Annotated in this window: 55 protein-coding genes, 2 tRNA genes, 1 other RNA gene and 1 pseudogene (1 of these 59 cut by a window edge); 32 read left to right on the top strand and 27 right to left on the bottom strand. The window is 59.8% G+C overall.

Going from position 1 to position 56,251, the window contains the following annotated elements; translation table 11 throughout:
• The 5 genes from BMZ91_RS10900 to BMZ91_RS10880 all read right to left on the bottom strand — a co-directional run.
• Positions 1-180, bottom strand: the 5' end (the start) of a protein-coding gene (locus tag BMZ91_RS10900; protein ID WP_092838439.1) for an ABC transporter ATP-binding protein. 1,410 nt of this gene lie to the left of the window's left edge; only the first 180 of its 1,590 coding nucleotides appear in the window; it begins with the start codon at positions 178-180; the stop codon falls past the left edge of the window.
• On the bottom strand, positions 177-1,283 hold the full coding sequence (locus BMZ91_RS10895) for an ABC transporter permease (RefSeq protein ID WP_092838436.1): 1,107 nt from the start codon (positions 1,281-1,283) through the stop codon (positions 177-179). The genes BMZ91_RS10900 and BMZ91_RS10895 overlap by 4 nt, the downstream gene beginning before the upstream one ends.
• Before the next feature lie 127 nt (positions 1,284-1,410).
• Positions 1,411-2,505 carry a microcin C ABC transporter permease YejB gene (locus BMZ91_RS10890; RefSeq protein WP_092838433.1) on the bottom strand — a complete coding sequence of 365 codons (1,095 nt, stop codon included), beginning with the start codon at positions 2,503-2,505 and terminating at the stop codon, positions 1,411-1,413.
• A 32-nt stretch (positions 2,506-2,537) separates the two neighbouring features.
• On the bottom strand, positions 2,538-4,472 hold the full coding sequence (locus BMZ91_RS10885) for an extracellular solute-binding protein (RefSeq protein WP_092838700.1): 1,935 nt from the start codon (positions 4,470-4,472) through the stop codon (positions 2,538-2,540).
• Between the two features lie 174 nt (positions 4,473-4,646).
• Positions 4,647-5,663, bottom strand: coding sequence for a c-type cytochrome (locus tag BMZ91_RS10880; RefSeq protein WP_092838430.1), 1,017 nt, complete (start codon positions 5,661-5,663; stop codon positions 4,647-4,649).
• A gap of 118 nt (positions 5,664-5,781) precedes the next feature.
• On the opposite strand from BMZ91_RS10880, the gene BMZ91_RS10875 reads away from it, so the two are divergent.
• Positions 5,782-6,615: a prephenate dehydratase gene (locus BMZ91_RS10875; protein ID WP_092838427.1), complete on the top strand. Its 834-nt coding sequence runs from the start codon at positions 5,782-5,784 to the stop codon at positions 6,613-6,615.
• A 128-nt stretch (positions 6,616-6,743) separates the two neighbouring features.
• Here the strand turns inward: BMZ91_RS10875 and BMZ91_RS10870 are convergent, their stop codons facing one another.
• The 5 genes and pseudogenes from BMZ91_RS10870 to BMZ91_RS22065 all read right to left on the bottom strand — a co-directional run.
• Positions 6,744-7,451: an RNA polymerase sigma factor gene (locus BMZ91_RS10870; protein ID WP_177193844.1), complete on the bottom strand. Its 708-nt coding sequence runs from the start codon at positions 7,449-7,451 to the stop codon at positions 6,744-6,746.
• On the bottom strand, positions 7,448-7,978 hold the full coding sequence (locus BMZ91_RS10865; protein WP_092838421.1) for a cupredoxin domain-containing protein: 531 nt from the start codon (positions 7,976-7,978) through the stop codon (positions 7,448-7,450). The genes BMZ91_RS10870 and BMZ91_RS10865 overlap by 4 nt, the downstream gene beginning before the upstream one ends.
• Positions 7,975-8,394: a hypothetical protein gene (locus BMZ91_RS10860; protein WP_177193843.1), complete on the bottom strand. Its 420-nt coding sequence runs from the start codon at positions 8,392-8,394 to the stop codon at positions 7,975-7,977. Before BMZ91_RS10860 ends, BMZ91_RS10865 begins: the two co-directional genes overlap by 4 nt.
• A gap of 329 nt (positions 8,395-8,723) precedes the next feature.
• A complete protein-coding gene (locus BMZ91_RS10855) occupies positions 8,724-9,389 on the bottom strand; it encodes a LysR substrate-binding domain-containing protein (protein ID WP_425441564.1) in 666 nt (221 codons plus the stop codon).
• 21 nt (positions 9,390-9,410) lie between these two features.
• Positions 9,411-9,596, bottom strand: a pseudogene (locus BMZ91_RS22065) (LysR family transcriptional regulator); the annotation flags it as partial.
• Positions 9,597-9,694: 98 nt separating this feature from the next.
• On the opposite strand from BMZ91_RS22065, the gene BMZ91_RS10850 reads away from it, so the two are divergent.
• On the top strand, positions 9,695-10,399 hold the full coding sequence (locus BMZ91_RS10850; protein WP_092838415.1) for an SDR family oxidoreductase: 705 nt from the start codon (positions 9,695-9,697) through the stop codon (positions 10,397-10,399).
• Positions 10,389-10,640, top strand: coding sequence for a DUF6552 family protein (locus tag BMZ91_RS10845; protein ID WP_092838412.1), 252 nt, complete (start codon positions 10,389-10,391; stop codon positions 10,638-10,640). The genes BMZ91_RS10850 and BMZ91_RS10845 overlap by 11 nt, the downstream gene beginning before the upstream one ends.
• A gap of 138 nt (positions 10,641-10,778) precedes the next feature.
• Here the strand turns inward: BMZ91_RS10845 and BMZ91_RS10840 are convergent, their stop codons facing one another.
• Together BMZ91_RS10840 and nudC are read right to left on the bottom strand one after the other, a co-directional pair.
• Positions 10,779-11,246, bottom strand: coding sequence for an SRPBCC family protein (locus BMZ91_RS10840; protein ID WP_092838409.1), 468 nt, complete (start codon positions 11,244-11,246; stop codon positions 10,779-10,781).
• Between the two features lie 47 nt (positions 11,247-11,293).
• On the bottom strand, positions 11,294-12,265 hold the full coding sequence (gene nudC, locus BMZ91_RS10835) for an NAD(+) diphosphatase (protein WP_092838406.1): 972 nt from the start codon (positions 12,263-12,265) through the stop codon (positions 11,294-11,296).
• 236 nt (positions 12,266-12,501) lie between these two features.
• Here nudC and BMZ91_RS10830 point away from each other — a divergent pair, with 236 nt between their 5' ends.
• The 3 genes from BMZ91_RS10830 to BMZ91_RS10820 all read left to right on the top strand — a co-directional run bounded on the left by BMZ91_RS10830 (position 12,502) and on the right by BMZ91_RS10820 (position 15,500).
• Positions 12,502-14,442, top strand: coding sequence for a bifunctional 2',3'-cyclic-nucleotide 2'-phosphodiesterase/3'-nucleotidase (locus tag BMZ91_RS10830; protein ID WP_177193842.1), 1,941 nt, complete (start codon positions 12,502-12,504; stop codon positions 14,440-14,442).
• Positions 14,443-14,459: 17 nt separating this feature from the next.
• Positions 14,460-14,556: signal recognition particle sRNA small type (ffs, locus tag BMZ91_RS10825), an RNA gene on the top strand.
• A gap of 125 nt (positions 14,557-14,681) precedes the next feature.
• The gene (locus BMZ91_RS10820; RefSeq protein ID WP_092838400.1) at positions 14,682-15,500 is read left to right on the top strand and encodes an alpha/beta fold hydrolase; all 819 of its coding nucleotides are present in this window, start codon (positions 14,682-14,684) and stop codon (positions 15,498-15,500) included.
• Positions 15,501-15,558: 58 nt separating this feature from the next.
• Here the strand turns inward: BMZ91_RS10820 and BMZ91_RS10815 are convergent, their stop codons facing one another.
• Together BMZ91_RS10815 and ypfJ are read right to left on the bottom strand one after the other, a co-directional pair.
• Positions 15,559-16,041: a protein-tyrosine phosphatase family protein gene (locus BMZ91_RS10815; RefSeq protein WP_092838398.1), complete on the bottom strand. Its 483-nt coding sequence runs from the start codon at positions 16,039-16,041 to the stop codon at positions 15,559-15,561.
• Entirely contained in the window at positions 16,038-16,892 is an 855-nt protein-coding gene (gene ypfJ, locus BMZ91_RS10810) for a KPN_02809 family neutral zinc metallopeptidase (RefSeq protein WP_092838395.1), read from the bottom strand. The genes BMZ91_RS10815 and ypfJ overlap by 4 nt, the downstream gene beginning before the upstream one ends.
• Before the next feature lie 117 nt (positions 16,893-17,009).
• Here ypfJ and BMZ91_RS10805 point away from each other — a divergent pair, with 117 nt between their 5' ends.
• The 5 genes from BMZ91_RS10805 (at position 17,010) to BMZ91_RS10785 (ending at position 21,241) form a co-directional block, all read left to right on the top strand.
• On the top strand, positions 17,010-18,785 hold the full coding sequence (locus BMZ91_RS10805) for a DNA polymerase III subunit gamma/tau (RefSeq protein WP_092838392.1): 1,776 nt from the start codon (positions 17,010-17,012) through the stop codon (positions 18,783-18,785).
• Positions 18,786-18,910: 125 nt separating this feature from the next.
• Entirely contained in the window at positions 18,911-19,255 is a 345-nt protein-coding gene (locus BMZ91_RS10800) for a YbaB/EbfC family nucleoid-associated protein (protein ID WP_092838389.1), read from the top strand.
• 6 nt (positions 19,256-19,261) lie between these two features.
• Positions 19,262-20,227, top strand: a complete 966-nt coding sequence (locus BMZ91_RS10795; RefSeq protein ID WP_092838386.1) for a hypothetical protein — start codon at positions 19,262-19,264, stop codon at positions 20,225-20,227.
• A 39-nt stretch (positions 20,228-20,266) separates the two neighbouring features.
• On the top strand, positions 20,267-20,860 hold the full coding sequence (gene recR, locus BMZ91_RS10790) for a recombination mediator RecR (RefSeq protein WP_092838383.1): 594 nt from the start codon (positions 20,267-20,269) through the stop codon (positions 20,858-20,860).
• 51 nt (positions 20,861-20,911) lie between these two features.
• Positions 20,912-21,241, top strand: a complete 330-nt coding sequence (locus tag BMZ91_RS10785; protein WP_092838380.1) for a DUF1294 domain-containing protein — start codon at positions 20,912-20,914, stop codon at positions 21,239-21,241.
• 19 nt (positions 21,242-21,260) lie between these two features.
• Here BMZ91_RS10785 and BMZ91_RS10780 read toward each other — a convergent pair whose 3' ends face one another.
• From BMZ91_RS10780 to BMZ91_RS10755, 6 genes are all read right to left on the bottom strand, one after another.
• Positions 21,261-21,719, bottom strand: a complete 459-nt coding sequence (locus tag BMZ91_RS10780) for a hypothetical protein (protein WP_092838376.1) — start codon at positions 21,717-21,719, stop codon at positions 21,261-21,263.
• A gap of 127 nt (positions 21,720-21,846) precedes the next feature.
• Positions 21,847-22,968, bottom strand: coding sequence for a beta-ketoacyl-ACP synthase III (locus BMZ91_RS10775; protein WP_092838373.1), 1,122 nt, complete (start codon positions 22,966-22,968; stop codon positions 21,847-21,849).
• Between the two features lie 166 nt (positions 22,969-23,134).
• Complete coding sequence (locus BMZ91_RS10770; RefSeq protein ID WP_092838370.1) at positions 23,135-24,091, bottom strand: 2-hydroxyacid dehydrogenase; 957 nt, start codon at positions 24,089-24,091, stop codon at positions 23,135-23,137.
• Complete coding sequence (locus BMZ91_RS10765) at positions 24,088-24,426, bottom strand: tRNA-binding protein (protein WP_092838367.1); 339 nt, start codon at positions 24,424-24,426, stop codon at positions 24,088-24,090. The genes BMZ91_RS10770 and BMZ91_RS10765 overlap by 4 nt, the downstream gene beginning before the upstream one ends.
• The gene (gene proC / locus BMZ91_RS10760) at positions 24,419-25,234 is read right to left on the bottom strand and encodes a pyrroline-5-carboxylate reductase (RefSeq protein WP_092838364.1); all 816 of its coding nucleotides are present in this window, start codon (positions 25,232-25,234) and stop codon (positions 24,419-24,421) included. The genes BMZ91_RS10765 and proC overlap by 8 nt, the downstream gene beginning before the upstream one ends.
• Before the next feature lie 43 nt (positions 25,235-25,277).
• Positions 25,278-25,778 (bottom strand): type III secretion system chaperone family protein, encoded by a 501-nt coding sequence (locus BMZ91_RS10755; RefSeq protein ID WP_092838362.1) that lies wholly within the window; start codon positions 25,776-25,778, stop codon positions 25,278-25,280.
• A 629-nt stretch (positions 25,779-26,407) separates the two neighbouring features.
• On the opposite strand from BMZ91_RS10755, the gene leuC reads away from it, so the two are divergent.
• The 4 genes from leuC to BMZ91_RS10730 all read left to right on the top strand — a co-directional run bounded on the left by leuC (position 26,408) and on the right by BMZ91_RS10730 (position 30,680).
• The gene (gene leuC, locus BMZ91_RS10745) at positions 26,408-27,814 is read left to right on the top strand and encodes a 3-isopropylmalate dehydratase large subunit (protein ID WP_092838356.1); all 1,407 of its coding nucleotides are present in this window, start codon (positions 26,408-26,410) and stop codon (positions 27,812-27,814) included.
• Positions 27,814-28,419 carry a 3-isopropylmalate dehydratase small subunit gene (leuD, locus tag BMZ91_RS10740; RefSeq protein WP_092838353.1) on the top strand — a complete coding sequence of 202 codons (606 nt, stop codon included), beginning with the start codon at positions 27,814-27,816 and terminating at the stop codon, positions 28,417-28,419. The genes leuC and leuD overlap by 1 nt, the downstream gene beginning before the upstream one ends.
• A 333-nt stretch (positions 28,420-28,752) precedes the next feature.
• The gene (locus BMZ91_RS10735; protein WP_245736324.1) at positions 28,753-29,598 is read left to right on the top strand and encodes a hypothetical protein; all 846 of its coding nucleotides are present in this window, start codon (positions 28,753-28,755) and stop codon (positions 29,596-29,598) included.
• Positions 29,599-29,669: 71 nt separating this feature from the next.
• Positions 29,670-30,680 (top strand): endonuclease/exonuclease/phosphatase family protein, encoded by a 1,011-nt coding sequence (locus BMZ91_RS10730; protein ID WP_245736322.1) that lies wholly within the window; start codon positions 29,670-29,672, stop codon positions 30,678-30,680.
• On the opposite strand, the gene BMZ91_RS10725 is transcribed toward BMZ91_RS10730, so the two are convergent.
• Positions 30,644-31,564, bottom strand: coding sequence for a Rossmann-fold NAD(P)-binding domain-containing protein (locus BMZ91_RS10725; protein ID WP_143076330.1), 921 nt, complete (start codon positions 31,562-31,564; stop codon positions 30,644-30,646). The genes BMZ91_RS10730 and BMZ91_RS10725 overlap by 37 nt on opposite strands.
• 97 nt (positions 31,565-31,661) lie before the next feature.
• On the opposite strand from BMZ91_RS10725, the gene BMZ91_RS10720 reads away from it, so the two are divergent.
• The 10 genes from BMZ91_RS10720 to BMZ91_RS10675 all read left to right on the top strand — a co-directional run bounded on the left by BMZ91_RS10720 (position 31,662) and on the right by BMZ91_RS10675 (position 41,507).
• Positions 31,662-32,558 carry a LysR family transcriptional regulator gene (locus BMZ91_RS10720; protein ID WP_092838347.1) on the top strand — a complete coding sequence of 299 codons (897 nt, stop codon included), beginning with the start codon at positions 31,662-31,664 and terminating at the stop codon, positions 32,556-32,558.
• Between the two features lie 61 nt (positions 32,559-32,619).
• Positions 32,620-33,726, top strand: a complete 1,107-nt coding sequence (leuB, locus tag BMZ91_RS10715; RefSeq protein ID WP_092838344.1) for a 3-isopropylmalate dehydrogenase — start codon at positions 32,620-32,622, stop codon at positions 33,724-33,726.
• 176 nt (positions 33,727-33,902) lie between these two features.
• Positions 33,903-33,979, top strand: a tRNA-Pro gene (locus BMZ91_RS10710).
• 239 nt (positions 33,980-34,218) lie between these two features.
• Complete coding sequence (locus BMZ91_RS10705; RefSeq protein WP_092838695.1) at positions 34,219-34,974, top strand: class I SAM-dependent methyltransferase; 756 nt, start codon at positions 34,219-34,221, stop codon at positions 34,972-34,974.
• 134 nt (positions 34,975-35,108) lie between these two features.
• Positions 35,109-35,735: a paraquat-inducible protein A gene (locus tag BMZ91_RS10700; RefSeq protein WP_092838692.1), complete on the top strand. Its 627-nt coding sequence runs from the start codon at positions 35,109-35,111 to the stop codon at positions 35,733-35,735.
• The gene (locus tag BMZ91_RS10695) at positions 35,702-36,352 is read left to right on the top strand and encodes a paraquat-inducible protein A (RefSeq protein WP_092838341.1); all 651 of its coding nucleotides are present in this window, start codon (positions 35,702-35,704) and stop codon (positions 36,350-36,352) included. The genes BMZ91_RS10700 and BMZ91_RS10695 overlap by 34 nt, the downstream gene beginning before the upstream one ends.
• Positions 36,345-38,429 carry a PqiB family protein gene (locus BMZ91_RS10690; RefSeq protein WP_092838338.1) on the top strand — a complete coding sequence of 695 codons (2,085 nt, stop codon included), beginning with the start codon at positions 36,345-36,347 and terminating at the stop codon, positions 38,427-38,429. The genes BMZ91_RS10695 and BMZ91_RS10690 overlap by 8 nt, the downstream gene beginning before the upstream one ends.
• A gap of 2 nt (positions 38,430-38,431) precedes the next feature.
• On the top strand, positions 38,432-38,995 hold the full coding sequence (locus BMZ91_RS10685; protein ID WP_092838689.1) for a PqiC family protein: 564 nt from the start codon (positions 38,432-38,434) through the stop codon (positions 38,993-38,995).
• A 115-nt stretch (positions 38,996-39,110) separates the two neighbouring features.
• Positions 39,111-39,962: a 3-oxoadipate:acetyl-CoA acetyltransferase gene (locus BMZ91_RS10680; RefSeq protein WP_092838335.1), complete on the top strand. Its 852-nt coding sequence runs from the start codon at positions 39,111-39,113 to the stop codon at positions 39,960-39,962.
• 183 nt (positions 39,963-40,145) lie between these two features.
• On the top strand, positions 40,146-41,507 hold the full coding sequence (locus BMZ91_RS10675) for a GSCFA domain-containing protein (RefSeq protein WP_092838332.1): 1,362 nt from the start codon (positions 40,146-40,148) through the stop codon (positions 41,505-41,507).
• A 52-nt stretch (positions 41,508-41,559) separates the two neighbouring features.
• Here the strand turns inward: BMZ91_RS10675 and BMZ91_RS10670 are convergent, their stop codons facing one another.
• From BMZ91_RS10670 to BMZ91_RS10650, 5 genes are read right to left on the bottom strand one after another with little or no spacing between them, the layout of a single operon-like run.
• Positions 41,560-42,258 carry an FkbM family methyltransferase gene (locus tag BMZ91_RS10670; RefSeq protein WP_092838329.1) on the bottom strand — a complete coding sequence of 233 codons (699 nt, stop codon included), beginning with the start codon at positions 42,256-42,258 and terminating at the stop codon, positions 41,560-41,562.
• Positions 42,255-43,268 carry a glycosyltransferase family 2 protein gene (locus BMZ91_RS10665; protein WP_245736317.1) on the bottom strand — a complete coding sequence of 338 codons (1,014 nt, stop codon included), beginning with the start codon at positions 43,266-43,268 and terminating at the stop codon, positions 42,255-42,257. The genes BMZ91_RS10670 and BMZ91_RS10665 overlap by 4 nt, the downstream gene beginning before the upstream one ends.
• A 46-nt stretch (positions 43,269-43,314) precedes the next feature.
• Positions 43,315-44,166 carry a Rossmann-fold NAD(P)-binding domain-containing protein gene (locus BMZ91_RS10660; protein ID WP_092838327.1) on the bottom strand — a complete coding sequence of 284 codons (852 nt, stop codon included), beginning with the start codon at positions 44,164-44,166 and terminating at the stop codon, positions 43,315-43,317.
• 31 nt (positions 44,167-44,197) lie between these two features.
• Positions 44,198-44,884, bottom strand: coding sequence for an FkbM family methyltransferase (locus BMZ91_RS10655; protein WP_092838324.1), 687 nt, complete (start codon positions 44,882-44,884; stop codon positions 44,198-44,200).
• A gap of 27 nt (positions 44,885-44,911) precedes the next feature.
• Positions 44,912-46,606: a hypothetical protein gene (locus BMZ91_RS10650; RefSeq protein ID WP_092838321.1), complete on the bottom strand. Its 1,695-nt coding sequence runs from the start codon at positions 46,604-46,606 to the stop codon at positions 44,912-44,914.
• Between the two features lie 80 nt (positions 46,607-46,686).
• Between BMZ91_RS10650 and BMZ91_RS10645 the strand changes: the two genes are divergently transcribed.
• From BMZ91_RS10645 to BMZ91_RS10620, 6 genes are all read left to right on the top strand, one after another.
• Positions 46,687-48,690 carry a UDP-N-acetylglucosamine--peptide N-acetylglucosaminyltransferase SPINDLY family protein gene (locus tag BMZ91_RS10645; RefSeq protein ID WP_092838318.1) on the top strand — a complete coding sequence of 668 codons (2,004 nt, stop codon included), beginning with the start codon at positions 46,687-46,689 and terminating at the stop codon, positions 48,688-48,690.
• A gap of 89 nt (positions 48,691-48,779) precedes the next feature.
• Positions 48,780-49,463, top strand: coding sequence for a sulfotransferase family 2 domain-containing protein (locus tag BMZ91_RS10640; protein WP_092838316.1), 684 nt, complete (start codon positions 48,780-48,782; stop codon positions 49,461-49,463).
• Positions 49,464-49,728: 265 nt separating this feature from the next.
• Positions 49,729-50,370, top strand: a complete 642-nt coding sequence (locus tag BMZ91_RS10635; RefSeq protein WP_245736316.1) for an SOS response-associated peptidase family protein — start codon at positions 49,729-49,731, stop codon at positions 50,368-50,370.
• The gene (locus BMZ91_RS10630) at positions 50,360-50,947 is read left to right on the top strand and encodes an ImuA family protein (RefSeq protein WP_092838309.1); all 588 of its coding nucleotides are present in this window, start codon (positions 50,360-50,362) and stop codon (positions 50,945-50,947) included. The genes BMZ91_RS10635 and BMZ91_RS10630 overlap by 11 nt, the downstream gene beginning before the upstream one ends.
• Positions 50,874-52,358 carry a Y-family DNA polymerase gene (locus tag BMZ91_RS10625; RefSeq protein WP_092838306.1) on the top strand — a complete coding sequence of 495 codons (1,485 nt, stop codon included), beginning with the start codon at positions 50,874-50,876 and terminating at the stop codon, positions 52,356-52,358. The genes BMZ91_RS10630 and BMZ91_RS10625 overlap by 74 nt, the downstream gene beginning before the upstream one ends.
• Positions 52,355-55,576 (top strand): error-prone DNA polymerase, encoded by a 3,222-nt coding sequence (locus BMZ91_RS10620; RefSeq protein WP_092838303.1) that lies wholly within the window; start codon positions 52,355-52,357, stop codon positions 55,574-55,576. Before BMZ91_RS10625 ends, BMZ91_RS10620 begins: the two co-directional genes overlap by 4 nt.
• A 57-nt stretch (positions 55,577-55,633) precedes the next feature.
• Here BMZ91_RS10620 and BMZ91_RS10615 read toward each other — a convergent pair whose 3' ends face one another.
• The gene (locus tag BMZ91_RS10615) at positions 55,634-56,008 is read right to left on the bottom strand and encodes a hypothetical protein (protein ID WP_177193841.1); all 375 of its coding nucleotides are present in this window, start codon (positions 56,006-56,008) and stop codon (positions 55,634-55,636) included.
• Positions 56,009-56,174: 166 nt separating this feature from the next.
• On the opposite strand from BMZ91_RS10615, the gene BMZ91_RS10610 reads away from it, so the two are divergent.
• Positions 56,175-56,251, top strand: a tRNA-Met gene (locus tag BMZ91_RS10610).

Here is a 56,251-nt window from a genome sequence, read left to right as displayed (position 1 = left end):
CGAGCCACCAAGCAGTGACACGGTGCTCAGCGCCGTCACCGATTTGCCAGACCCGCTTTCGCCGACGATGGCCACCGTCTCGCCGGGATCAAGGCTGAACGACACGCCCTTGACCGCCTCGATCAATTGCCCGTCCTGGCGGAAACTTACCCGCAGGTCCTTGACCGTCAAAAGGCTCATTGAAATGTCTTTCTGGGATCAAACGCATCGCGCACGCCCTCAAAGATGAACACCAGAAGCGACAGCATGATGGCAAAGGCGAAAAAGGCCGTAAAGGCAAGCCAGGGCGCCTGAAGGTTCTGCTTGGCCTGAAGCGTCAATTCGCCCAGGCTTGGCGACGAGGACGGCAGGCCAAAGCCCAGGAAATCCAGCCCCGCCAGCAAGGAAATCGTGCCGGTGATCACGAACGGCAGCATGGTCAGCGTCGCCACCATCGCATTGGGCAACATATGACGGAACATGATCGTCAGGTTACTCACGCCCAATGCCTTGGCGGCGCGCACATATTCAAGGTTGCGCGCCCGCAGAAACTCGGCCCGGACCACCCCCACAAGACCCATCCAGCCAAACAGCACGGTGATGAACACCAAAAGCCAGAAACTGCGCGGCAGAATCGCGAACAGGATGATGATCACGTAAAGCTGCGGGGTGGAGGACCATATCTCGATCACCCGCTGAAAGATAAGATCGGTACGCCCGCCGAAAAACCCCTGTACCGCGCCGGCAAAGATTCCGATCACCGAGGAAAGCGCGGTCACGATCAGCGTGAACAACACCGACAGACGGAACCCGTAAATCACCCGCGCCAGCACATCGCGCTTGGTATCATCGGTCCCCAACAGGTTCTGCGCATTGGGCGGCAGCGGCGCGGCGCCGGGCCGATCAACGGTGGTGTCATAGCTATAGGGAATAGGCGGCCAGATCGCCCAGCCGGCCTCGATCGCGTCGCCCTCGACAACGCCGTCGGCGGCATCGGCGATCACGCCCTCGGGATCGTCGAAACAGATATCCAACCCGCCGCTTGCGATCAGGCACTTGACCTCGGGATCGCGATAAATCGCCTCGGTTTCGAAATCCCCGCCAAAGGCGGTTTCGGGATAAAACCGAAACACCGGCATATAAAGCTCGCCCCGATACTGAACCAGGATCGGCTTGTCGTTGGCGACAAACTCGGCAAAGAGCGAAATGCCGAACACGATCACAAACAGAAACAACGACCAATAGGCCCGCCGGTTGCGCCTGAAATTGCGCCAGCGGCGTTGATTGAGCGGCGAGAGGGCCATCACCAGGCCCCTCTTTCATCTTTCCAGAAACACTCCGGGGGACAAGAAAATTCGACGAATTTTCTTGGGGGGCAGCGCCCCCACTCCAAACCTGTCCTTGCGGTGCAAGCGTCGTTTCTCATACGTCTCACCCTTCCCGCTTTTCAAAATCAATCCGCGGATCGACCAGCACATACATCAGGTCCGACAGGATACCGACCAGCAACCCGATCAGACCAAACAGGAACAGTGTGCCGAACATCACCGGATAATCGCGCCCCACCGCAGCCTCGAACCCAAGTCGACCAAGCCCATCAAGGCTAAAGATCGTCTCGATCAGAACCGACCCGCCAAAAAACACCCCGATGAACACCGCCGGAAAGCCCGCGATCACGATCAGCATCGCATTGCGAAACACATGGCCATATAGCACGCGGCTCTCGCTTAGCCCCTTGGCGCGCGCGGTCATCACGTAATGCTTTTTGATCTCATCCAGAAAGCTGTTCTTGGTAAGCAATGTCAGCGTCGCAAAGGCCGATATGGTCGAGGCCAACACCGGAAGGGCGATGTGCCACAGATAATCCATCGCCTTGCCCACCAGCGAGAGCTGATCGAAATTGTCCGATGTCAGCCCGCGCAGCGGAAACAGCTGCCAGTAACTGCCACCCGCGAACAGCACCAATAGCATGATGGCAAACAGAAACGCCGGGATCGCATAGGCGACGATGATCACCGCGCTGGTCCATGTGTCAAAGCGGTTGCCATCGCCCACAGCCTTGCGAATGCCAAGCGGGATCGAGACCAGATAGGCAATCACCGTTGACCAAAGCCCCAGCGTGATACTCACCGGCATCTTTTCAAGCACCAGATCAAGCACCTCGATTTTTCGGAAGTAACTCTCGCCGAAATCAAGCCGCATGTAATTCCACATCATGTTGAAAAACCGCTCCACGGGCGGTTTATCAAGGCCGAATTGCTCTTCCAGTTCCTTGATCAACTCGGGCGGAAGACCGCGCGCGCCAAGGTATTGCTCATTGCCGCCCGCGCTTCCGGTCAGTTCCTGACCGGTATCGCTGCCGGATCCGGAAAAGCTCTCGAAGACGTTGCCCTGGCCTTGCATATTGGCAATCATCTGCTCAACCGGGCCGCCGGGCACGAATTGCACGAGGGCAAAGTTGATGATCATGATCCCCAACAGCGTCGGAATGATCAAAAGCAGACGCCGCAGGATATAGGCGCCCATTTACACAGATCCTATTGGCATGGCGCGTCGGATCACAGCGCGCCCGCGTCCTTCAACGCCTTGGCCTTGTCGGCATTGTACCACCAGAAATCGAGAACCCCGGTCGCATAGGGCGGCAACGGGTCGGGGTGGTCATACATATCCCAATAGGCGACCCAGTTCTGATCAAGATACCAGGTCGGGATCATGAAAAACTCGTACCGCAGCGCCCGGTCAAGCGCGGTGAGGGCGACGTTCTGGGCCTCGGTCGAATCCGATTCAAGGGCGGCGTCGATAATCGCATCGACCATCGGGCTGGCAAGGCCGGCCGGGTTGAACAGGCTGAACGCGGCCTCTTTGCTGCCGTAACGCTGATGCAGGCCGGTGCCCGCCTCAAGAAACGAGGTATAGCTGTCAAAGATCAGGTCATAGTCGCGATCCCGGCTGCGTTGAGTGTATTGCGCGGCGTCGATCTTATCAAACCGCGCGTCGATCCCCATCAGTTCAAGATTGCTGACAAAGCTTTCCACCACCGCCGACATCGTCGCCGAGCCAGAGGCGGAGATCGGAATTTCGATCTTGAGAACCTCGCCCTCGGCGTTGCGGCGCGTGCCATCATCGCCCACTGCCCAGCCGGCCTCGTCCAAAAGTTTCATCGCGCGGCGCAGGTTGGTCCGGTCATTCAGGCGCCCCCCCTTGGAGCTATGCGCCCTGACCGCCGGGGTGCTCAGCATGCCCTCGGGCACGACATCGCCAAGCGATTTCAAAAGCTCAAGCTCGGCCCCCTCAGGCAGGCCAGTGGCCTCAAGCGGGGTGTCCTGCACAAAGGAGTGGCGCTGTTTGAACAGACCATATTGCAGAGATTCATTGGTCCACTCAAAGTTGAACGCAAGCGCGATTGCCTGGCGCACGCGGATATCCTGAAGCACCTCGCGGCCCAGGTTGAACACGAACCCCGAGGGCGTCGGTGGCAAGCCATCGGGAAGCTCTGCCTTGACCACATAGCCCTTTTGAACCGCCGGAAAATCATACCCCGTGGCCCAGGTTTTCGAATTGCCTTCGGGGCGGAAGGTATAAATACCGGCCTTGAAGGCCTCGAAGGCGGCATTGTCATCGGCGAAATACTCGATCCGAATGGTATCGAAATTATGCCGCCCCTTGTTGATCGCAAGATCGCGGCCCCAATAGTCGGGGTTGCGTTGATAGACGATGTTGCGGTTCACATCATAGCTTGCCATCTGGTAGGGTCCCGAACCGGGGGCGGCATCAAGGCGCGGTTCGTCAAGCCGGGCGCCGGTTTTCTCGTACCAGGCCTTGGGGAACACCGGGGTGCCGCCAACCTGATCAATCAGCGAGCGGCGCGAGATACCTTCGGCAAAGGTGAACTTGACCCGATGATCATCAAGCGCCTCGGCGCTCAGCACCCGGCGCTTGACCGCATCGGCATAGGATTTAAGGCCCTGTTCCAGAAACAGGTTATGCGAGAACACCACGTCATGCGCCGTCACCGGCGTGCCATCGGCAAACCGCGCCTCGGGGCGCAGGGTGAAAATCACCCAAGTCTTGCCCTCGTCATATTCAAGGCTCTCGGCCAGAAGCCCGTAGGATTCGCTATAGCTATCGCCCGGAAGCGGCTCGCCGCTTGCCTCGGAGGCGCCAAGCAGGCTCTCGTAGACCATCCAGGACAACCGCCCGGCGCGGCCCTTGCGCGAATAGGGGTTCATCGAATCAAACGTGCCCGGCGCATAAAGCGAGATTTCACCGCCCTTGGGCGCCTCGGGGTTCACATAGTCGAAATGCGGATAATCGGCAGGGTATTTCAGATCGCCGAAATAGGAATAGCCATGCGAGGTGATCACCCTGTCCTGCGCCTGCGCGCCCTGTGCCAGAAGCGCGGCTATCGAAAGACCGATCACGGCAGCGATGATGCGTAAGCGTGCAAAATTCTGGGGAACCCGGGCTTTGGCCGGGGCGTGGTATCCGGTCATATCATTTTCCTCCTGCCGCACCCGTACCTGGCGCTTCTTTTCTTTAAGGCAAGCTAAGAGGGCGCCGCGCCTTGTTCAAGCACTGTCGGTCCAAAGCCTCCGCAAATCCGGGTGAGCCCATGAAAAAGGCCGCCGCCCCGAACGGGCAGCGGCCTTGATGCGAAGCTGCGCGGCTTAGTTTGCAACGCTTTGTAGATAGCCGATCACGTTGGCGCGGTCCTCTTCGTCTTTCAGACCTGGAAAGCCCATTCGGTTACCAGCGGCAAAGTCACGCGGATTCTGAAGCCAGGCACTTAGCTTATCAAGGGTCCATTCGCCTTCAAGGCCGGTCAGGGCGTCGGAATATTTGAAGCCATCGACACTGGCGATATCGCGACCAACCACACCGTAAAGGCTCGGCCCGGCGCCATTCTTGCCCTCTTCGACCTTGTGACAGGCGCCGCATTTACGGAAGACTTTCTTACCGGCGTCGATATCAGCGGCGGCAACCATTGCGGCAAAGTCAGCGCCTTCCTCAGCGGAAGGTTCGGCTGCGGCTTCCTCGGCGGCAGGCTCGGCAGCAGCTTCCTCAGCGGCGGGCTCGGCTGCGGCCTCCTCAACGGCGGGCTCGGCTGCGGCCTCCTCAGCGGCAGGCTCGGCAGCGCCAGCATTCGGGTCTACGTATTTGACTCCGTCCACCTCATCAAGATAGGCGATCAGGTTCACCCGGTCTTTAGGTTTTTTCAAACCGGCAAAGCCCATGGTGGTGCCCGGCGCATAGCCTTTGGGATTTTCAAGGAAGTCATAGAGATTCTTCGGCGTCCAGACCTCGGCCACCGCTTCCAGCGCGCCGGAATAGCCAAAGCCCTCGGCGGCATCCACAGGACGCCCGACCACATCGTAAAGATAGGGGCCAGTGGCGTTCTCACCTTTTTCAAGCTTGTGACAGGCCTTGCATTTGCCAAAGACCTTTTCGCCCTTGCCGGCATCCGCCGCCAACAGCAGCTCGCCGAAGGTCGGGCCTTCATCCGCCGCAGAGGCCTCGCCATCATCTTCGGCGCCGGTCTCAATCATATACCCTTGCGCGTGCTCATCGCCATGACCGCCGCCCATAGAGTAAATTGTCTCTGCGGCCCAGTTCCCCATCAGAAAGATAAGAAGGGCCCCGCAAAGCGCGCCAACGGTCTTGGTAAGTGTCATTGTGTCGAACATAGGCCCGTTTCCATTTAAACTCTCTTTGCCGGCGTATCTATCCGCTTCCCCTATGCGGACGCAAGGTGTAGTTTCCGCGACCAAACGCCCGAAAGGGCCAAAAATACGGAAATTGTTCATGAACAAGCGCATTGCCTTTCAAGGAGAGCTTGGCGCCTACTCGCATCAGGCCTGCCGTGAAACCTATCCAGAGCTTGACCCATTACCCTGCCGGACGTTTGAAGACGCGATTGCCGCCGTGCGCGATGGCGAGGCCGATTTGGCGATGCTGCCGGTCGATAATTCAACCTTCGGGCGGGTTGCTGACATTCATCACCTGTTGCCTGATTCGGGGCTGCACATCATCGCCGAGGCCTTCGTGCGCATTGAGATAAGCCTTTTGGCCCTGCCCGGCGTGCGCCTTGATCAGGTTGAAAGCGCTATGAGCCACACCATGCTTCTGGGCCAGTGCCGCGCATTTCTTGAACGCCATGGCATCCACCGTGTGACCGGCGCCGATACGGCCGGCTCTGCCCGCGACGTGGCCGAGGCCGGACAGCCCGAAATGGCCGCCCTTGCCAGCGCCCTGGCCGGCGAAATCTATGGGCTGGATGTGCTGGCCGAAGGGATCGAGGATCAGGGCAACAACACCACCCGCTTTCTGGTCATGGCGCGCGAGCCCGATTTTGCCCGCCGCGGCGGGGACGGGATGATGACCACATTCGTCTTTCAGGTCCGCAACATCCCGGCGGCGCTGTACAAGGCGATGGGCGGGTTTGCCACCAATGGCGTCAACATGACCAAGCTTGAAAGCTATATGGTCGGCGGCTCGTTCACCGCGACACAGTTTTATGCCGATATCGAAGGCCACCCCGACGACCCCGAAGTCGCCCGTGCGCTTGATGAGCTGGATTATTTCACCTCCGACATCACAATCCTGGGCGTCTACCCCGCCGACCCCCGCCGCCATTAGGGCGGAGAAGGTGTTGGGTGGGCGCGGTTTCCAATACGAAGCGTCGTGCGTTTCAGCTTTTCGTTGTGAGCGTGGGCGGCAACGTTACTGCCTCATGAAGGAACAGGTAAATAGTCACGACATAAAAATCATAAATGCTCTACAGCCCTGAGTTCCGCCACGACTCGATCTGCCATACCAACACAGCGCGCGCCGTCGAACGGGAAGATAGTGTCGAATCCGCCTTGGATGCGGCCTTGGATTATCTTGCGCAATCGGAGTCGGGCGCGGAAAAGGCGCGTTTTGACAGTGACGGATTTGAGCGAGAGATCATGCGCGATCGCACGCACGCTCATGCTCTCGGCTTCACGCATGAGAAAGGGCAGGCGCAAATGTGCGGGCAAACATGCAACAGCGTCCTCCAGAAGTACCCGCATTTGGGCCCGCCCAAGCGCGGCTTCCGGTCGGTCGGGATACTGGCCGGGAAAGGCGAGTAGGGAACAGGTAATCTGATTTTCTTCGGCCACGGTGTCATACTCCTCCTGTGGTCGGACATTGCGGATCTGCATCCGAGCAGTATTGATTGCGATGCGGATAATCCAAGTGGAAAAGCTTGACTCAGCTCGAAATGTATCTAACCGGGTGAATGCCTTGAGATACGTTTCCTGTACCACTTCCTCGGCCTCCGCATCGCTTGCAACGATGCCTCTCGCAATACGGAAAAGGCGAGGGTTCAGGCGCCTAACGAGTTCACGCACGGCCGGTTCGCTCTGGTCCCTGGCCGCAATAACAAGCTCGGCTTCCGATGAGCTTGGCCCCGGAAGGGCGCTGCCCTCGTGAATTGAATCGGCTATCATGTGTCGTCCCCCCGCCCGATCCGGCCTTTGGCAAGAATATCTTCGACCCTCGGCAAAGCTGCGAGAACTTTGGCAGACACGTCGCCTGTATCCGGGCTTGAACCTTCCCATCTGGGATCGCTCGGATTGCCGACGACGATACGTCCGACCATGGCCGCCATCTCATGCGGAATGCAATAATAGTCATAAACGCCCGGGATTTCGAGCGTGACCTCAAAGCTCTCTCCAGGCAAAAGGAACCCACTGTCCCATGGCCCTGCCGCTTTTGGGATGCGCCGCGTGCGATCAAATAATTCAGGATGATATGCCGTGGCAGTGTGGCTGTTACCCGGATCGCGATTGACGAAACGGATCGTAGTGCCCGCAGATACCGCAAGGCCGTGCGGTGCAAACCATATACGCTCGCCGCGCGCTGTACCGCCCATTTCTATGATCTCCAGCGACGCCGCGCGCACTGAGAGAGGGAGTGAGAAGGTGGCAATGATGCCACCCCCCAGCTTCAAAACCCTGCGGCGTTCGAGGGTCATTTTGCCAACCGCTTTTTAGCCTCGGCGTCGTGGTAAAGCACAACGTGGGCATGAGGCTTGTCGACACCCGGATGGCCCGCATTGTAGTAAATGTCGACCGAACTCACCTCATGCGAACCAATAATCAGATCATCATAGGACGTGCCGTTTTGCAGGTCATCCAGCGGTGTCATATAGACTGTCGCAGAAAGCTTACCGTCGTGATCATAAGCCAAGAACGGGCCTGCAGGCAGCGTATCGGGCGCGACAAAGAGCGTGCCCAAGCCTGGCAGGAATGCTGGCAACGGCAGTACATCGCTGACTTGCACATAGGGTTCGCCTGCAGGGGCGTGCAGAAGTGCTTCGTTGTCATGGGCAATTGCAAGCGATGCAGACGCGGCCACAAGCGTAACGCTCAGCAAAATGGACTTAATCATTTCGTTCCCTTTCGTTTTCATACCAGTGCCATTTTTTGGCACTCAAACTCTTAGATGCAGTAAGATTGGAAAGGTTCCCATCGCCGGGTAAAAATATCAGTGCTCCTCGAAGAGCGTCCCGAAAGCACATGAGATGCAATATGCCATCACATTGAACCGTTTTGCGAAATCAGTGTTCGCAGCAGTTCACAAATCGGTAAATATGACCTCGGAACCATCCTGAAATGCGGTCACGCACTCCGGCGTTTGGTCGGCTTTCGCTGTAAGCACTGCGGCCCCGGACTGCGCCACGCTCGCGCTAACGGTCAATATCCCGACACAAGCTGGGGCTACGTTTCAGCTTGCGCCAAGAACCATTTTATGACGGTATCAATCGCTATGTTGTGTTTGGATTTGCGCATGGCCAGCAGGTAGAAATCCTGTTTTCCAGACATGCTTTCCGGCGTGATCTGAATCAGCCGCTTGGCTGCAATATCCGCTGCCACGAGAAAGCGGCTTACCAGAGCGACCCCTTGACCGGAAAGTGCCGCATCCACGGCCAAAGCCGTCTGACTCAGGCGCAATCCGTGACCTCCTTTGTCTGCAATATTCAGCAACCCGAGGAATTCTGGCCAAAGATCATGCGAGTCATGGAGTTTGGGCAGATACGACACTGCATCTGCGCCATGCGACAAGCTATGCTTTTCAATAAGACCTGGCGCGGCCACTGCGATAATCTCCTGGCGAAACAGGCGATATGCATCCAAGGCTGCACCAAAAGGTGGCTCGCCTTGCCGGATCCCCAAATCAATCCCGTCACTGTGAAAACTTGATATCTTTTCGGTTGCCAGAATGCGCAGGTCGATTTCCGGGTATCTTGCCGAAAAATCCGGAAGATTGGGGATCAGCCATTTTGCCGCAAAGGTTGGTGTGACGCTGACAAGAACCTTGCCCGGTTCCGGCTTGAGGTGATCGGTCGCACGGCGCAGCGCCTCGAATGCGGCAGCAACATTCACATGATAGCTCCGCCCCGGCGATGTAAACGCCAACCCCTTGGGCAGTCTCTCAAACAATTGCAAACCCAAATGCGCCTCAAGCTGCCGTACCTGTTGGGCGACGGCCCCTTGGGTGACGCCAAGTTCATCCGCAGCCGCGCGAAAATTCAAATGACGGCCAGCCACTTCAAATGCACGCAATCCATTGAGATGAGGGAGCTTGCTCATGTGACAGTAGTATTCCTACACCCACGAAACATCAATTCTAAAGCGTAATGACTGCCTGTTTAGGCTAAAAGTGCATCAAGCCATAGATGGAGAGAAAAATGTCAGTAAGAAAAGTCGCACTTATCACCGCAGGCGGAAGTGGCATGGGCGCCGATGCCGCCCGGCGGTTGGCCGCAGATGGGTTCAAGGTGGGTATCCTGTCTTCGTCAGGCAAAGGCGAAGCGCTTGGCGCTGAGTTGGGTGGTTTCGGGGTGACCGGTTCCAATACCATTCCCGATGACCTGTCCGCGCTGGTTCAGGGCGCTGTGGACCGCTGGGGCCGCATCGACGCGCTGGTCAATTCCGCAGGCCACGGGCCAAAGGGTCCGGTTCTGGAAATTTCGGATGATGAGTGGCACACTGGCATGGAAGTCTACCTCTTGAATGTGATCCGCCCGACGCGTCTGGTGACACCTGTCATGCAAGCACAGGGCGGCGGTACGATCATCAACATTTCGACCTTTGCGGCCTTTGAACCTGATCCGCTTTTTCCGACGTCAGGCGTGTTCCGGACGGGTCTGGCCGCCTTCACCAAGCTTTATTCCGACAAATACGCCGCTAACAACATTCGCATGAACAATGTCTTGCCAGGTTTCATTGACAGCCTTCCGGAGACCGAAGACCGCAAGGCGCGTATTCCGTTGGGGCGCTATGGGCGGGCACAAGAGGTTTCGTCGGTGATTTCGCTACTGGCCTCCGAAGGTGGCGGCTATATGACCGGTCAGAACCTTCGCATTGACGGAGGGTTGACCCGTGCCGTCTGATACCATCCTGGAGAGACCACAGTTTGACCGCATCGTATTTGCGGTCAAATGGGGCGCATCACTCATTCAGATCATGGGCTACGCCGCCACGGGGGCCGGATGGGCACCGTGGAACCTCTACCTGTTCTTGATCGGCGTGCTGGGGTGGTTTGCGGTGGGCGCGATGTGGAATGACAAGGCCCTGATGCTGGTCCACCTTGTCGCGCTCATAGCGATGATTGCCGGAATGGCAAGCGGGTAGCCGTCGCAGAGCAGAGTTTCATGGAAGACGCAGCCTTGGGCAAACAAGGCCCAAAGCCACCCTAAAATGCGGTCACGCAGTCCGGCGCATTGGTCGGCTTTGGCCTTGAGGCACGCTATCGCGGGCCACGCCGCGCCCTCAGACGCTCCGCTTGTAGCGGTCTTCCACATCCATTGCGTATTCCGCCGCTCGCAGCTTGAACCGCTTGGTCAGATTGCTCCGTGCCAGCTTGAGCGTTTGCACCAAAAGCCGCGAGGCAAGATTCTTTGGCTTCAGCGTGAGGTCAACAGACATGCGCGTGCGCCCACGTGACAGCGCCACAAGATCAATCATCATCGCGCCCCCCATTGCGGGCGACATCGATGAAAGGGTGATCCCGTTGGGGGGATCATACTCGCTAAGCTGCATCTGGATTTCACGACGTTTGCCGCGCATCATGAATCCGACATGCCAGGCCATGCCAACGCCGGGCGTGGACAGGTCATCAATCCGACGCACCTCGGCCCCACGGCGCAGCGCCGAGCGTTCGAAGGCCTGAAAATCGGTGATTTCCGCAAAAACCGTCTCGATCGGCGCTTCTATGTCTTCCCTGGTGCTGAACTGCATCGGTTCTGCCCTTATTATCATGCCAAATGCCCGGCGGTATTGTCGCGTCAATCAAGGCTATCGGCAAGCCAGTTCTGCAAAAGAAAATGCGCAATTGCACCTTTTCGGGCGGGCAACATAAACGGATGCTGCCCGGCAAAGGCCTGCATGATCTCTTCGCGGCTGCACCAGATGGCGTCCTCGATTTCCTTGGGGTCGATGGTGATCTCGTCGCTTAACGCCTCACCGCGACAGCCCAACATCAAAGAGGCCGGAAACGGCCAGGGCTGGCTGGCAAGATAGCTGACCTGCCCGACCCTGATACCCGCCTCTTCCCAGACCTCGCGGCGCACGGCGGCCTCAAGTGTTTCGCCCGGCTCGACAAAGCCCGCAAGCAGCGAATACATCCCCTCGGGCCAGGGGTGCGAGCGCCCCATAAGCACCTTGTTGCCGCGGGTGATCAGCATGATCACGACCGGATCGGTGCGCGGGAAATGTTGGCCCCCGCAGCTATCGCAGGCACGTTGCCAGCCGGCCTGGATCATCCGGCTCTCACTGCCGCAGCGCGCGCAGAACCGATGGCTCAGATGCCAGGCGAAAACCGCCTTGGCGGTCGCGGCAAGCTCTGCATCGCGCGTGTTCAGGTGGGTCATCACCCGGCGTAATTCGACAAACACCGCGCCTGCGGGCAAATCCGGGTGGCATTGTTCGGAGGCGTCGAGAAAACTATCAAGTTGATCGGGCTCAAGCCCCGGCGGCACCCAGGCGGAGATGTCATAAGCAAAGACAAGATCGCCGTTGTCCTCGCGCCCAAGCAGGATCGGCGGCACCTTGTAACGCGCCAGAACCGGATGATCGACCGACACCCGGATCAGACGGTCAAGCGCCTCTGTCGCCACCAGCGGCTTGCCCCGCCACAGCACCACGGCGCTTGCGCGCCCCTCGGCCCGCGCGCTTGCAATCGCCGCCGCGTTGCCCCGCAGGTCATCCGCCCGGTCAAGCGCCGAGCCCCCGAATGTCACCGTTTCTGCCTTTTGCATTGCGACGCCCCAAAAATCTGTTCCGCCATGTACACAACGCTTGCGGGTTCAGCACAAGGGGCAGGGCCAGAAAACTGCCGCGACGAAACAATATGCAACCTATAGTGCATTGCTCCCATCTCTCACCTATGACACCTTGACTGAAGGTTCAGCTTTTCCGGAAACTTTGCCGAACGGCATGGAAAAGCTACCTTACACAAATGAGGGCTCACACCTCGACCAAGGGCATTGAACAATTGACCCAGACGACATCGGATAAAGTAAGGCAACAGGCGCGCCCCGATGACAGGTCCAAGGTCGCGCTTAGAATTCTGGCGACGACAGATGTGCACGGGCATATTCTGCCGTTTGACTATTTCACCAACACCCCCGACCGCCCCTATGGCCTTGCGCGGCTGGCCACTCTGATCGCGCGGGCACGCGCCGAGGTGGAGGACGGCGCCTCTGTTCTGTTTGACAACGGCGATTTTCTTCAGGGCACCCCGATCAGCGACCTCACCCCACACGCCGGACAGGCTTGGCAGGGTGCGCATCCCGTGCTTCTGGCGATGAATGGGCTTGGCTATGACGCCGCGTCGCTTGGCAATCATGAGTTCAACTTCGGTCTCGACTGGTTGCAAAAGACATTGCCCGAGGCGGGCTTTCCGATTGTCTGCGCCAATGCCGCGCTGCGCAGCGGGCCAACACCCGAGGACGATGAAACCCTCTGCCCGCCCTGGCACATGCTGACCCGCAAGTTGCGCGATGACAGCGGTAACATCACGACATTGCGCATCGGCGTGCTGGGGCTTGTACCGCCGCAGATCATGACCTGGGATCACGCCCATCTTACCGGCCGCCTGACCTGTCGCGACATGGTCGAGGCCGCCCGTGCCTGGGTGCCGGTCATTCGCGCAGCGGGCGCCGATCTGGTAATTGCTCTGGCCCATACCGGGATTGGCGAGGGCCCCGACCGCCCGATGATGGAGAATGCGGCGCAGGCGCTCGCCCGCGTTCCGGGAGTCGACGCGCTTGTCGGCGGGCATAGCCACCGGATCTATCCCGATCCCGACAAGGACCGCCCCCCGCATGACCGCCTCAACGGCATGCCATTTGTCAAACCCGGCTTTCGCGGCTCGCATCTTGGGGTGCTTGACCTGACCCTGACACAGGAAGGCGACGGCAACTGGAAAGTCACAGGACACACCAGCGATGTGCGTGCCGCCGCCGATATCCCGCCGGACCCCGACTTTTGCCGCGCGCTTGCCCCTGCGCATGCCCAAACGCTCACGTTGACGGAACGCGAGATTGGCCGGACATCGACCCCGCTTCACAGCTACCTTGCCCTTGTGCGCAACGACCCCGCGACCCAACTTGTCAACGCGGCGCAGCGCATGGGCCTTACCAAGGCCCTTCGGGGAACCGAGCATGAGGGCCTGCCGGTTCTATCGGCCTCGGCCCCGTTCAAGACCGGCGGGCGTGGCGGACCGGGGTATTACACCGACGTGTCGGCCGGTCCGCTCCGACTGCGCAATATTACCGACCTTTATCCCTTTCCAAACACCCTTTGCGGGCTGCTTGTCACCGGCGCGGATTTGCGCGACTGGCTTGAACGCGCCGCGATCTGCTTTCGCCAGATCACGCCGGGCACACCCGATCAGATGCTATTGGACAAGACCGTGCCAGGCCATGATTTCGATGTGATTGACGGGCTAAGCTATGCCATCGACCTGTCACAGCCTGCCCGCTATGACCTCGCCGGCACGCTTGTGGCCCCAAAGGCCCGCCGCATTCGCGACCTGTGCCATGACGGCGCCCCGGTCTCTGACAGCGCGCGGTTTATCGTCGCCACCAACAGCTATCGCGCCTATGGCGGCGGCCCGTTCCGCAACCTCGCGGCCACCGGTCTGATCCATACCAGCCCGCGCCCGGTGCGCGATATTCTATCCGACTACATCGCCGCGCAAAACCAAATCATGCCGCAGGCGCACCCCGTCTGGCGCTTTGCCGCGATGCCTGACACGAGGGTGGTCTTTGACACCTCGCCGACTGTGCGCGAGCACCCCGACGACCTTGCCGCGTTGCAGGCAGAGTATCTTGGCACCACCCCACAAGGCTTTGCCCGGTTTGGCTTCTGGCTTTGTCCGAAACAAAGCCAACCGGTCGACAACTCCCTCTCTTGCGAATCTCCGATCTGATCCTTATGTAGCGAGGTGAGAGGTTGGCGCGGGCAGGCACCTCGCCAACCCGGTCAGGTCCGGAAGGAAGCAGCCGTAACGAGCCCCGCTTGGGTCGTTGTCCAGCCTCTCACCCTCTCCCACCCACCTGCAAGCCTTGAATTATATGAACACGTTTCGCGTTGCTTTCCCCGATTGCCGCGCCGATCTCTTGAACATTACATTTTGGTAAATTCATAATTTAACGATTGGCAGAGGCTATGAAACAGGCTCTCTATTTTTGCCACGGCCTCCCCGGAAGCCCATCGGACGCCGATCTAGGCTTTGCGGATCAATTTGATCTGCCACCAATCATTGCGCCTGATCTTTTCTCAGCGAAGGCACCCGGTGACGATCCCGTCAAGACCGCGATTGCACAGTTTGAATCCCTGACCGGGAAGATACCCGACGGCAGCATTCACCTGTTAGGGTTTTCGATGGGCGCAATGCTGGCCATCCATATCGCCGCCGCGCATCCCGAGCGCATCAAGCGTCTGACGCTGATCTCGCCGGCTGCGCCCCTGCAACTCGGGAACTTCCTGCCGCACATGGCCGGACAGCCCCTGTTCCGGCTTGCCGCGCGCCATCCCTCCCTGTTTTTGGCGCTGACCTATGGCCAGGGGCTCCTCGCCCGTGCCGCGCCTGAGCTGCTGATCCGACGCCTCTTTGCAAGTGCCGGCGGGTCGGAGCATGCCCTGTTGGAGCACCCCGATGCCGCCGAGGCGATCCGTCAGGGGCTGCGCCATAGTTACACGCACCATCCAAAGGGGTATGCCCGGATGATTGCGGCCTATGTGAGCGACTGGTCGCCGGTGCTGACCTCGATCCTGTGCCCGATGGATATCTGGCAGGGGACGGCCGACCGATGGGTGCCGCTTGCCATGACCCAGGCCCTGGCCGACCGTCTGCCGGGCAAGGTCAGACTGCGCCTGCTCGAAGGGGCCGGACATTACAGCACTCTCAGCCATCTCAACCTCGGCGAAGACCCTGCGCCGAGCGACAGAATGCGCGGCTTTGGTGCCTTGCGCGTGGCCCTGTAACCCGCCCTCGGCCCCGGCCGGTAGGGTGGGTGAAACCCACGCGCGGCTCTGCCGCCGCCTAGACCTGCTGCGCCCAGGCCATCTGCGCCTCGGTCTCGACCGCGCAGGGGCGTAGCGCGCGCAACCGGCTCAGGGCCGCGCCGGCCTCTTCTCCGCTTTCGATCATCAGCCGAAGCGCCGCCATACCAGAACGCCCACAGCCACCGCGACAATGGATCAACACCCGGCCACCGCCCTGCAACGCCAAAAGCGCGGCCTGCGCCGCGCCCTCCCATATGTCCGTGACTTCTGGGCTTGGCACGCCGTAATCCTCGACCGGCACATGCGCCCATCGGGTGCCGCTATCCTGCAAATCCGCGCCCAGATCAGCCGCACCGCTCGCGGTCATTTCCGCCAGTGTCGTCATCGAGATCACAAGCGCCGGGCGCCAGTCATGCAAATGCAAAAGATCGGCCTCATAGGTTCCCGACCCGCCGGGCAGCGGCGCAATCGCAAGAATCCCACCCGCCACCGGCAGCGCATGGATCACGAAACCGCTCACAACCGCGCCGTGCCAAACGTGTCACAGCGCGCCAGATCGCCGCTGTCATAGCCGCGCTTGAACCACTTTGCCCGCTGCGCCGAGGTGCCATGGGTAAAGGTATGCGGTTGCGGCACCTGACCGGCACGCTTTTGCAAATGATCATCGCCGATCATCCGCGCCGCATTCAGCGCCTCCTCAAGGTCGCCCGGCTCAAGCAGCCCATCGACCGCACGCGCCCAGACCCCCGACAGGCAATCGGCCTGAAGCTCAAGCCGCACGGTCAGCGCATTGGCATCGGCCTGTCCGGCGGCCTGTCGGCGGCGGTTGACCTCGGGCAGGATGCCAAGCTCGTTCTGCACATGATGCGCCACCTCATGGGCGATCACATAGGCCGCCGCAAAATCGCCCCTGGCGCCAAGTTGGCGCGCCAATGTGTCGAAAAATTCGGTGTCGAGATAGGCCTTGCGATCCGCCGGGCAATAAAACGGCCCCGTCGCGCCCGAGGCGCCGCCACAGGGGCTCTGGGTGACACCGGAATAAAGCACCATCACCGGCGGGCGATAGTCGCTGCCCAATTGCTCGGCAAAGACCTTGCCCCAGACCGCCTCGGTGGTGGCAAGGACCTGCGATGAAAACTCTGCCGCGCGCTTTTCTTCGGCACTTAACTGACGCGGCGCGCTAGACTGTGCCACCGGCCCCGATCCGCCCTGCAAAAGCGGCGTCACGTCTATACCCGCGAAATACCCGATTGCCAGCACCACCAAAAGACCGACGCCGCCTAGCCCGGCCTTGCCTCCGCGACCGCCGCGCCTGCCTGCGCGCCGCCTGTCCTCGACATTCCGGCTCCGCCCGATCCCTTTCAACCGCATGACACCCTCCGATACACACCGACCAAAGCTTTGCGCGCCGTCACGGGAAATGCAAGGTAGACGCCCCTCGCGCCCCGCTTTAGGTTGGCCCCTGACACGAATCCAAAGGGCACCCGCATGACCGACACCCCCGAAAAAGGCTATCAGGTTCTGGCCCGGAAATACCGGCCCGAGACCTTTGCCGATCTCGTGGGACAGGATGCGATGGTGCGCACCCTGAAAAACGCGTTCAAGGCCGACCGCATCGCGCAGGCCTTTATCATGACCGGCATTCGCGGCACCGGCAAAACCACCACGGCGCGGATCATCGCCAAGGGCATGAACTGTATCGGTGCCGATGGTGCGGGCGGCCCCACGACCGAGCCCTGCGGCGTTTGCGAACATTGCACCGCCATCATGGAAGGCCGCCATGTCGATGTGATGGAAATGGATGCCGCCTCGCGCACCGGCGTGGGCGATATCCGCGAGATCATCGATTCGGTGAACTATCGCGCGGCCTCGGCCCGCTACAAGATCTACATCATCGACGAAGTTCACATGCTGTCGGTGAACGCGTTCAACGCCTTGCTGAAAACCCTCGAAGAGCCGCCCGCGCATGTGAAATTCATCTTCGCCACCACCGAGATCCGCAAGGTGCCGGTGACGGTTTTGTCACGCTGTCAGCGCTTCGATCTGCGCCGGATCGAGCCCGAGGTGATGATCGCCCTTCTGCGCCGGATTGCCACCGCCGAGACCGCCGAGATCACCGATGACGCGCTTGCTCTGATCACCCGCGCCGCCGAAGGCTCGGCGCGCGATGCGACCTCTCTGCTGGATCAGGCGATTTCGCATGGCGCCGGGGAAACCACCGCCGATCAGGTGCGCGCCATGCTCGGGCTGGCCGATCGGGGCCGGGTTCTTGACCTGTTTGACATGGTCATGAAAGGCGACGCCGCAGGCGCGCTCTCCGAACTGTCGGCGCAATATGCCGAGGGCGCCGATCCGCTGGCGGTGCTGCGCGACCTGGCCGAGATCACCCATTGGATTTCCGTGGTCAAGATCACCCCCGAGACCGCCCAGGACCCCACCATCGGCCCCGATGAACGCGCCCGCGGCGAGGCGATGGCCGAGGCCCTGCCGATGCGGGTGCTGACGCGGATGTGGCAAATGCTGCTCAAGGCGCTGGATGAGGTGGCAGAGGCGCCCAATTCGATGATGGCCGCCGAAATGGCGGTGATCCGCCTCACGCATGTGGCCGATCTGCCGACGCCCGAAGACCTCATTCGCCGCCTGCAAGACAGCCCGCCGCCCCCGGCCCCCGGTCCGGTTGGCGGCGGTGGCGGCAGCGCCCCAACCGCCAGTGGCGGCGCCGCGCCGTCGGCTTATCACGCGCCGGCACAGCAAAGCTCTGGCAACGCGGGCCATACGGGCAGCGCAGGCCAGACCACGGCCCTCGCCCCCGAGGCCGAAAGCGCGCTGTCGCACTTCCCGACGTTTGAGCATGTGGTCGACCTCATTCGCGCCAATCGCGACGTCAAGCTTCTGATCGAGGTCGAAAGCAACCTGCGCCTTGCCGCCTATCGGCCGGGGCGCATCGAATTCACCCCGACCCCGAACGCCCCCGGCGATCTGGCGCAGAACCTCGGCAGCGCCCTGCAACGCTGGACCGGCAATCGTTGGGCCGTGATCGTGGTCAATTCCGGCACCGCCCCCACGATCCTTGAGGCGCGCAATGCCGCCCAGGATGCGCTCAAGGCCGAGGCCACCGATCACCCGTTGATGCAGGCCGTGCTTGCCGCCTTTCCCAGATCAAAAATCACCGCCATCCGCTCGGCCGCCGATATCGCCAGCCACGCCGAGGCCGAGGCCCTGCCCGAGGTCGAAGACGAATGGGACCCGTTTGAAGAGGATTGAGCCGTTCACCCGACCAGGACCGAACGCTTGCCTGTCGCCATTTCCGGCCACATATGCTTAAAATCAGAAAACCACACATCCGGCCCGCTGCTCCGCACAAGGGCCCCACGATAGGAGATCACACTATGTTCAAAGGACTGGGCCAGATGGGCGATATGGCCAAGATGATGAAGGCCGCGCAGGAGATGCAGCAAAAGATGGCCGCGCTTCAGGAAGAGATGCACAACGTCATGGTCACCGGCGAATCCGGCGCCGGCCTTGTCAAGGCGACCTGCACCGCCAAGGGCGAACTCAAGGGCCTTGATATCGACCCGTCGATCTTCAATTCGGATGACAAGGAAGTGGTCGAAGACCTGATCCTCGCCGCGATCAAGGATGCCCAGGGCAAAGCCACAGAACGCGCCCAGGAAGAAATGAGCAAGCTCACCGAAGGCATGGGCCTGCCCAAGGACATGAAGCTGCCATTCTGAGATGCGATGAACCGGGGCACACATATCACCACCCCGCGCCTGTGGCGCAGCTATGGGCGCGCGGCGGTTGCCGCCACGGTGGTGCTGGCCCTGTTATATGCCCGCACCGAATGGGCGTTACGCGGTGATATTGCAGATTTTGCCCTGATCGTTCTGGTGACAATCAATGCGGGCGTGGTGTATCATTTCGGCCACCGGGTTGCGCCGCATCTTGGCGAGATGTTTCACGATCTGCCCACGACCGCCGCCAATCCGCAGGGAGCGGTGAACGATGTTTTGGGCAACCCATGGATTCTGCCGCTCGGGCTGTGCTACGGGGCTTTGATCGGCGGCGGCGTCTGGATCCTTGACCCCTGGAGCAGCCCGGACCTGCGCCCCTGGCTGGCCGGTTTCGTTTTTTGCGGCAGCGTGATCACCGGCATGGGCGTCTTTGCGGTGTTCAGATTCTGGGGGGCCTTGCTGCACGCCCTGCCCGAGATGGACGTTCGCATTCTCAATCTTTCGCGCGCCCCGCTCCCTGCAATCTTGCGCGTCAACAGTCAGGTCGTGATGGTGACCGCGCTTGTCGCCTCGCTTGCGATCCTGTCGGTGGTGCTTGCGGGCTATGACAGGGATCCGGTTGTCATCCTCTTTTCGGCCTTTTCACTGACCCTGGTCGCCGCCACCTATGCGGTGCCGATCATTCCATTGTCCAACCGGCTGATAACCGCCAAGGTCGAGGCGCTCAACCAGATCGAACCGCTGATCGAGGCGCATATCCGCGACCGCTCGCACCAGCCGCGCCGCGCCGATCACCCGCATCCGGACAAACCCCTGCCCGATCTGGACAAACTGATCGAGGCCCGCGACATGATCAGCGCCGTGCGCACCCTGCCACCCGGCGGTCAGGTTTCGGTCTCGGCGGCTGGAATTGTGACTTTCTTGTCCTTTCTTCCCACCATAATAGACTATATCGCAAACAAACTGCTCTGAGCTTTGCCAGAGCCCCCAATCACAAAGGCCGGGCATACCGTGAGCAGCACCCGCGACATTGACGCCCTGATCGACATGATGGCACGGCTGCCGGGGCTTGGCCCCCGCTCGGCCCGACGCGCGGTGCTGCACATGATCCGCAAACGCGCACTCTTGCTCACGCCGCTGGCCGATCTGATGCAAACCGTCGCCGCCACGGCGCGCGAATGCGTCACCTGCGGCAATATCGGCACCACCGAGACCTGCGACATATGCGCCTCGGAAAAACGCGCCAACGGCCAGATTTGCGTGGTCGAGGATGTCGCTGATCTTTGGGCGATGGAGCGCGGGCAGGCCTTTAAAGGGCGCTATCACGTGCTTGGCGGCACCCTTTCCGCGCTCGACCAGATCGGCCCCGAAACCCTGCGCATTCCCAAGCTTGTGGAGCGCGTATCGGCGGAAAACATCTCAGAAGTCATCCTTGCACTCAATGCAACGGTGGACGGCCAGACCACAGCGCATTATATCGCGGATCAGCTTGATGGGCGTGTCGCGCTAACCTCTTTGGCGCAGGGCGTTCCCATCGGCGGCGAGCTTGACTATCTCGACGATGGCACGATCACTGCGGCCCTTTCGGCACGCAAGCGCCTCTGATAGTCCCTGATATACCGGCCAACGGCCAGCGACGGACCCAGATATTACCTCATGACCCCTCTTGCGTTTGTTCTCAGCTATTTCGTGATCCTCAACATGCTGACGCTTGGCCTGTTCTGGTGGGATAAACGCTGTGCGATTCAACGCCGCTGGCGGCTGCCGGAAAGCACGCTTTTGACGCTCTGCCTGATTGGTGGGTCTCTTGGGGCCAAGGCCGGACAGGGCATCTTTCGCCACAAGACCCGTAAAGAGCCGTTTCGCACCTCGCTTAACGCGATTGCCGTGCTGCATGTCGGGTTTCTGGCCGCGCTTGTTCTGCCAGAGTTTCGCGCCTCAGTGGTTCACCTGGTTAGCCAGATCAGCACACAGATAATGGGCTAGGCACGGGCGCGGCACCGGTTCAGATGGCTTCTTCTTCAAGGTGAAGTTTCATGTCGATCAACACCTGCTGGAGCTGCGAGGTTTCGCGCAAAAGCCGCTTGGCCTCGTTGATCGTGATCACGCCATCCTCGATGGATTGCTGATATTCAGCCATCAAAAGCGCAAACCGCTGCGACAGAACGATCACATCGCTGTTCACATTCGCGCGCTCGTTGGTGTTGCGGCGCTTGCCGTCAAAGGTAAGGCCGATCCCCTGCAACTCGGCCAGGGCACTTGTCACATGCGGATAGCTGGCTGCCTCTTCAAGCGCCGCTACGGCATCGACCGGCATGAAGCGATCAGCGTGTTCAGCGTGGTCCGCATAATACCGCCCCAACGTCGCTTTTGATTTGCCAGTCAGCTTGCACGCGGCCTCAATCCCTACGTCCTTGACCAAGGCCTCGGTGTGCTTCTTGAGGTAACTTCCCATCCTCGACATACGCTTCTTCCTCAGTTCCCAGCCCCAGAAAATCAGGGGAAACCCAACAGTTGCTTTCCCTTAATCGCTTTATCCCGGAAAGTCATTTGCAAATTCAACCCGGCGCCACCCAGGGCAAAACCCGGTCTCAGGCCCGCTCGACCAGAACCGAACCAACCGAATAGCCCGCGCCGAACGAGCAGATAAGCCCGCGGTCCCCCGGCACAAGATCGTCGGAATATTTGGAAAAGGCGATGATCGAGCCCGCCGAAGAGGTATTGGCATAATCCTGAAGGATATTGGGCTGTTCGCCCGGCTCCGGCGCCCGGCCAAGAACCTTCTTGCCGATAAAATCGTTCATCGTCTTGTTGGCCTGATGCAACCAGAGCCGCCGCAAATCATCCGCCGTCACGCCGTCGCCCTCAAGATGCTCCAGAATATGCGCCGAGACCATCGGCAGCACCTCCTTGAACACGCGGCGCCCCTCCTGCATGAATTGCATGTCGCGCCGATCCGCCATGCCATCGGGCCGGTTACGGCGCAAAAATCCGTTGTTGTTGCGGATATTGTTGGAAAACTGCGTGGCACAGCGGGTCGAGCGGATCACGAAATGCGCGCCCTTCGCCTCGTCCGCGCGCTCGACCACCACGGCGGTGCAGACATCGCCAAAAATGAAATGGCAATCGCGGTCGCGCCACTCAAGATGCCCCGAACAGATCTCGGGATTCACCACAAGCGCCCGGCGCACCGATCCGGCCCGGATCATATCCGCCGCCGCCTGAATGCCGAAGGTCGCCGAAGAACAGGCGACATTCATGTCAAAGGCAAAACCACCGGCGCCCAAAAGTTGTTGAATTTCAATCGCAATCGCCGGATAGGCACGCTCGTGATTGCTGGCGGCGCAGATCACAAGATCAACCTCCTCCGCGCCGCGCCCGGCCTGCGCGAGCGCCTTGGTACAGGCACCAACCGCCATCTCGGCCATGATCCCCGGTTCGTCGTCGCTGCGTTGGCGCAACTTGGGGTGCATGACCGCCGGGTCCAACACCCCCGATTTATCCATCACATAGCGCTGCTCGATCCCAGAGGCTCCAACGATGAACGCGCTCGAAGATGCGGCCTTGGCCTCAACCTCACCCGCCGCTATGGCCTCTGCATTCTTCGCATTAAAGGCCTCGGCATAGGCATTGAAGGCCACCACCAGCTCGTCATTGGTGATCACCTCTGGCGGGGTGAAGACGCCCGATCCTGAAATGGCCGGTTGATACATGGTTTTCTCCTTCGCGTTCCCGCCAGATCAGCCCATGCATCCCCCAACGTCAAGCATGACACCACGGCACACCCCCGATGAGACCCGAAAAGCCCCTTCTTCTTGGCAAAAATACTCAAATTCCCCGCCCCGACCCGGCGTGCCGGTCGATGGCGGGGGCTCTGGCCTAGTTCACCAGATTGGGCGGGGTCTCATCGGCAAAGAACGCCCGCAGGTTTTCCACCGCCATAAGGCCCATCGCCTCGCGCACCTCAAGTGCGGCGGTGCCCAGATGTGGCAAGAGCGTGACATTCTCCATCGCCTTCAGCGCCTCGGGCACAATCGGCTCTTTTTCATAGACATCAAGCCCCGCGCCCGCGATGGTCCCCGCTTGCAGCGCCGCAACAAGTGCGGCTTCATCCACCACATCGCCCCGCGCGATATTGACGAAATGACCGTGCGGCTTCATCGCCTCAAACACCGGCGCGCCGACAATGTGACGGGTCTCGGCACCGCCGGGCACCGCCACCACAACGATATCGGCCGCCGCCGCCAATGCCTCAAGGCTTTCGACCTGACGTGCGGGAAACTCCATCGGCTTGGGCGAGCGGTTGTAATAGATCACCTCCATGCCAAAGCCAAAATGACAGCGCTGCGCGATCGCCTGCCCGATCCGGCCCATGCCGATAATGCCCACGGTCTTGCCCGAGACATGCAGGCCAAGCATCTGCGTCGGGTTCCAGCCGACCCATTTGCCCGCCCGCACCATCCGCTCGCCCTCGCCCGCGCGCCGCGCGCTCATCAGGATCAGCGTCATCGCGATATCGGCGGTGGCATCGGTCACCGCGCCGGGCGTGTTGGTCACACTGATCCCCGCGCCCCGCGCCGCCGCTGCATCAATATGGTTATAGCCAACCCCGAAATTCGCCAGAATCCTGCACCGCGGATTCCCCGCATCGGCAAAAACCTCTGCCGAGAACATATCGCCAAGCGTCGGCAACACCCCATCATAAAGCGCCAATGCACCGCGCATCTGGCCAAGCTTGAGAGGGGCGGGATCATCGCGCAGTTCAACTTCGAAATGGGTGCGCGCGGCTTCCACCACGCGATCCGGCAGCGGCCGGGTCAGCAGGACACGTTTCAATGCAGTCTTTCTCCGATTGGAATTTCTTGATCGGGGCTTATCAGAACGATTTCGCCATTACTATCGGACAGTCCGAGAACAAGGATTTCCGACATGAACTTGCCGATCTGGCGCGGCGGAAAGTTGACCACGGCCAGCACCTGCCGCCCGATCAGGGATTCGGGATCGTAATGCGCGGTGATCTGCGCGCTGCTTTTCTTTTCGCCAATTTCGGGCCCGAAATCGACCCAAAGCTTAATCGCGGGCTTGCGCGCCTCGGGGTAGGGCTCGGCGCGGGTGACGCGGCCAACCCGGATATCGACCTTGAGGAAATCGTCAAAGGTGATCTCAGCCATTGCCAAGCTCCCGCGAGCGATCCGCCGCCGCCGCCACGGTTTTGCGCATCAGGGGCGGCAGGCCGTTTTGCGGGTCCATCAGCACCTCAAGCCCGGCCTGCGTGGTGCCATTGGGGCTTGTCACATTGACCCGCAATTGCGCCGGGGTTTCATCGGCGGCCTCGGCCAATGCACCGGCCCCGGCCACCGTCGCCTGCGCAAGCTGCATCGCAAGGGTGGGGGCAAGGCCCTGCGCCTCGCCGGCAGCTGCCAGGCATTCGATCATGTGAAACACATAGGCCGGGCCAGAGCCGGAAACGCCGGTGACCGCGTCCATCTGATCCTCGCCCTCAAGGCGAACCACCTGACCAACCGCACGCAACAGCATCTCGGCAAGATCGACCTGCGCCGCGCTTGCATGGGCATTTCCGATGATGGCGGTGATGCCACGACCCACGGCGGCGGGGGTGTTGGGCATGGCGCGCACAATCGGGCTTTGCGCGCCCAAAGCGGCCTCGAACGCCGCGATCGGCGTGCCGGCCGCGACCGAGACAAACAACGTCGCGCCATTTCCCATCGCCGCCAGCACCGGTAGCGCCTCGCCCATCATCTGTGGTTTGACGGCAATCAGAACGATGGCCGGATTTGCGGGCAGATCACCGTTGATGCCAACCCCGGTCCCGCGCAGCCAATCGGACGGGTTGGGATCAATCACCGACACCGAAGCAGGCGGCAATCCCTGCGCCAGCCAGCCTTGCAGCATGGCGCCGCCCATCTTGCCACAGCCCAGCAAAACCAGACCGTTTTCGGCCACATATTTCATGCTCATCGTAAATCCCCCGCATCCGTTCATCACATTGCGGGGGTAAGTGTTACGCGCGACCAAAGGCCTCTGCAATGGCGACCTGCATGGCATCCTTGGGCGATTTATCGCCCCAGATCGCCAGTTGGAACGCCGGATAATAGCGCTCGGCGCTCATCACGGCGGCGTTGATCATGGTGTCAATCTGTTCCGGCGTGGCATCCTGCCCGCCCGCCAGCACCAGACCATAGCGATAGACCATCAGTTTATGCTCGCCCCACCAGGTGAACGCCCCGGCCCAACAGTTATCGTTGACACCGTTCAGCATCTCGTAGAGCACCGGCATCTTGTGCTCAGGCGGCTCCATCTCGAAGGTACAGACAAGGCGCAGGGTTTCGTCATAGCCCGACCAGGCCAGCGTGATCGAATAGGTGCGCCATTGGCCCTCGACGGCCATCGCGATCTGATCATCGCCAATCCGGTCGAAATCCCAGTCGTGATGCTCGGCAATATGTTCGACAATGTCGATCGGGTGAATCTCGTCTTGCAAGAACTGCTCGGAAAGGGCCATTGCGCCACCTCATTTGCTATAGCACAGGGGTTGCGACACACCCCCAAGCGCTAGGTGCCTGCTCTATTAACGGGGGCTACTCCCACCGCCAATACAATATATGGTGCGGCCTTTCGCGCAGGCTGTAAAGCTATTTGTTGGGGATAACCACAATAAGTTGTGGATGAAATCGAAACGGCCACAAGAGGTGACAGGTTTGGCCAAGGCCTATTCGCGCAACCGCCCCGCCAAATCCAGATCCGCCTCACGTCACTATAGCGCCGACCTGAAACGCGCTGCGGAGAGCAGAATCAAGCCCGCGTTGCCTTTGCCAGCTATATGATCGCCCAGATTTATCACACGCATACCATTGCAATTTATTCCGCCCCACCTCGGGCAACTCTCCCGGGATATTCACGGCCAGACGAAACCGGGGCCGGCGTTGAGGGGGCCTGAAGTACAAGCGCCTCTTGATAGACTCGGGCGGGCGCTGTATCTGCTCTGGGATGATACCGATTTTTGACATGGATGACCGCGCGCGCCTGCCTTGGCGTTTCTTTGGTGCGACGCTTACAATTCTTGCCCGTCTATGAGGCGCGCAATGCCCTGTCACATCTGAAATTCAGCCACTAGAGAACGGGAGAGGACACATGTCCCCCAAGACACTTTATGATAAAATCTGGGATGCCCATGTCGCCCACGAGGCCGAGGATGGCACCTGTCTGCTTTATATCGACCGCCACCTTGTGCATGAGGTCACCAGCCCACAGGCCTTTGAAGGCTTGCGGATGACCAACCGCACGGTGCGCGCGCCGGACAAGACCATCGCTGTGCCCGATCACAACGTGCCCACCACGCTTGATCGCGCCAATGCCGCCACCATGACCGAAGACAGCCGTATTCAGGTCGACGCACTTGACAAGAACGCCAAAGATTTCGGCATTCACTATTATCCCGTGTCTGACGTACGCCAGGGTATCGTGCATATCGTCGGCCCCGAACAGGGCTGGACCCTGCCGGGCATGACCGTGGTGTGCGGCGACAGCCACACCGCCACGCATGGCGCGTTTGGCGCACTCGCGCATGGTATCGGCACATCCGAGGTTGAACATGTCCTTGCGACCCAGACGCTTATCCAGCGCAAGGGCAAGAACATGAAGGTCGAGATCACCGGCAAGCTGCGCCCCGGCGTGACGGCCAAGGATATCACCCTGTCGGTGATCGGCGCGACCGGCACCGCCGGTGGCACCGGTTATGTGATCGAATATTGCGGCGAGGCGATCCGCGACCTTTCCATGGAAGGCCGCATGACCGTCTGCAACATGGCGATCGAGGGTGGCGCGCGCGCCGGGCTTATTGCGCCGGACGAAAAGACCTTTGAGTATTGCAAAGGCCGCCCGCATGCCCCGAAAGGTGCGCAATGGGAGGCCGCGCTTGCGTGGTGGAAAACGCTTTATTCCGACGATGACGCGCATTGGGACAAGGTGATCACCCTCAAGGGCGAAGATATCGCGCCGGTGGTCACATGGGGCACCTCACCCGAGGATGTGTTGCCGATCACCGCGAATGTGCCGGCCGCGTCGGATTTCACCGGCGGCAAGGTGGATGCGGCACAGCGCAGCCTTGATTACATGGGCCTGACCCCCGGAACACCGCTGAGCGAGGTCGAGATCGACACCGTCTTTATCGGCTCCTGCACCAACGGGCGGATCGAGGATCTGCGCGCTGCGGCGGCGATCCTCAAGGGCAAAAAGGTCAAGGACGGGCTGCGGGCGATGATCGTGCCCGGCTCTGGCCTCGTGCGCGCGCAAGCCGAGGAAGAGGGCCTTGCGGATATCTTCAAGGAGGCCGGATTTGAATGGCGTCTGGCGGGCTGTTCGATGTGTCTTGCGATGAACCCCGACCAGCTTAGCCCGGGCGAGCGTTGCGCGGCGACCTCGAATCGCAACTTTGAGGGCCGTCAGGGCCGCGGCGGACGCACGCACCTGATGTCGCCTGCCATGGCGGCGGCGGCGGCGATAACCGGCAAACTGACCGATGTTCGGGAGATGATGTAATGGAAAAGTTCGAAAAACTGAGCGGGATCGCCGCGCCGATGCCGATGATCAATATCGACACCGATATGATCATCCCCAAGCAGTTCCTGAAAACGATCAAACGGTCGGGCCTTGGCGTGAACCTGTTTGACGAGATGCGCTATGATGATGACGGCAAGGAAATCCCTGATTTCGTGCTCAACAAGCCGCAATACCGCGAGGCACAGATTCTGATCGCTGGCGACAACTTTGGCTGTGGCTCGTCACGCGAACATGCGCCCTGGGCGATCAAAGATTTCGGCATTCGCTGTGTAATCGCGCCAAGCTTTGCCGATATCTTTTACAACAACTGCTTCAAAAACGGCATCCTGCCGATTGCCCTGCCGCAAGAGCAGGTCGATGCTCTTATGAAAGAGGCCGAAAAAGGCGCCAACGCCCGCGTCGAGATCGATCTTGAGGCACAGACGGTATCAACATCGGACGGCGAAATCTTCGCTTTTGAGGTGGATGCGTTCAAGAAGCATTGCCTTCTTGAAGGGCTCGATGACATTGGTCTGACGATGGAGAAGGCCGCCTCGATTGACACTTTCGAGGCCAAGGCTGCACAGGCACGCCCCTGGGTTTAAGGCGCTTTCCACGTGACACGATCACGCCGCGAGTAAGACTCGCGGCGTTTTCATTTTAAAATGCCCTCTTGTGCCCGATTGCACGCCACACACAAGATGCAGTGTTTACATGAGCTTACGCCGCAGTTTTGACCCAACTTTGATGTAATACTGCACCAGTTACTCCCTCAAACGGCCCTAAACCTTGCGTCTTATTAACCAAGGCTTGAGATGCCTGATGAAAGTAGGCAAAAGTTGGGCAAGAATGAGGCATACCGCCATAATTTGGTGGATCAAGTTGGAACAAGGCCGCGGCATCGTATCGCGACCGACCAAGTTGGAAGGGAACGGGCAGTGTTCTCACAAATACCCGGCGCGCTATCGCGTGCCATCCTGATCGCGATGATGGTGGCAACGCCTTCTTTACTCGTGCCCTCAACCGGGCCCGACACGGCACAGATTGTGATCGTGCTGTCGATCCTTGCGGGCTTTATGACCTTTATCGAATACTACGGCCGCTATCCCAGCATCATCGAGTTTCGCTTTGCGCCGCCGTTCAACCGGCTCAAGTTCTTTGCACTTTCGGGCATTCTGATCGTCCTGTCGCTGATCTGTCGGGGAACGACCGATCCGACCGGCTGGACCGTGTTGCTGACAAATATGGGCAGCGCCCTGGGCGAGGTTGTCGATTTTCCCTATTCCCCGGTGCGTATGGTGGTGCTTATGATGCCCGCCGATGCCGATCAGTCACTTGTTGATCTGGTGCGTACCACGTCGGGGATTTCCTATACCGTGTCGCTTGTGATGATGTTCGTCTTCCTGACGCTGGTGCGGCTTTTGGGCTGGCCCTCGCGCAATGGGGCGTTCAATGTCTGGGTGAACCTGCCGTTGTTCGATCCGACCGGGGGCGGTGATGTGCTCTATCGGTTGCGCCGGGATGCTGGTCTTAACGTTGTGTTAGGGTCTTTGCTGCCATTCTTGATTCCGGCGGCTGTTCGGGCGGCCTCGGATATGATTGATCCGATCTCGATCGCGAACCCGCAAACCTTAATTTGGACGATGACCGCATGGGCGTTTTTGCCGGCAAGCATGTTGATGCGAGGGATCGCCATGAGCCGGATCGCCGACATGATCGAGCAAAAGCGGCGCCGCGCCTATGCCGAAGACGACATTCTCGGCAAGGGATTGCAACGCGCCTGACCCACTCCGTTTCAACGATTGCTCTGGCACTGATCCTGCTTGCCGGGCCGGTCGTTGCCGACCCCCTGCGCGTGGCAAGCTGGAATGTCGGGCTTGACCGCAAGGGGCCGGGGCTTTTGCTGCGCGACATTCTGCGCGACGAAGACCCACAGATTGCCGCCATCGCAGAAATTGTAGCCAAGATGCGCCCGGATATCCTTGTCTTGCAAAAGCTCGATTATGACCTCGACCTGATCGCGTTGCATGCGCTGCGCGACCGGATTTCCAAGGACGGCTGGCACTTTGATCACCTGTTTGCACGCCGCCCCAACAGCGGGCGCGCCACCGGGCTTGACATGGATGGCGACGGGCGCCTAGGCGGGCCGGGTGATGCGCAGGGTTTTGGCTATTTCTCGGGACAGGGCGGCATGGCGATCCTGTCGCGCTATCCCATCGACAGTGAGCGCGCCAAGGATTTCAGCGCGGTTTTGTGGCGCGACCTGCCCGGCGCGATCCGACCGGTGACGGATGCTATGCCGTTCCCCTCGCCCCCTGCGGCGGCCGTGCAACGCCTGTCTTACGTGGGCCATTGGGTTGTGCCGGTGAACCTCCCCTCGGGGCTGATGCATCTTCTGGCGTTCCATGCGACGCCACCTGTGTTTGATGGGCCAGAGGATCTCAATGGCAGGCGCAATCACGATGAAATCCGGTTTTGGCAGCTTTATCTTGATGGTGCATTCGGCCCGCCACCAAAGGACCGGTTTATCGTGATCGGTGATGCCAATCTTGACCCCGAAGACAGCGACGGGCGGCGCGAGGCGATCAGCGGCCTGTTGGCCGATCCCCGCCTGCAAGACCCCCGCCAAATGCGACAAGGCGCAGTAGAACAGGGCGAGGGCCAAACCGGCGACCCAAGGCTGGACACGGCGGCATGGCCCGCCCCCGGGCCGGGGGATCTGAGGGTGGATTATGTCCTGCCCGCCGCCACGATGAAGGTAGGTGGCGGCGGGGTATACTGGCCCCCCGACGGAACCCCCGAGGCAGACCTGGCCGATGCGGCCAGTCGTCACCGGATGGTCTGGGTCGATCTTGAGATTGACTGACACCGGCAATGCCTTGGCACCCTCTGGAAAGGGGTGGCCGCGATTTTCAGGGCCTCCTCGGGTGGGGTGACCGGCAATTGTGGGCAAAGTGCCGCCAGTCGGGTACAATCAAGCCGGTGCGGCACCTGCCAGAGATACCGCATTTCCAGCAGATACCTGGCCTCTGGCCAAAAGGGCCGCGCGGCCTGAATGGGCAGCCATGACATTGGGCGGGCCTGAACCGGCCTGCGCGTGATATCCGAAAGGATCGCGGCCATCTGGTTGGCGGTCAGGGTGTAGCCGTCAAATGCCAGGTCTTCGAATTGACCCAGCTCACTGCGTTTCTCGGCCAAGGCCACCGCAGCGCAGGCCAGATCGGGCAAATAGGCCCAGGCGTGGGGCACATCGACGGGGCCGGGATAGCTGATCCGCCCTTTGCAAAGCCCCCGCAAAATGACCTTGTCAAGCCAGTTGCCCGAGTGCTCGGTGTCAATGAAATCGCCCGCACGCAACACGATGGTCTGAACCCCGCTGCGCCGATAGCTTGCCTCAAGATCAACCCGGATGCGGCCCAAGGGGTTTGTGGCACGATGTGCGCGGTCCGGCCCCCATGGCAGGGGCGTATCGGGGGCGTAAACATAGACGTTGCCCGGCAGGATCACCGTCGCCCCGCTGGCGCGCGCAGCGGCCTGAATCCGGGCATGCAGGGCGGGCACCTGAGCCGCCCAGTCGCGGTAGGCCGGGTTCCAGCCCGCGACGATCACATCCGCCGTGGCGGCGGCCTGCATCAGGTCTTCGCGAGTGCGCTCAAAGGGGTGGATGCTCCACCCGGCGTTCCAAAAGGCTGCCGCCGCGTGACGGCCAAAGCGGCCATTGGCCCCAAGGATCAAAACGGATTTCCGCATCGCTCAAACCTCCGATTGCGCTGCAATGACGATAGGTTTGCGCATTCCTTGAAGAATAGGAATTGCCAAAATTCAACTATCATGTATTCATTTATGAATGGATAAGCCGGTTTCATCCCTTGACTGGTCGCTTGTCAGGGCCTTTCTGGCGGTGGCGGATTGCGGATCGCTTTCAGCGGCGGCGCGCCATCTGGGGGCCAGCCAGCCAACGCTGGGCCGCCAGATCCGTCAGTTGGAGGACGACCTGCAACAGGTGCTGTTTCATCGCCAGGCCAAGGGGCTGATGCTGACGGAGAACGGCCAGTTGCTGATGGGCCCCGCCCGGCGGATGCAGGCGGCCCTGAACGAAATCGAACTTACCGCCGCTGGCCGCCAGACCCAGATCGAGGGCAGTGTCAGGATCACCGCCAGCGTGATGTTTTCAGTCTATATTCTGCCCCCGGTGATCGCCGGCCTGCGCGAAAAGGAACCGGGGATCACGATTGATCTGGTCCCCACCGACAGCACCGAGAACCTGCTGTTTCGCGAGGCGGATATCGCGTTGCGCATGTATCGGCCCGAACAGCTGGAGCTGGTGGCGCGGCACCTGGGCGATCTGAAACTGGGTATGTTTGCCGCGCGCAGCTATCTTGACCGTGCCGGGCGGCCCGAAACCTTTCAGGATCTGCTGGATCTTCCGCTGATCGGCTATGACCGCAACGAAGAGATCATTCGCGGCATGCAGAAACGCGGCTGGAGCGCGACGCGCGACTGGTTTGCGCTGCGCTGTGACAATCACGCGGTCAACTGGGAGCTGGTGCGCGCGGGTTGCGGCATCGGCTTTGGTCAGGTCGAGGTGGCGCGGCGCGATCCAAGTGTGGAGCAGGTGGTGGTCGATCTGAGCCTACCAAGCCTGCCGATCTGGCTCGCCACGCATCAGGCGCTGCGGCATACGCCCCGGATCGCGCGGGTCTGGGATGCCTTGGCCGAGGGGCTTGCCCCCAACCTTTCTTGACCATGGCGGGGCTTCGCGATAGGCCATCGGGCAACATCAAGCCACAACAAGGACATGCCACATGAGCAACCCTTCGCTTCTTATCCTGCCCGGTGACGGGATCGGCCCCGAAGTCATGACCGAGGTCGTCAAAATCATCGACTGGTTCGGCGCCAAGCGCGGCATCGCCTTTGACGTTTCGACCGATCTGGTCGGCGGCGCGGCCTATGACAAGCACGGCACACCGCTGCATGATGACACGATGGCACGCGCGCAAGAGGTGGATGCGGTTCTTTTGGGCGCCGTCGGCGGCCCCAGATACGACGACCTTGATTTCAGCGTCAAACCCGAACGCGGCCTGCTGCGCCTGCGCAAGGAAATGGATCTTTTCGCCAACCTGCGCCCGGCGCAATGCTTTGACGCGCTGGCGGATTTCTCCAGCCTGAAAAAGGATATCGTCGCCGGTCTCGATATCATGATCGTGCGCGAACTGACCTCGGGCGTCTATTTCGGCGAGCCGCGCGGCATCTTCAAAGAGGGTAACGAGCGGGTCGGCATCAACACCCAGCGCTATACGGAATCCGAGATTGACCGGATCGCCCGCGCCGCGTTCGAGCTTGCCCGTAAGCGCGGCAACAAGGTCTGTTCGATGGAAAAAGCCAATGTGATGGAATCCGGCATCCTGTGGCGCGAAGTGGTGCAAAAGGTGCATGACGAGGATTACGCCGATGTCGAGCTTAGCCATATGTATGCCGACAATGGCGCGATGCAGCTTGTGCGTGCGCCGAAACAGTTTGACGTGATCGTCACCGACAACCTGTTTGGCGATGTCCTGTCGGATTGCGCGGCGATGCTCACCGGCTCGCTTGGCATGCTGCCCTCGGCCAGCCTTGGCGCGCCGATGGCCAATGGTCGCCCCAAGGCGATGTACGAGCCGGTGCATGGCTCGGCCCCCGATATCACCGGTCAGGGCAAGGCCAACCCGATCGCCTGTATCCTCAGCTTTGCCATGGCGCTGCGCTATTCCTTCGACTTGGGCGATGAGGCCACGCGCGTCGAAAAAGCGGTCGAAAAGGTGCTGGCGGATGGGCTTCGTACCGCTGACCTGCTGGGCCATGAAGGCGAAACGCCGATCTCGACCACAGAGATGGGCGATGCCATCGTCGCGGCGCTTGACGCCAGCCTCTGAGCGGCGCGCCAGAATAGATTAGAATGGGCCCGCCATCGGTGCGGGCCTTTTTGCGTGTCGCGCGCCTTGCCTCGCCTGCGCCCTGCCAATAACACTCAGGCGCGGCGCGCGCAGATAAAGCCGCCAAAACACACTTGCAAAGCCACGCCCTGGGGTATAATCGCCTGTCTCACGGTCGGGCTGTAGCGCAGCCTGGTAGCGCACCTGCTTCGGGAGCAGGGGGTCGGAGGTTCGAATCCTCTCAGCCCGACCAGTAAATCCATATTCGATTATGATGATCATCGCGAGATTGGCCGCATCTCGCCTGTTTTGCGCTGGCTTTTGGCTGGCCGCGCATTGCTTTGCCAGTCAGGCTTTGCGCGCAATGGTTATCATTGCGCAGGTTGGGCCCTCCTGTTTTTGAAGACTTCCATGCAGAGTTGAATTACATTGCCAGGCAATCGCAAAATATAAAAAATGCACGAGGCGGGTCAGTTAAAAACAGGGGATATCATGCTAAAGAAAGTCGATATTGAAGCAGGGTCTGCAACCAAGGCAATCAAGGCGCTCGATATGTCTTGCTTTGATCGCAACGATTACCTGAACCTGCTCCTGCAACGATCAGAGGTCATGTTTGACATCCCGAAATCGGGTCGGATCATCAAGGCCTGGAACCGTGGCGACAGCGGGCCGATCAACGCGGTGATTGATGACATGGGCGCGAAGATTGCCGAACGCGCGGCCGGGATCATCCATGCGGAATACCTTGCGATTGAAGACCTGCTGAAAGAGCTCAAACCGACGCGCATTGCGGATATCGGCTGTGGCTACGGGTTCTTTGATCTTTTTGCTGCCAAGTCCCTGAAGGCCGAAGTCGTGCTTATCGACCTTGAGCAGAACGAGCACCGTCATTTCGGGTTCAAGGACGAAGGCGCGGCCTATTCCTCTTTGAAGGTCGCCCGCAAGCTGTTGAGGGCAAACCGGGTTGCCGCCAAGAAGATCGAATGCGTGAACCCCAACGACACAGCGCCCGAAACAATCAGGCCCGTCGATCTGGTGGTCAGCTTTCTCTCCTGCGGGTTTCACTATCCGGTCGATAGCTATCTGCCGATCCTTGACAAGGCGCTTGTGCCGGGCGGCTCGGCGATTTTCGACCTGCGCGAAACAACCGCAGACGAACAGATCGAAAAACTGGCGCAATTCGGGTGCGTGACAGAAATCGCCGCAAGGCCTAAGTTGCGCCGGGTTCTGCTTCGCAAAGACGCCTGAGATCAGAACGACGCGCGGCTCAGACGGCACCCGTTTGGAACTTGGCCTTTTGGCAACGGTTTGTCCTGTCCACGCAGGGCCTTTGATCCGCTATGTTGCCGGACCCTGAAAAAGGGTATCCATAAGGGATGAGCATGACCCCGATTCCCCTTGATGAGATGATCGTATGCCCGCATTGCGATGCGGCCTATCGCCTTGCGCGCCCCGGCGCGGGCGAGCGGGCCGTGTGTCAACGCTGTGGCACCGCGCTCATCACGCCGCGTCGCAAGGCCGGAGTGCAGATCATCGCGGTATCACTGGCGGTTGTGATCCTGATCATCGCGGCGACGGTGTTTCCGTTTTTGTCGATCAATGCAGCGGGGGCAAGCAATTCGGTCTCGATCCTTGATGCGGCTTTGGCCTTTAGTGACGGGCCGCTTATTGTCCTGTCGCTGACCACGGCGGCGCTTATTATCTTTGTGCCGCTGGCGCGGGTTCTGTTGGCGATTTATGTGCTTGTGCCCATCGTCATGGACCGCCCGCCCGCCCGTGGCGCTGCACAGGCCTTTCGCCTGTCAGAGGCGCTCAGGCCCTGGTCGATGGCGGAAATCTTTGCCATTGGCTGTGCGGTCGCGCTGATCAAGGTCAGTGACCTTGCGGATGTGAGCTTTGGTCCGGCGTTCTGGATGTTTGCCGTGCTTGTTGTACTTGTAGTGGTGCAGGACAATTTCCTGTGCAGGTGGTCGGTATGGAAATCGCTGGACAAAACCCAGACATCATAAGCGCCCGCGACCTTGGGCTTGTCGCCTGTAACCGCTGTGCCAAGGTGTGGCCTGCGGGCACGCAAACCTGTGCGCGCTGCGGCAGCAGGATCGTGGCGCGAGACACCAAGAGCCTGCAACGGGTCTGGGCGCTCTGGCTTGTGGGGCTGATGTGCTATGTGCCGGCAAATGTGTACCCGATGCTTCGGACTCGCACCCTCTTGAGCGTGCAGGAAGATACCATCGTTGGCGGCGCGATCGAGCTTGTGCATCACGGCGCGATCGGCATTGCGATCATCATTCTGGTGGCCAGCGTAGTCATCCCGCTTGCCAAATTCATGGCCATCGCCTTTTTGGCCATCTCAGTCACGCGCGTATCCACGGTCTCGAAACACCAGCGTCAGCGGCTTTACGAAGTGGTTGAATATATCGGCCGCTGGTCGATGATTGATATCTTCGTGGTTGCGATCCTGTCGTCGCTGGTGCAATTGAACACGTTGGCGGCCATCAATCCCGGCCGCGCGAGCCTGTTTTTTGCCCTCTCGGTGATTTTCACGATGCTCTCTGCCCAGGCCTTTGACAGCCGGATGATCTGGGATTTACAGACCAAACCCGAAGGATCCTCCGCCAATGACTGAGACCCCTCCCCCCGTTGCCATCGAGAATGTGCGCAAATCCTTGCTTGCGCGGATCTCGATGGTCTGGGCGATTCCGTTTCTGGCACTGGCGATTGCGCTTTTTGTGGCCTGGCAGGCCTATGACGCGCGCGGCCCGCTGATCGAGATCGAATTCGCCGACGGGGCCGGCATCGCCAAGCGTGAGACCGAGCTTCGCTATCGTGATGTCAGTGTCGGGGTGGTTGAAAATGTCACCTTCAGCTCCGGACTTGGCTCGGTGGTGGCGCATGTGCGGCTTGACAAGGCCGTCGCGCCCTATGTCGATGCGGGGTCGACCTTTTGGGTGGTCCGGCCTGAATTGACCGCGCGCGGCATAAGTGGCCTCGATACGGTCCTTTCAGGCGTTTATATCGAAGGCTCATGGGATAGCACCATCGGCCCAGCGCGCAGCCGCTTCAAGGGGGCGGTCGAGGCGCCACTTTTCCAGTCGGGTCAAAAGGGGCTGCAACTTGCGCTGCGTACCACACCGGGCGGCACCATGACCGACAAAAGCCCGATTCTGTTTCGCGGCATCGAAGTGGGCCGTGTCGGCAAGGCGCGAATTTCACAGCAAGGCAGTTTCGCCATCGCCGAGGCGATCATTTATAACGATTACAGCCACCTGATTTCGCCCTCGACGCGGTTCTGGGAAACCTCTGGCTTTACCTTTTCGGTTGGCCCGAGCGGGGCCGAGATCGACTTTTCCTCCTTCGCCACGCTGGTTGGCGGGGGGCTTACCTTTGACACCTTCGTGTCGGGCGGCGATCCGGTTGAGGATGGCACCGTGTTCGAGGTCTTCGCCGATGAACCCTCGGCGCGTAACAGCCTGTTCAACGCCTCCGAGGTTGAAACCCTTGAGATGCGGGTGGTGTTTGACGGCAATATTGCCGGCCTCGCCGTCGATGCCCCGGTCGAGCTGAGCGGACTCAAGATCGGCAAGGTCCAGAGCGTTTCCGGCGTGATTGACGCCAATGCCTTTGGCGACAACCGGGTGCGCCTGAATGCGATCCTGTCCATTCAGCCCGCCCGGCTTGGTCTTCAGGATGAGGTGACGCCCGAGGCGGCGCTCAGGTTCCTTGAGGCCCGCATTCAGGAAGGTCTGCGCGCGCGTCTCGCCTCGGCCAGCCTGTTGACCGGCGGCCTCAAGATCGAACTGCTTCAGGTCGACGATGCGCCCCCGGCACCATTTGTGACCGGCGAGGGCATCGTGCCGATCATCCCGACGACGCAAAGCGAAATTTCCGATGCCGCCGCGACGGTCGAGGGCGTGTTCAACCGGATCAACAACCTGCCGATCGAGGAATTGCTCAACAGTGCGATTGACTTTCTCAACAGCGCCGAGGCGTTTGTGTCGGACGAGGATCTGCGCGAGACGCCGCAGGACCTGCGCGCGCTTTTGGGCGATGTGCGCGGTATCGTGACCTCGCAGGATGTGCAGGATATTCCTGGCACGCTGAACGCGGCAATCGGGCGGTTTGAAACCCTTCTGACGCAGCTTGAGCAGGATCAGCTGACCACCCGGCTTGCCACCGCCGTGGATGCCGCCGCGGATGCGGCCCGGGGCGTCACCGCCTCGGTGGAAGGTGTGCCCGCCCTTGTGAGCGAGCTTGAGGCGGTTGCGGCCAAGGCCAAGGCGCTGCCGCTTGACCAGTTGACGACGCAGTTGACCGCGCTGACCACCTCGGCGGATGAAATCCTTGGCACCGAGGCCGCACGCCAGCTTCCGGCCGATCTTGGCGCGGCTCTGAACGAGATCAACGCGACCCTGGCCGAATTGCGCCGGGGCGGGGCCGTGACCAACATCAATGCAACGCTGGAGTCGACCCGGCAGGCCGCCGATGCGGTGGCCACCTCGACCCAGGACCTGCCGGCGCTTGTCGATCGCATCCGCCGCGTGTTTGATCAGGCCAGCGCCACCATCGCCGGCTATAACAAGGGCGAAACCCTAAGCCGCGACGCGCAGGCCGCGTTGCGCGATATCTCAAAGGCCGCGGATGCGATGACATCGCTGGCGCGGATGCTGGAACGCAATCCAGACGCACTCATACGGGGACGATGACCATGACCTTTCTCAAACCTGCCATCGCTGGACTTGCCCTTGGCCTTGCGGCCTGTGGTGCCGCGCCGGATCGCTATGCCGTGGCCACGCCCGAGGTGACCGAAAAGCTTCGGATCGGGTTCCGCTCGGTCGAGGTACGTGAGGTGTCGTTGCCGACCTACGCCGCCGCCGATGAAATCGCGATCGAGGATGCCGGCGGCAGACTTGTCACCGATGGCGCAGCACTTTGGGCCGATTCCCCCGAACGCGCCATTGCGCTTGATCTGGCGCGCAACCTGTCGCGGCTTTCCGGCGCGCGCGTCGCCTCGGCGCCCTGGCCGTTCGAGGCCTTCCCCGATGCCCGGCTCGATATCCGGTTTGAACGACTTGTCGCGGGCGCCGATGGCCAATTTCGCGCCTCGGGTCAGTATTTCGTCGGGGTGAGCGATGGCGGGCGCGAGCGGTCCGGGCTGTTTGATCTTGCCGTGCCGTTTGACCCCGCCGGTGGGCCGCAGGCGATTGCGCAGGCGCGCGGTCAGGTGATCCTTGACCTGGCCGCCGATATTGCCCGCAACGGTCTGCGCTAGGGGGATGGCGCAAGCGAACAGGGGCAGCGCCGAAAAACTCTGATCGCTAGGTAGGGCGGATCGGGTTATGCTCTTCGTATCTGCCCTCTGAATGACAACCAAACGGTATTCCTAGATGTCTGAAACACCTGCAAATTCCCCCTGCATCATCTGCGTCGCGATCACCGGCTCGGTGCCGACGCAGGCCGACAATCCGGCGGTTCCGGTCACGATCTCCGAACAGGTCGAAAGCACCCATGCCGCCTTTGAGGCCGGGGCCAGTATTGCCCATTGCCATGTGCGCGATGACGCTGGCAAACCCACCTCGGACGCCGAGCGGTTTGCCCGCCTCAAGGATGGGATCGAGACACATTGCCCCGGCATGATCGTGCAGCTTTCGACCGGGGGGCGCTCTGGCGCGGGCAACGAACGCGGCGGGATGTTGCCGCTCTGCCCCGATATGGCCTCGCTGTCTGTCGGTTCGAATAATTTCCCGAACCGTGTCTATGAAAACCCGCCCGAGTTGATGAACTGGCTTGCCTCGGAGATGATCACATACGATGTGAAACCCGAAATCGAGGCGTTCGATCTGTCGCATATCTTTCATGCCGCCCTGATGCATTCGCGGGGCCAGATCAAGGATGTGCCCTATGTCCAGTTCGTGATGGGCGTGAAGAATGCCATGCCCGCCGACAAGCAGGTGTTTGATTTCTACGTGCAAACCGTCAAACGCCTGTTTGGCGATGCACCCTGGTGCGCGGCGGGCGTGGGGCCAAAGCAGATCGTCGTAAATGAGTGGGCGATTGCGGCGGGCGGGCATGCGCGCACCGGGCTTGAGGATAACATCCGGCTGGATCGCGACACCCTGGCGCCATCAAACGCGGCATTGGTCACGCGCACGGTTGAACTGTGCGAAAAATACGAACGCCCCGTCGCCACATGGCAAGAGGCACGCCGCATCCTTGGCCTTCGCGAGGTCGCGGCGTAGGGGTCTGCCGGTCAGGAGTTGATTCAAGCCGCGCCTTCAGTCATGCTCAAGTCACGAAATTCCGCTTACTTTGTCCTGCAACACGTGATCTTGGATAAAACAAAAAGGGGCGCCTCGGCCAATTGGCCATCGTGGTTCCCGGCTCGTTTTAAAAGAGGTCCAGCTTAGCACCCGGAACCGCACATGACATCCAACGCCGTGTATTCGAGCAGCTCCAGCCAGGCGTTTGAAAATGCCCGAAAGAACAAACTGCGGCGATATCCCGCCCCGGACGCAGGCGGTGAACGGCTTTATCCTTTGGTGTCCCCGTCTGTTTCGCCGTCATTTTCCATTGGCAAGGCAGACTCGGTTTTTGCGATCGGGTCCTGCTTTGCGCGAAATCTTGAGGGGGCCTTGCACAAGGCGGGAATGAATGTCCTCAGCCGAAAGATCGAGCTTGGAAAAATCGGCGACGATGTCGGTGCCGCGACGAACTTTCTTAACAAATACAATGCATCCTCTATCCTGAATGATCTGAAATGGGCCCTGGACAGGGATAGCTTTCCCGGCGAGGATATCATCTATTCGGTGAATGATGAGGTCTATTGCGACCCGCAGCTGGGGCTTATCCGACTGCCTTATCCGCTCGCGGATATCATGGACATGCGTGCGCGGTATCTCGACGCGATGGCACAGGTCGCAATGGCGGATGTTGTCATCATTACCCTTGGATATGTCGAAACCTGGTATGACAAAGAGCTTGATCTTTATCTCAACATCGCACCCCCGCCGCGCCTGTGCGCAAAGTTTCCGGATCGTTTTGAATTTCGCGTGTTGGGATTTGATGACGTTCTTCAGGCGCTTGAAGATATTTACACGCTTTTGAAAACGCATCGCAAAAAGCCGCTCAAGATGCTGTTGACCGTGTCCCCTGTGCCGCTTGTGTCGACATTCCGGGATGTCGATGTTCTGGTTGCCAATACCTATTCAAAATCCGTTCAGCGCGCTGCCGCAGAGACATTTGTCGCCGGGAAACAGGATGTCGATTACTTTCCGTCCTATGAATTTGTCACCCTGTCCAACCCTGCAATTTGTTGGGCGAGAGGTGATTATCGGCATGTATCCCCGGACGTTGTCGCGCGGATCATGTCGAATGTGCTGGTGAGTTACGCGCCTGATTTCGATGTTCCCGGGACCTATCAGGGCGCCCCGATGACAACCGAGGCCACGTTTGCGACGGCGCGGCTGCTGATCAAGCTTGGCGAAGGCGATGATCTGGCCGGGCTGTTCTCGCAGAACCGTGCGCTGTTTTCAGAACAAGAGGCGCTATTGTCCCAGATCGTCGAGGCCCTGCAAATGGCCGGGCATGTCAGGCTGGCCGCCGATGCGCTTGAGGATCTGGTGACGCTCGCGCCCCAGAAACCCATTATGTTGCAGCGCCTGATTTCTCTGACAAGTCGCGATAGCGAGGATCATGACCGAACGCGCAAGCTTTTAAAAATACACTCAAAGCGGTTTCCGGGTCGGTCGGATTTCAGAACGCGGATCGAAAAGACCCTGATCTAGAGTATCCGTCTTGATCACGCCCGCATCAAACCTCTTGAGATCGCATCGGCGTTTACTCTGATGTGTCCGGTTGATTGGAAAAGACGGATCTGCGCACAAACAGGGCGTCGCCCCAGCCAAGGCGTTTCAGTTCGCAATGCCCCAGTTCAAATCCGAGGGCCTCAAGAAACACAACGAAACGCGAAATCGGCATGTCACCCTGGTAGATATCGCCAATGCTGACTTCCATCCAGATAAAGTCAATCGACTTCAAGGTATTGAGCGCCCCGAGAATAACATGCTTTTCGGCACCCTGCGTGTCGATGAACATCATGTCATAGTCTTCGGGAGCAATGCCGTTCTCCGGCAAAAGCCTGTCGAGTGTGCGCAATGTCATCGACCGCTGTTCGTCAAAATGGATATCGGGTTTGATCTTGGTGTGATCTTTGGGCTCAAGAAAGCTCGACGACTCGCCGGTATTGCTTGAGACATTGAAGGTAACGCTTTTGCCGTCATCATCCCCGATCAGCGCCTGAATCGCCTGATAGCCCTCAATGTCAGACACCCGGTCTTCAAGCTGGCCGAAGGTTTCATCAAGCGGGTCTATGAACACCCCTCTGGTGACGCCGGATCGCGCAAGCTTAGCCACTTCGCGGCCATTGTGCGCGCCAATCTGAATGACGCCGCGCGGCAATCGCTTGAATCTTGATTTCACGATCTCGACGGCGCGCAGGCCCGCCTTTACCGGCGCCAGTGCACTCTTGGAATTCATTGTTCATTTCCCGCCTGTTTTGCGTCTGCTGATGTCACAGAAAGCTTGTTTTCATAGAGCCATTTGCGAAACGGCTCCCAGTCTTCTCTGGCCTGCAATTCTGCAATCTTCGCGCGATGCCATTCGCAGGCCTCGGCATGCAAGGTCTTGAGAACCGGATCATCCAGCAGTTGGCTCAGCATTGGCCGGGCTCGCTCTGCCAGTGGAAGAATGCTTTTGTCTTCCACCCGGTTGATATTCATGTCGCGCCAGTAGGTCTCGGCCTGATCGACGTCAATGTGGTTGGTCCGGCCCCTGTCGCGCTTGACCATAAAACTCTCGACAGAACGCACCGCGTAGTGGTGAATCCGTCCAAAGCTGTGGTCAAATCCGGGCCATGCACGCCAGCCGACCTTGTCGGCAGGGAATAGTCGACCGCCGCCATCGCTCCACTTCAGGTCTTTCAACCTGTCGTCAGGCGTGTCTTTGGGGCGGTGCGGGCCAAACCGGCCGAAACTGCCGTTGTTGCGAAACAGGGTTTTCAGCCCATAGGCCCGACCTGATGCATAGTCGGCCGGATGATCGGCCAGGGTAAACTGTTCCGTGATCGGCGTATCGCTATAGGCTTCCACCCCGCCACAGCCAAACAGCCGCCACGCCATGGAAATGGCATCCGCAGGGCCGGTCTGTTCGATCAAGGCCTGGATCGTGCGCTCACCAACCGAGATATTGATGAACTCATCCGCATCCAGACACATCAACCAGGTTGCGTTCATGACCATTGGGTGATTGCGCGCACGCCTCAGGGCCTGATGCTGTGGGTTTCCCCTGACTTTGACCGGGTTGCTGACATGGCTGGCAAGGCCCAACTCTTCCAGCCGACGCGCCATGAGGTCAGTGCCATCGACGCAATCGTTTGTGTAAATGACGATACCATCAAAGCCGAGCGACAGGTTATGTGCGACCCATTCAAGCATGAACGGGCCTTCGTTCTTCATCGTGGTGAAGATAACAAACTGCGGTGACTCCATCGGCGTTTTCACTTCCATACCACGAGCAGGGATCAGGGCGCTTACCCTAGCTGCCCGGCTCTTTTCTTACAAACAAATGGGCCGTCAGCGAAGGGTCCACCCGATGTTTCTTGCATATGTCATCCGCATAGGACCCCTCCAGCGGCAGCCCGTCACTCAGCGCGAAAATGTTGCGAAACCGTCTACCGTAGAAATGGACCGAAATGGTTTCGTCTTTGATCGCCGCATGAACGGCTTTTTTTAAATGCGGACGATGAAAGGACCGGGTTGCGGAAAAGGGCACCGGATATAACACCGGCCCGTCAAAGGCATACTCCACCTCACCCGATTGATGGGCGAAGAAATGCAGGGCCTCGGGGCCGCAAACGCCCCAGGGCATCAAGGACATATGAACCCCGTTTCCGGCCTCTTTCAGGCGTCGAAGCTCGTCCTGTCGCTTGGCGGGGGCCCAGGGCGGCACCGGGTATTCGTCTTGCGTAAGCTCCAGCATGGAGCGCAATATTCCAGAGGTCTTCGGAAGCCCCATAACCCCGGAACAGATGATCCGCCGTGTGTCGGTGCCCCACCCGAAAAAGAACCCGTGATCCGGCTTTTCAAAGGGTTTCAGGCAATAGGCATCGGTGTCGATCCAGAGATAGTCGGTTTGATCCAGCAGCCTGAGACGAAACACGTCAGAGTGAAAGGCCGGGCTGCCTGTGTTGGCGTGATAGATAATCTCATCCGTCGGCATGATTTCACGCGCATCGCGCACTTCGACGCCATCGGGAACCGACTTTACGTCGTCATAGACATAAAGGATGGTCCGATGCCCGTTCTCGATGAACGACATCAGGCAAATCTGTTCCATCCAGGTCAGTTCCGGCCCGATCCAGAGGCTGGCAACATCATATAATTTCATCTCGGCCCCCTGATCTGGCCATCACCGGCACTCACAGTTTTCGAAACAGCACGACGCCGCCGTGCGAAACGCGCTGATCATAGTAAAACCCTTGCTCGGACAGGGCATCGAAACAGGCCTTGATGCCCTTTGGCCGAATATAGCGGGTATGCAGCTCGACATAGATCTTGCGAACGGTGCCCAGGTCACCGCCCTGAAAAATATCCCGTTCACCGCCCTCGATATCGACGATCATGGCGGTTGCGCCGGAGTCGCGGATCAAGTCTGACAGGTATTCCTGAGGTATCCGGGCAACCGAAACGACATCCCGGCCCGCGTCGAGAGACGATGACCAAAAGGGGTCTCTTATGTAGAAATCGACTTCTTTTTCAGGCGCAAGGCGCGCGCTTCCCGGAACAGCCACACAGTTCTTGACGGTTGTATTGCCGATGCCCTGCATTTCGTGCATCCGAGCGATGTAATCGGCCAGCATGGGGTTGGCCTCGACACAGGTGACATGCGCCACGCCGATAACCTTGGCGGCATAGGAAGAAATATAGCCAATGCCGGCGCCCAGCTCCAGCACGCGGTCCTCGGGCTCAAGAAACTTGGGCGTGGCCAGAACCTCGGGACGCTCATAATTTCCCCGTTTCAGGGCGGCGGCCACCTGCGGGGTTATTATGGCGTCATCATGCGGCAGGCTGACGCCATTCAACTCATAGACCAATCCGTCAGACACGGTTCCACCTCATCCTTACTGCCTCACTTACTTCGTTGCCGTTTTGACCCGTCGAAACGCGGGGCCAACCCTCGAAGCTAACTCTTTATGTCCCTTTTGAACGAGCGTCTCTTCCAAGGACCGCTTGTACCAAGGGAGTTTTCTTCGGTCCCGGTATAGCTGATAGAAGGCATCCTGCGTCAATGTCCCTCTTATCATTTTTGTCATCACCGGCTTTAAAAGATCGGCGCGATGCAGAAAAACCGGTGAGAAATGACCGGAAAACCACGCCTTGAGCTTTATGACATTCGGAGTCATCAGACGGTCCACATGCCGTTGGTCCAGCTCGAAATAGGGGTCGGATATGACGACAACCTGCTCTGCGTCCTCGATTTCAAACGCCGCATCCGAGAACGGCAACCGCCAGTTTCTCATCCGGCCCATGCCAAAGCGCGTTTCCCAGGGCACGATCTCTTCGTCGAGTGTCGATTGTGGGCTGAACGACAAAACCCGCGCGCCCGGACAAAGCGATGAAAACGCCAGAGCCGCAAACCCGCCCATCGAGGTGCCCGATAAAATGACATTCGCATAGCCTTGAAACACCCCCTGATCGCGCATCGCCACCAGCGCGGCGATCAGGTTTGGCTCCCGGAACCAATCCTTGCGATGCGCAAGCACGCCAAGATGGGCGCACCCCTCCTGACGCAAAACCTTGTACGCCCATGGCGCACGTTGAGGCGACAGGTCGTTGACTGCGGAAAGGTTGTCAAACGTCACGACAAGGGTGTCAGAGGGCCGCTCGATGAACACCAGGCTGTGGTGCGCAAGCCTTTTGAAAAATCCGGGCACGGTGCCGCCAGGGCCTATTTCCCTGTACCACTCTGGACAATACTGTCCCTCGGCCTCGACACTCTCGGCGGGCGGTGCGGGCTTTGTTTTTTCGGGGTGTTCGTGGGGTGTGCAAGGCGGGTCGGCGCGCTTTTTCGGGGCATCCCCAGCCCCGCCCAAAGACCGGATCTGGTCTTCGGTCCATTCACCCCGCGCGATTTGCCGGTTGGCATAGGCCAGGGTCGCCGATCCCCGCGAGCCGTCATCGAATATCAGCGGGTCAACCTCTTCCGAAAACTTGATGACAAGGCCGAGGGTGTCGTCGGTGGCCTCTTCGGCTGACCTCCAAAAGGCGCGATCCGGGTCGATTTTCTGACCTGCCCCATCCAGCCAGAGACTGTCATCCCCGGTCACAGCGACAATCGGCCTTTCGCCATTGTGGCCACGAAAGGCGTCGGCCCGGAAAATGGTTCGAAACTCCAGCTCATCGCGTTCACCGACTTCAAGGATCGCGGCATCCTGAGGTTTGACCACAGGCAGGGCCCAGGCCGCAAACTCTGTCGAAAGCTTTGAAACCTCGCGCAGAACCGGGTCAAACCCTGTTCCGATATTGAGGTATTCGCCCACATTGAGAGCCAGCGCCAGGGTGCCGCCCGGAAGAACACCCTCGGTCATGGCCGACACCATCGCAGACTTGAGAGGGGCGCCGACATCTATGCTCGATTGCCTGCGCTGAACGCGACCTGCGTTTTCGAAAACGGCCATATCGGATGGCTGCTTGAACAGCCGGGGGGGCTGGTAAACGACGATCCGGTCGACGCCCAGAGACAGATGGTAGATCAGCCACTTCTCAAGATCCGGTGTCGCCTCTGAAACGTAAGAAACGATCACGAAAGAAGTGTCCGGCGACGGCATGAATGAGGGTCTTTCTGAACAATTCCGTTTGAATTACACTACACAAATCAACAATGCTACAAGGTACATCTGTTTCAAGCATGAATACTGTGGAAACCCAGAAACGCGGCCATTTTATTTGCCTGCGCAGAGATCAATTGGGCGCGCGGTTGCTGATGATCCTCAATTGCATCCGGCTTTCCGAAGATTTCGGGTTCGACTATTTCATCAACTGGTTCCCACGCAACGCCGCTGCGCCAAAGCTGGCGCAACCGGAAGACCTGTTTTCGGCGGCCTATATGGATCGGCATTTCATTTCGAATGACGACTACGAGGCCGGTCGTGACGGCGCCCTGCCGTTGCATGCCTTTTTTCAGGACAAGTCACCGGATCGCCTGGTGGATCACCTTGCCTCGGGCAATCATATTCTTTTGGAGGAAGGCTTTGAGATTGCCGTTTTTCCCTGGGAGGATGCAGAGCAGATCGCGCGACGTTACCCCAAATTCATCGAGAGCATCGGCCTTAATCCTCTGGTGCGGGGCAAAATGGATGAAATCGACCGGGCGGTCGCGCGCTCGTCCGGGTCGGTGTCCTATCACGTGCGACGCGGTGATATTCTCAACGAGGCGCCCTGGAAACACGGCATGTGGCCGTCCAAGATTGAACCTGACGAGTTGTACCTCAAACATCTCGAAGTTGAAAAACCCGATACCGCATTGGTGTTTTCCGATCTCGATGAATGCATTGGCCGCCTTCAGAAAGAGCACAAGACCGTTCGCGGGATCAAACAGCTGATCGACAGTTCAAACTGCACGCCCTGCCAGCAGGATTTTCTTGAGCTTTATGCAATGTCTCGCACCGAAAAAATCGTGGCCCCCGTCATCAGCGCCTTCAGCAGCGCGGCGGCCCGGCTGAGTGGCCGCGACCGGCTCCGGTTTGTGGATGTTCTGGAACCGGCAAAGATCAACGAAGCCTATGACCGGGTGACAGATCGGTTTCAGGGTGGGTTGAAAAACTTTGTCAGCCTGAGCGAGGCGGCGCATGTTTTTTCGCGTCTGTCGCGTCATCTTGCGATGCATGACCGGGAACAGGAAGGATATGACATTGGCAAGGCGTTGCTGGAGGCCGGTGCCGACAATGCGTTTCTTCCGATATTGCACGCCATAAACTGCATTTACCTGTCAAAATGGCAGGAGGCCAAAACCAATATTGACCGCGCCCTTTCGTCTCCGGATCTCTGGAAAGAGGATCACGCATCGGCGCTTGCGCTTTTGTCCCATGTCGAGGCCGCTTTGGGAAATTCGGTCGGCGCCCGGCGGCTCTGGCTTCGTGCCTTCTGGGCCAAACCTCACCTTCCGGATGTCATCGTTACCGGGTCTGCCTTGCTGGAACGCCACAGGCTCAAATCCGGGCCCGACCTTCCGTTTGATATCAATCTTCTGAGATCGCAGCGGCTGCCTTATATTCAGCGCGATATCCTGAGCCTTCAGCGGAAAATCATAAAGCAGAAGGTCATTGATTTTTCGCTTCTGACCATTGAATGGCGTTATTGCGTGTTGGACCGAAAGGCGCAGCGTTTGCTGTTGGACGTCAAGCGCCTCAAGCGGCTTCGCACGCTGCTCGCCCAGACCTCGCCCAATCCGGGCTTTGACAGTTTTCGCGGTCTTCTTCAATGCTATCTGGGCCGGTCGAGAGCCGCCCTGAACCTGACGGCGGAAGCGCTTGAAGAGGCTCCAGATGATTTTCTGGTTACCAAACGACGTGCAGAGGTGCTCTTGGCGACGAACCGCCCGATCCGGGCGATACGACAGCTGCGAAAGCTTGTAGAGCTGGATGAGCACAATCCTTTCGGCCACTTCCTGCTTGGCAGATGCCTTGAACACCAGGACAGCCACACCGAAGCCCTGCACCACTATCAACAGGCCGCCGCGCTTGATTTTTCAACCCCGGCCTTTCACGCCGCCTTGGCAAATTGCCTGAGCAATCAAGGGCAGATTGATCCCGCGATGGAGTCTTTGTCAAAAGCCAGCGCTCTGGCCCCGACCTTTCAAAAATTCTCAAACCAGAAAGACCGGCTTGCAAGGAAGGTCGCAAAAGAAAGCTGAGGCGCCCTGCGGTTTTTGGGCGAAATCAGTACCGTCACCATGTCAAACGCCAATCAGGAAATGCTGACTGCGGTCAGGAGCAGGTAGAGATGATCATTTCACATAGCCACAAGTTCGTTTTCGTAAAAACCAAAAAAACGGCGGGCACCTCTATAGAATGTGCCCTTGCCCCACACCTTGAACCCGGTGATCTCGCCTCGCCGCTCGTCGAACACGAAGCGAAATACCGAAGGTTCTCGAAAGACTTTGTCCGCACTTTACGCGAGAAAGACAGCACGATCAGGGCGCGCAACCCGCATCTTCCCGCAAGCGTGATCTCAGAGCACTTCAAGGCGGAAACCAAGGGCTATTTCTCATTTTGCGTCGAAAGGAACCCATGGGACAAAGCCATTTCGGCTTTTTTCTTCTGGATTTCGAAACACCCGGTGGACCAATCCAAATCGCAGGAAGATAACTTTATGGAGTTTGCCCAAAGCCCGAGGCTGGGCTTCTTTTCGGATTTTGAGTCTTACATGGCGGGCGGCAAACCACAGGTGGACCGCATCCTGTCCTTCGAAAATCTGGCGGATGAATTTTCGACCGTGACAGCCCTCATCGGTCTGCCGCAGGTGACAATTGGCGCAATCAAAGCCAAGGGCGAAATCCGCCCCAAGAACACGCAGGCCCTTGAGCGATTCTATGGCGCAGATATGAACAACCCCGCCGCACAACGCGTACAATCGGTGTTTGCCCGCGAAATAGAGTATTTTGGCTATTCGCCCATGACGTCCTAGGGGGCTTGAGATGCTGAATGCAACAAGGCCCACCACTATGGCGGGCCTTGTTGCATGCGAAAGTTTTCTTAATTTGGTTGCGGAAGAGCGATTTCAGAAATGCTTGCCCTCACGTTGCACAACATACGTTCAATCGGCAGATTTTCCTGCAAGCACGCCCGTTCCCCTGCGCGACACGTTCTGCTAATGTTCCAATCAATACCTCTAATTGATTCCGGATCATCTCATGTGCAACCTCTACTCCCAAACCAAAAGCCAGGATGCGATGCGGCATGTTTTTGAGGGCGTCATGGAAGATGGTGAAACGCTTGTAGACCAAAGCGGCAACCTGCCTGCCATGTCGGGGATTTGGCCCGACTATAGCGCGCCGATTATCCGGCATGGCAAGAATGGAGGTTGGCAGTTGAGCACCGCACGCTGGGGGATGCCGACGCCTGCGACCTATCTCAAGGGTAAGCGCACTGATCCGGGTGTCACCAATATCCGCAATACATCCTCGCAACATTGGCGGCCTTGGCTGGGTGTTCAGCACCGCTGCCTTGTGCCCTTCACCAGCTTTTCCGAGATTGACACGCGCAGGGGCAGCCCGCGCAATCATCCTATCTGGTTCGCCCTTGGCCAAGATCGTCCGTTGGTGTTCTTCGCAGGCATCCGCACGCAATGGACATCAGTGCGCAAGCTGAAAGAAGGCGAAGTCACGGCGGAACTGTTCGGGTTTCTCACCTCTGCGCCCAATGCCGAGGTCGCCGCGATCCATCCAAAGGCGATGCCCGTTATTCTGACAAAACCTGCGGAATGGCGGCAGTGGCTTACGGCGCCGATACAGGACGCATTGACATTGCAGCGCCCATTGCCAAACGGCAGCTTGCAGATCGTGGCCGAAGGGGAGCGCGAAGATGCGGTCTGAGGCAGATCCTTTCACCCTGCGCCCCGCCCGCGTGCATGAGGCCGAAGGGCGCGGACGGCGGGCCTTTGCGCTGTTTCAAGCGGCGCGTCACGCTGGCCCGCTGATCTGGATTTTACCTGCACATATCCCCGAAGTGCCGATGCTGCGTGGGTTGCCGCAGGGGGTTGGTGAACGCTTGCACCTGCTCCGCCCCTCCAGTGAGGCCGATCTGCTTTGGTGCATTGAAGAGGCATTGCAGGCCGTGCCCGTTGGTCTGGTCATCGCCGAGCCGCAAAAACCGCTGTCATTTTTTGCAGGACGGCGTCAGCAACTGGCGGCCGAAACAGGCCGCACAACCGGATTGATGCTGATCCCAACAGGCGCGGGCAGCAACGCCGCCGAGACACGCTGGCAATGCCAGCCGCTTGCCGCCCCGACCAAAGCTTCTGCGGACTCGACTCTGCATCGCTGGAATACTAATAAGAACAAATCAGGAACAATTAAGGATTGGACAGTAAACTGGGATGGCACGTCGCCTGCTTTCCATATGGTTTCCAAGGCTCGCGAGCGATACGAGCCTACGCAACCGTCCCGTTGAGGGGGCCTTTGCCCTGACCTTGCGGTCGGGTAATTCCGATCATCTGCATTGCGTTAATCCCGCCGCAATGGCGCAGGGATTATCGCGTGGTATGGCGCTCGCGGATGCCCGCGCCATTTGCCAAGACCTTGCCACACGCCCCGCAGATCTGGCGCGCGAGGCGGCGGCGCTGACCGCGCTTTGCCGCTGGACGGGGCGCTATGCGCCCATGGTGGCGCGCGACAGCGCGGATGGTCTGATGGCGGATATTTCGGGCGTTCCGCATTTGTTTGGCGGTGAGGCTGCCTTGCGCGAGGATTTGCAAAGTCGCCTCGAGCGTGCGGGGCTTACGGTCTCTAGCGCTATTGCGGGCACGCGCGGCGCGGCGCATGCGCTGGCGCGACATGGCGGCGGGATCGTGCCGGACGGGCGACTGGCCGAAGGGATCGGGCATTTGCCAATTAGCGCCTTGCGTTTGGATCATGACACCGTTAGCGGCCTTGCGCGCATGGGGCTGTCTCGCATTGCCGATCTGATCCCGCTGCCTCGCGCCCCGCTGGCGCGGCGGTTTGGCCAAAGCTTGGTGATGCGGCTGGATCGGGCCTTGGGGCAATATGCCGAACCCGTCGCCGCCGCGGCGAATGCGCCGCATTTCGGGGTGCGAATGACATTGCCCGAGCCGATTGGACTGCAATCAGACGTGATGGCTGCCCTTGAACGGTTGCTCGCGCGGCTCTGTGACAAGCTGGCCCAACACCAAATGGGGGCGCGCCGCGTCCGGCTGGAACTGCACCGCGTTGATCAAGGTGCCGCACAGGTCGAGATCGGTCTTGCCCGCCCGATGAATGATGCCGCACGGATCGTGGCGTTATTTGTCAAAGGCGTGGACAAAATCGAGGCAGGGTTTGGCATCGACGCTCTGCGCCTGACCGCACCGGTGATCGAGCCGTTGGCCCCTGAACAGATCAGCGCCCATCACCGCGTGCAGCCCGAACACGCATTGGCCGATTTGCTGTCCTCGCTTGGCAACCGTATCGGCTTTGACCGCGTCCTGCGGCTCCTCCCAGCCGAAAGCCTGATCCCCGAGCGCAGCCACAAGATCGCCCCCGCTGCCTATAGCGCTGCCGAACCGATGCCAGCCCAAACCGGCCCACAGCGCCCCATCACGTTGTTCTCGCCCGAAGCCGTGACAGGACCATCAGGCAACCCGCCCGCGCGGTTTCGCTGGCGCAGGATGCATTTCACCACTCTGCGCGCCACTGGCCCCGAGCGGATCACGCCGGAATGGTGGTTTGATGATCCCGCATGGCGCGACGGGCTGCGCGATTATTGGCGGGTCGAGACCGAGCAAGGCCCGCGCCTGTGGCTGTTCTCGACACCGCAAACCGCACAGGGTTCGCCCAATTGGTATGTGCAGGGAGAATTCGCATGACCCCTTACGCCGAGCTTTGCGTCACCTCGAATTTCACCTTTCTACAAGGGGCCTCGCATCCCGAAGAGCTGGTCACCCGCGCGGATGAACTGGGCCTCGCCGCCATCGCCATCACCGACCGTAATTCGGTTGCGGGCGTGGTGCGGGCGTTTTCCGCGCTCAAGGAGTTGGCACGTTTGCGGGCCGAGGGTGGGGGCGATGTCAGCCCACCGCTACCAAAACTGATTGCGGGGGCGCGGTTGGTGCTGACTGATAGCGTGGTGGAATGGTTAGCCTTGCCCCGCGACATCACCGCGTGGTCGCGTCTGATGCGGCTGCTCTCGCTTGGTAAACGCCGTGCGCCGAAAGGTGAATGCCACCTGACCCGCGTCGATCTTCAGGATTGGGGGAATGGCATTATTTTGATCGCCCTGCCGCCTGATCCATTGGAAACAGATGCCGCCTGCCGCGCCGACCTGTTGGGCATGGCGCGCAAGTTTCCGGGGCAATGTTTTTTGGGCGCGGCCCCCCGCTATGACGGGCGTGACCAAACCCGCCTCGACCAACTGGCAATGACCGCGCAGGCCACCAACCTGCCGATGGTCGCCGTGGGGGATGTGCTGATGCACCGCGCCGCGCGCCGCCCTTTGGCGGATGTGCTGACCTGCCTGCGCCTTAGCTGTACCATTGATAACATCGGCGCAAATCGCCTTGCCAACGGCGAGCGCCGCCTCAAATCCGGCGATGAGATGGCGCGACTGTTCCATCGCCACCCTGCCGCCTTGCGCCGCACGTTGGAGATCCCGGATGCTTGCGCTTTCTGCCTGGATGATCTGCGCTACCAATATCCCGATGAGGCCTTAAACGGCGAAACTGCACAGGCGCGGTTGGAGCGTTTGACCCATGAAGGCCTGCGTTGGCGCTATCCCGCCGGGCCACCGCCGAAAATCATCCACCGCGTGGAAAAGGAGCTGACCCTGATCCGCGAGGTGGAATTCGCGCCCTATTTTTTGACCGTTCATGACATTGTGCAATTCGCCCGTAGCCAAGGCATCCTGTGCCAAGGGCGCGGATCGGCGGCCAATTCGGTGGTCTGTTATCTGCTCGGCGTGACCGAGGTGCCGCCCGAGACCATCACCCTGATCTTCGAGCGTTTCATCAGCAAGGAACGCGGCGAGCCGCCGGATATCGACGTTGATTTTGAACATGAACGCCGTGAGGAAGTGATCCAATGGATTTACGAGCGCTACGGCCGTGACCGCGCAGGGCTGACCGCTACCGTGATCCATTTCCGCAGCCGCGCTGCGATCCGCGAGATCGGCAAGGTCATGGGCCTGTCGCAAGACGTTGTCGCGCGGTTGTCGGGTCAGATCTGGGGCTGGTCCTCTGCTGCGCCTGACGCAGACCGCATGCGTGACGCAGGCCTGCACCCTGATGATCCACGGGTAATATTAGCGACCAAGTTAATTGGCGAGATCATCGGCTTTCCACGCCATCTGAGCCAGCATGTCGGCGGTTTTGTCATCACCCATGGCCGCTTGGATGAACTTTGTCCGATTGAAAACGCCGCGATGGACAATCGCACGATCATCGAATGGGACAAGGACGACATCAACGCACTGGGGCTGTTGAAGGTCGACATTCTGGCGCTGGGGATGCTGACCTGTATCCGCAAGGCCTTTGCCCTCTTAGCCGATCATCGTGGGCAAAACCTGACGCTGGCCAATACGCCCGCCGAGGATTCCCGCGTCTATGACATGCTCTGCCGAGCCGATGCCATTGGTGTGTTTCAGGTTGAAAGCCGCGCGCAGCTCAACTTTCTACCCCGCATGCGGCCGCGCGCATTCTATGATCTCGTCTGCGAAGTCGCCATCGTCCGTCCCGGCCCGATCCAGGGCGGCATGGTGCATCCCTTCATCAATCGCCGCATGGGCCGCGAGCCGGTCGAAGATCTTGGCCCTGCGATGATGGAGGTGTTGGGCCGCACTTACGGTGTGCCGCTGTTCCAAGAACAGGCCATGCAAATCGCCGTGGTCGCCGCAGGTTTCACCCCCGCCGAGGCCGACCGCCTGCGCAGATCTTTGGCTACCTTCAAGCGCATGGGCACCATCGGCTCCTTCCGCGACCGCTTTGTTGGTGGCATGTTATCGCGTGGCTATGGCGCCGATTTCGCCGCGCGGTGTTTTGCGCAGATTGAGGGCTTTGGCTCTTACGGTTTCCCCGAAAGCCATGCCGCCAGCTTTGCCCGTCTTGTCTATATTTCCGCATGGCTCAAATGCCACCATCAAGCGGTGTTCACCTGCGCGCTGCTCAACAGCCAGCCGATGGGGTTTTACGCCCCCGCCCAACTGGTGCGCGATGCGCGGGATCGCGGCGTTGAGGTGCGGGCAATTTCGGTGAACCATTCCGATTGGGATTGCACGCTGGAGCCACGCGCCGACGGTAGCCTCGCCCTGCGCCTCGGCTTTCGCCAGATCAAAGGCCTGCGCGAGGAGGATGCGGGCTGGATCGTGGCCGCCCGCGGCAATGGTTATCCCGATGTCGAAAGCCTTTGGCGGCGCGCGGGCGTGAAGCCCGATACGTTGGAGCGGCTGGCCGAAGCCGACGCATTTGCCACCCTGAACCTCACCCGCCGCGATGCGCTCTGGGCGGCCAAAGCGCTCAAAGCCCCCGTGCCAATGCCGCTGTTTGGTGCCGATGGCGAAGGCGGAGATGAGCCGCAGATTGCCCTGCCGCAGATGACATTGGGCCAAGAGGTGGTTGAGGATTACGTCTCCCTGCGCCTTTCCCTGCGCGCTCACCCGATGGAACTGCTACGCCCGCACCTGCCGGAATCCATACCACACAACCGTCTCGGCCAGATGCAAGGCCGCGCCACCATCACCGGCCTTGTCATCACCCGCCAACGCCCCGGCAGCGCATCGGGCGTGATCTTCCTGACGTTGGAGGACGAGTCAGGCACCGCCAATGTCATCGTCTGGAAGAAGACCTACGCCGCCTTCCGCAAGGCCGTCATCGCGGGCCGCCTGATCCGCGTCACCGGCCAGATCAAGCGCGACGGCCCCACCACTCACCTGATCGCCGAGCGGGTTGAGGACACGTCACATCTGCTGGCAACCCTCAGCCCCCCAGCCGATGCGCCTGATGACAGGTCGCGGGCAAGCATAAACTTTAAAGCAAACGCAAACCACCCACGAGAACAGGCGAAAAAACTATTCCCCAGCCGTGATTTCCATTGAAAAATTATATGCATATCGTCTTTCGTTACACAAACCGGACCTTCGTGCAGATCGCAGCTAACGGCCGGAAAGAGCCCACTTTACCGGATGCTGCGTCAGCCGCACGGCTTCGCCAAAGCCGCATCCAATCATGGCGAGCGGCGTCGGCACCATCAAGAATACCATGATCCCCTGCGAGACGGCCCCAAGTCCAACCGCAAGGCGGACAGGTTTGCGTTTCAGAATTGATAGGGATGCAAAACGGTCTTTGAGACTTTGTGGGGCGCCGATTGTTGGGGCGGGCAGTCGCGTTAATGCCAATGGGACCAAACCAAGTACTGACAGTACGGCGAGCGCTGCATATGCGCCCGCCAAGGGAATTGGAGCGAGCGCATCTTTCGCAGCGACGAACATCTGTGGACCAACAAAGGCGGCGATCAAGCCCGACGTCATCTTCGCGTCCCCGCCAAGACCAATCCTCACCGCCCGATTCCCGATCCTGTCCCATGTGCCAAGGAAACAACGTCAGTCTTCGACACTTTTTTTGAGGTGGCCGCGTCGATCCGCCTTGCGATTGCCCGCGAGTCGCAATAGATAACCCAAAGCGAACGAAAAATGTCGCGGGATGGAGCAGCCCGGTAGCTCGTCAGGCTCATAACCTGAAGGTCGTAGGTTCAAATCCTACTCCCGCAACCA

Origin of the sequence: Roseovarius lutimaris, from assembly GCF_900115165.1 — a bacterium.
In the GTDB taxonomy this organism is placed as follows: domain Bacteria; phylum Pseudomonadota; class Alphaproteobacteria; order Rhodobacterales; family Rhodobacteraceae; genus Roseovarius; species Roseovarius lutimaris.
The sequence above is the reverse complement of the archived record's forward strand: the minus strand, read 5'-3'. Positions and strand labels throughout refer to the sequence as shown.

Bases quoted from the DNA above. Each gene is read 5' to 3' on its own strand.
- BMZ91_RS10895 (WP_092838436.1), bottom strand. From the start codon at position 1,283: ATGGCCCTCTCGCCGCTCAATCAACGCCGCTGGCGCAATTTCAGGCGC.
- BMZ91_RS10890 (WP_092838433.1), bottom strand. From the start codon at position 2,505: ATGGGCGCCTATATCCTGCGGCGTCTGCTTTTGATCATTCCGACGCTG.
- BMZ91_RS10885 (WP_092838700.1), bottom strand. From the start codon at position 4,472: ATGACCGGATACCACGCCCCGGCCAAAGCCCGGGTTCCCCAGAATTTT.
- BMZ91_RS10880 (WP_092838430.1), bottom strand. From the start codon at position 5,663: ATGTTCGACACAATGACACTTACCAAGACCGTTGGCGCGCTTTGCGGG.
- BMZ91_RS10875 (WP_092838427.1), top strand. From the start codon at position 5,782: ATGAACAAGCGCATTGCCTTTCAAGGAGAGCTTGGCGCCTACTCGCAT.
- BMZ91_RS10870 (WP_177193844.1), bottom strand. From the start codon at position 7,451: ATGATAGCCGATTCAATTCACGAGGGCAGCGCCCTTCCGGGGCCAAGC.
- BMZ91_RS10865 (WP_092838421.1), bottom strand. From the start codon at position 7,978: ATGACCCTCGAACGCCGCAGGGTTTTGAAGCTGGGGGGTGGCATCATT.
- BMZ91_RS10860 (WP_177193843.1), bottom strand. From the start codon at position 8,394: ATGATTAAGTCCATTTTGCTGAGCGTTACGCTTGTGGCCGCGTCTGCA.
- BMZ91_RS10850 (WP_092838415.1), top strand. From the start codon at position 9,695: ATGTCAGTAAGAAAAGTCGCACTTATCACCGCAGGCGGAAGTGGCATG.
- BMZ91_RS10840 (WP_092838409.1), bottom strand. From the start codon at position 11,246: ATGCAGTTCAGCACCAGGGAAGACATAGAAGCGCCGATCGAGACGGTT.
- nudC (WP_092838406.1), bottom strand. From the start codon at position 12,265: ATGCAAAAGGCAGAAACGGTGACATTCGGGGGCTCGGCGCTTGACCGG.
- BMZ91_RS10820 (WP_092838400.1), top strand. From the start codon at position 14,682: ATGAAACAGGCTCTCTATTTTTGCCACGGCCTCCCCGGAAGCCCATCG.
- ypfJ (WP_092838395.1), bottom strand. From the start codon at position 16,892: ATGCGGTTGAAAGGGATCGGGCGGAGCCGGAATGTCGAGGACAGGCGG.
- BMZ91_RS10805 (WP_092838392.1), top strand. From the start codon at position 17,010: ATGACCGACACCCCCGAAAAAGGCTATCAGGTTCTGGCCCGGAAATAC.
- BMZ91_RS10800 (WP_092838389.1), top strand. From the start codon at position 18,911: ATGTTCAAAGGACTGGGCCAGATGGGCGATATGGCCAAGATGATGAAG.
- BMZ91_RS10795 (WP_092838386.1), top strand. From the start codon at position 19,262: ATGAACCGGGGCACACATATCACCACCCCGCGCCTGTGGCGCAGCTAT.
- BMZ91_RS10785 (WP_092838380.1), top strand. From the start codon at position 20,912: ATGACCCCTCTTGCGTTTGTTCTCAGCTATTTCGTGATCCTCAACATG.
- BMZ91_RS10780 (WP_092838376.1), bottom strand. From the start codon at position 21,719: ATGTCGAGGATGGGAAGTTACCTCAAGAAGCACACCGAGGCCTTGGTC.
- BMZ91_RS10775 (WP_092838373.1), bottom strand. From the start codon at position 22,968: ATGTATCAACCGGCCATTTCAGGATCGGGCGTCTTCACCCCGCCAGAG.
- BMZ91_RS10765 (WP_092838367.1), bottom strand. From the start codon at position 24,426: ATGGCTGAGATCACCTTTGACGATTTCCTCAAGGTCGATATCCGGGTT.
- proC (WP_092838364.1), bottom strand. From the start codon at position 25,234: ATGAGCATGAAATATGTGGCCGAAAACGGTCTGGTTTTGCTGGGCTGT.
- BMZ91_RS10755 (WP_092838362.1), bottom strand. From the start codon at position 25,778: ATGGCCCTTTCCGAGCAGTTCTTGCAAGACGAGATTCACCCGATCGAC.
- leuC (WP_092838356.1), top strand. From the start codon at position 26,408: ATGTCCCCCAAGACACTTTATGATAAAATCTGGGATGCCCATGTCGCC.
- leuD (WP_092838353.1), top strand. From the start codon at position 27,814: ATGGAAAAGTTCGAAAAACTGAGCGGGATCGCCGCGCCGATGCCGATG.
- BMZ91_RS10725 (WP_143076330.1), bottom strand. From the start codon at position 31,564: ATGCGGAAATCCGTTTTGATCCTTGGGGCCAATGGCCGCTTTGGCCGT.
- BMZ91_RS10720 (WP_092838347.1), top strand. From the start codon at position 31,662: ATGGATAAGCCGGTTTCATCCCTTGACTGGTCGCTTGTCAGGGCCTTT.
- leuB (WP_092838344.1), top strand. From the start codon at position 32,620: ATGAGCAACCCTTCGCTTCTTATCCTGCCCGGTGACGGGATCGGCCCC.
- BMZ91_RS10705 (WP_092838695.1), top strand. From the start codon at position 34,219: ATGCTAAAGAAAGTCGATATTGAAGCAGGGTCTGCAACCAAGGCAATC.
- BMZ91_RS10700 (WP_092838692.1), top strand. From the start codon at position 35,109: ATGACCCCGATTCCCCTTGATGAGATGATCGTATGCCCGCATTGCGAT.
- BMZ91_RS10695 (WP_092838341.1), top strand. From the start codon at position 35,702: ATGGAAATCGCTGGACAAAACCCAGACATCATAAGCGCCCGCGACCTT.
- BMZ91_RS10690 (WP_092838338.1), top strand. From the start codon at position 36,345: ATGACTGAGACCCCTCCCCCCGTTGCCATCGAGAATGTGCGCAAATCC.
- BMZ91_RS10685 (WP_092838689.1), top strand. From the start codon at position 38,432: ATGACCTTTCTCAAACCTGCCATCGCTGGACTTGCCCTTGGCCTTGCG.
- BMZ91_RS10680 (WP_092838335.1), top strand. From the start codon at position 39,111: ATGTCTGAAACACCTGCAAATTCCCCCTGCATCATCTGCGTCGCGATC.
- BMZ91_RS10675 (WP_092838332.1), top strand. From the start codon at position 40,146: ATGACATCCAACGCCGTGTATTCGAGCAGCTCCAGCCAGGCGTTTGAA.
- BMZ91_RS10670 (WP_092838329.1), bottom strand. From the start codon at position 42,258: ATGAATTCCAAGAGTGCACTGGCGCCGGTAAAGGCGGGCCTGCGCGCC.
- BMZ91_RS10665 (WP_245736317.1), bottom strand. From the start codon at position 43,268: ATGGAGTCACCGCAGTTTGTTATCTTCACCACGATGAAGAACGAAGGC.
- BMZ91_RS10660 (WP_092838327.1), bottom strand. From the start codon at position 44,166: ATGAAATTATATGATGTTGCCAGCCTCTGGATCGGGCCGGAACTGACC.
- BMZ91_RS10650 (WP_092838321.1), bottom strand. From the start codon at position 46,606: ATGCCGTCGCCGGACACTTCTTTCGTGATCGTTTCTTACGTTTCAGAG.
- BMZ91_RS10645 (WP_092838318.1), top strand. From the start codon at position 46,687: ATGAATACTGTGGAAACCCAGAAACGCGGCCATTTTATTTGCCTGCGC.
- BMZ91_RS10640 (WP_092838316.1), top strand. From the start codon at position 48,780: ATGATCATTTCACATAGCCACAAGTTCGTTTTCGTAAAAACCAAAAAA.
- BMZ91_RS10635 (WP_245736316.1), top strand. From the start codon at position 49,729: ATGCGGCATGTTTTTGAGGGCGTCATGGAAGATGGTGAAACGCTTGTA.
- BMZ91_RS10630 (WP_092838309.1), top strand. From the start codon at position 50,360: ATGCGGTCTGAGGCAGATCCTTTCACCCTGCGCCCCGCCCGCGTGCAT.
- BMZ91_RS10625 (WP_092838306.1), top strand. From the start codon at position 50,874: ATGGCACGTCGCCTGCTTTCCATATGGTTTCCAAGGCTCGCGAGCGAT.
- BMZ91_RS10620 (WP_092838303.1), top strand. From the start codon at position 52,355: ATGACCCCTTACGCCGAGCTTTGCGTCACCTCGAATTTCACCTTTCTA.
- BMZ91_RS10615 (WP_177193841.1), bottom strand. From the start codon at position 56,008: ATGACGTCGGGCTTGATCGCCGCCTTTGTTGGTCCACAGATGTTCGTC.